Consider the following 57,671-nt stretch of genomic DNA (forward strand, 5'->3'; position numbering starts at 1 on the left):
CCATGATTAAACGAGGTTTGCGGCGTAAGGCATTTCTCACCCCATCAGCAAAACTCGGTAAGTGGCGAGGAATTTCTGATTGGCTAACTACTGCGGATATTGTTTCAATTTCATCATAAACAAATTCAATAGGAGATTCATAGGTCAATACTTTACGGTTTGAATCCTCTGTTTCGATTAAGTCGCGAATAATTGAGGCCAGTAACGTTGATTTACCTGAACCTGTTGCACCCGTAATAAAGACGATTCCTTCCTGAGGTGCCACTGCTTCAAGGACATTATCAGGTAAATTCATGGTTTCGAGTCTAGGAGGGGTTGTAGGAATCGTTCTCAGAGTAATCTGAATTGCATCATGCCCTTCTACAAGGCATGCTGTTCCATTGACCCGATAGCGATATCTAACACCGCGGTTAGGACGGAATTCATAGTGGGTATCGATGTCTTTACCTGAAAGAAGCTGAGTTGTAGCGTTAGGTCCGTATATCGCATTAATTAAATCACCGAGTTCTGTATTAGACAAGCGGCGGTTGGTAATCCGTAATAGTTTTCCATAGACCTCTGCATAAATAGGTTCGCCTGTTTGGATGGTAATGTCAGAAGCATTTAAACGTTCAGTATGCTCCAACATTTTATCCATAAAAAGCGGAGTAAAACGTGTTGGCTCATCGGGCATTAAACATAAATGAGAATTGTTATTCATACTTCCTATTGGCGAATTCTGTTGTTATCGTTAACTGGAGCAATTGTAGGCTGCCAGGATTTATCTGTTATTATAATTTTAGAACGATTTGCCAATTTTTCCATGTTTTTGAACCGTTCCAAAGCATTCTCATCCTTGGATACCGCTGCCCGCCATTGTTCACTATTCACATTCAGAGCGGGTAACGCAGTAATTCTTAATACTCTATCATCAATATGAATCTCTGAGGAGTCACCTGTTACGCCTAAGTCTGTATGAGAGACATAAGGAGGAGAAATCATATTCATGGCTAATAATTTTCGATAAAGAATCATTCCGCCAAAATCTTCTTTAATTCGGGCTATGTTTTCCTCCAGAATGGTATTTGCTTGATCAATACCATTTTTCCAGCCTTTTGCTACATAAATGCACCATATTTTTTTCTCTACCTTGGTTTTAGGTAACAGAGTATAGTGAGGATATTCCGGTTGTACATAATCCAGCCATAAGTATTGCCGCCAAGTTGGAGGAGTGGTTACAAAATGAGCCTGTTTCGCAACTTTATAAGTACGATCAGAAATACGAATAGTTTGTGCATCAGCAAGATTGAGGGTATTTCTACCTTCCAAGAGCACTGGGGGCAAAATGTTATGTTCTAGAATCAAAGAATTAAAATCATAAATGGCATCGAGTCTGCGCGATTGTCTTATAAGATGCTCATCAATAATTTTTGCTCGATTTGCCAGGCCTGCTTGAGCACCGAGACTTAAAGCAGTTTCTTTCAAAGCAATTTGACGAATTTTACCTCTTTGCCTTTTATTTCTATCCTTTATATTCACATTGGCCATAGCCTGTAGCCCTGCCAATGAGTTCGTATCACCCATATATTTTGATGAGTGACATGCAAGCAGTAAAGCAGACAATACAACAACTATTAAGCTACGAATAAATTTTGGCATAGCGTAATTCTACAACCTGACTGTTAGGGTAAACGTGAATATAGGCTTTTTTACCAGCTTGGTAATCAATATCACGCAGGATTTCAGCTAAACTTTCATCTTTAATGTTAAGACTAATTAAAACCGGAATTGACGGTGCTTTTCCTAAAATACGAAGCCTGAAGTGAGCTGATTTGGCAATACGAGCGGTTAATTCTTCAATAGGACCGGACCAATCCACACTTGCTCTGGCTTGTAAGTTATACGAATTAGGTATCGTGAGTGTGTTATCTACAGGGGGTGGTAAAATTACTTTTTCGACTCGTGCCATTTCATGCATAGAATCGCTTACAGATACTGCTGCTTCTGCTAATTTAATTGTAGCATCATCACTAGGATTGTTTACTGGTGATTTTTTAAAAAGTACTCCATGTTTACAACCTACAAGCAGGACTGAGGCAATAAATAGCATGAGAAGCTTGTTGTTCATTCAATGTTCTTTAATGTCTGAGAATATTCGTTTGATTGAAACAGGAGCTAGGCTGCTTGTCAAGCCTATAGAAGATGAATTGTATGAATTTAAACAGAAATAATTTGGGAGAGTAATTAGCTTGGGTGCAGCGAATTGTCTCTTGATCACCTCTCTGCCTACGCCCCGCAGATTTGTCCGCGAGGTCTCATCTTTTTAGGTAGATCTTCTGGATCCTGCGGACAAAGCCGCAGGACGTCGGAATAGGTCCGGACTAGTTTTTCAGTGATGTGCAGAAGATCCAGGTGCAGCGAGGCAGAGCCCAGGAAGCTATGCAATCAATCCCGGGTTCCACTTAGGCTACAATATAAAAGGTCAACTTAATTTTTCAAATAAGGAATATACAACTTGCCCTGCGTGTTTTTGTTTTATTTGCCGCCAATACTTTTCATCCAATTGCGTTGCAATCGGTGATTCTAAATAAACAAGTCCCCCAGGTTTGAGAATAGTGCTGTGTGTTATATTCGAAATACATTGAGGGAGATAATTTTGTGCAAAAGGAGGGTCCAGAAATATAATATCAAACTCTTCCTGTTTGTGCTGAAGGTACTGTAGCGCGTCTGTTTGTAGGAGTTTAAGTTTTGGGCTGTTAAATGAAGCGATTATTTTTTGTAAATGGGCACAAGCTTTAGGTGATTGCTCAAGAAACACAACGTGCGCGGCTCCTCTTGAAAATGCCTCCAGGCCTAAAGCGCCGCTGCCTGCAAAAGCATCCAGGCAGCGTGCTTCTCTGATGTCATGCATGAGCCAGTTAAATAAAGTCTCGCGCACGCGATCTGGGGTGGGGCGTAAACCTTCTACATCCGGAAAATGCAATTTTTTTCCACGATATAAGCCACCTATAATGCGGACGATCTGTTTCACGATTTACCTACAGTGACCAGTAATAATTTGTCGGGATTAACTTGTTGTTTGAATGCTTGTTTCACTTGTTCGCGGCTTACTGTATTGATGCGAGCAAGATAGGTGTCAAGAAAATCTTCAGGCAGATGATAAAATGTCATTCGCAATAAGATATTTGCAATACTGCGATTACCTGATAACGAAAGTGGGAAACTTCCTGTAAGGTATTGTTTCGCCGCATTCATCTCCTCATCAGTTGGACCTTTATCAATGTAAGTGCGTAACTCGTTTTGAATAATATCTAACGCATCTTTTGTTTGTTTATTTTTTGTTGACAAACTGATGAGGAAAGGTCCTTTCCCGGACATAGGAACAAGCTGGCTGTCTACACCATAAGTCAAACCTTGTTTTTCTCTAACTTCTATAGCGAGTCGAGAAACTAAAGCCCCTCCTCCTAAAATATAATTCCCTACAATCAGCGGGAAGTAATTTGAGTCATGATGATCAATACCGAGTTGACCGAGCCGTATCACAGTTTGTGAGGACGGAAATGGAATATTTATTGTTTCTGCTTGAGTTAACTGAATGGCTTTGGGAATAGGAGGGGCTGGCTGTCCCTCTGGAAGTTCTTGAGTAAGTTGCTCAGCAAGTTGATGTGCTGTCTCACTATTAATTGCACCTACCATAACTAAAATCGCGTTTTTGGCCACATAATAGCGTTTATTAAACGCAATCACCTGGCTCATATTAATTGCCTTGACGGTCTCGCTTGTTCCATTAACAGGATGAGCATAGGGATGTTGCTTATATAAGGCTTGAAAAAAATTGAGATTGGCGACGTCTTCAGGCGATTCCTGCCGCTGTTCAATGGCCATCATCTGTTGTTTTTTCTCTCTTGAAAACTCATAATCAAGAAAGTCTGGATGGTTAATGATTTGTGCAAAGGTAAAACTGGCTTTGGCCAATGCATCTTGGGTGGCTAAAGTTCTTAGGTTAAATATAACCATATCCCGGTTAATCTCAGCCTTATATTGAGCGCCAACATCCGCGAGTGATTCGGCTATTGCTGTTGCGTCTCGTCCCGCATTTCCTTGGTTCATCAAACGACTGGTCAATGCACTTAGGCCATATTGATCTCCATCATATGCTGAGCCTGCCGCGAAAGCCAAACTGACATCGAGCATAGGCACTTCCATTGCGGGATAAAAAACGACTTGAACGCCATTTTTGGTGAGCCATTTTTCTGTTTTGAAGGTACTTGCTGTCGTTGTATGCGACAGCCCAATCAGTAATGTTAGAATACATGCGCTAAAAATTCTCATGGTGCAGCCCTTTGTGGTTGAGGTTCTAATATTGCTGTCGTCATATTATTTTCCTGAAAATAACGTTGGGCAGTTTGCAGAACTTGTTGTGGCGTAACGGCATTGATTGCTGCAGTATACTCATCCGCTTTTTGCCAACCAAGCCCAATTGTTTCTAACAAACCTAATTCTGAGGCTTGTCCGAAAATTGAATCTTTCTCAAAGGTTTTCTGAGCAATGATTTGATGTTTAATTCGTTGCAATTCTTGCTCAGTAACCTGATTTTTTTTCAAATCATCGATTTCATTAAGAAGCCCACTTTGTAAATCATTTATTGTATGGTTTTGGCTCGGAGATCCATACACAATAAATTGGGTTTGAAATCTTGTATAAGGGTTATAATAGGTATTTGCATCCGTAGCAATATGTTTGCTGCGAATCAGATTTTTAGAAAAACGAGCGCTTTCACCTGCATCTAAAATTCCGGCGATAATTTCCAAGGCATAAGGCTCATACTCTTTTTTACTCGTGTTTGCACTAGGAACGGTATAACCCATCATCAATAAAGGTAATTTTGCTGACGCCTGGATATGCACAATCTTTTGACCTAACGCAGGCGGCTCTTTTTGCAATCTTCTTGTAGGAATAGGGTGTTTTGGCAAAGCACCGAAATAATTTTCTGCCAAAGTGCGAACCTGTTCTGGGTTAACATCTCCCACAACAACCAAGGTCGCATTATTAGGAGCATAATATTTTTTATACCATTCCCTTAAGTCTTCAACGGACATGTGTTTCAGATCGCTCATCCAGCCAATAACAGGATGATGATATGGGGCGCTTAGATGTGCTGTTGCCAGAAAACGCTCAAAGGCAAGTGCTTGTGGATTATCTTCAGTTCGAAGCCGTCGTTCTTCCTGGATTACTTTAATTTCTTTGGCAAACTCATTGGCATCAAGAAGCAAATGATTCATGCGATCTGCTTCCAGTTCAAAACTGGTAGCAAGTTTTGATGCAGCTGTTTTTTCAAAAAAAGCGGTATAATCATTATTAGTAAATGCGTTAGCTTGACCGCCAATTGCCGCTATGGTTTTGGAAAAGACACCTAAAGGGAATTTTTCAGTACCTTTAAACATCATATGTTCCATCGCATGAGATACGCCGGTAATCCCGCCTGGTTCATCAGCGGAGCCTACGTTATACCAAATCATGGATACAGCAATAGGCGCCCGGTGATCTTCTTTAACCAATATTTTTAATCCATTATTCAATGTAAACTCTTGCACTTGGCTAAAGGTCTGGCAAGATAGTACCATGAGTAAAGTAAAGAGTATTTTGCGCACAACTTAACCTCAAAGTAAAAAAGATGATAGAATTTCATATTTTTCAGGATTTGTACACTATATGATTAAATGGTTTAAACGAAGTCATGATTCCGCCTCTGTAGAGGACAATCATTCACAAAGTACTACTGACTCGTTGCCTCAAGCTCCTGTAGAAGAAAGCAAACAGGAACAAGAGCCTGCAAAAGAAGGAATTTTTGCACGTTTCAGGAAAGGATTAAGCAAAACCCGTCACCAGCTTGGTGATGGAATTGGCCGATTATTATTAGGAAAAAAAGAAATCAGCCAGGATTTGTTGGACGAGTTAGAAACGCTTTTAGTCAGTGCTGATTTGGGGATGGAGACAACGCAAACTGTACTGAACCAGTTGACTGAAAGTTTGGCTCGTAAACAGTTATCTGATGGTAATGCTGTTTATGATGCGCTGAAATCTCATTTGCAGGCGATTTTAAGCCAGAATAACCAACCTTTAACTTTAGAAACTGCAGATCAATCTCCTTTTGTAATCTTAATGGTTGGGGTGAACGGTGCAGGTAAAACCACTACTATAGGAAAACTGGCGAAACAATTCCAGCAACAAGGCAAGAAGGTCATGTTGGCTGCTGGAGATACTTTCAGAGCAGCAGCAGTGGAGCAATTGCATGTTTGGGGGGAGCGAAATGATATCCCCGTAATTGCCCAGCATACAGGAGCAGATAGTGCTTCGGTGATTTTTGATGCCCTGCAAGCAGCAAGAGCGCGCAAAATGGATGTTTTAATCGCTGATACTGCAGGCCGGTTGCATACACAAGGCAATTTGATGGACGAATTGAAGAAAGTAAAGCGTGTATTACAGAAACTTTGTCCTGATGCTCCTCATGAGACGATGTTGATATTGGATGCAAGCATAGGGCAAAATGCTTTGGTGCAAGCACGACAATTTCATGAAGCGATTGGTTTAACTGGAATTACCATGACTAAATTGGATGGTACGGCTAAAGGTGGAATTTTGTTTGCTATTGCGAATGAATTAGGAATGCCCTTTCGTTATATAGGGATTGGTGAAGGGATAGAGGATTTACGCCCCTTTGATGCTGCGCAATTTGTTGGTGCACTATTCAATGATCACATTTGACCAAGTGACTAAACGTTATCCAGGTGGTTTTGAAGCGTTAAGCCAAGTAAATTTTTCTTTACAAAAAGGGGAAATGGTTTTTCTTACCGGGCATTCAGGTGCAGGAAAAAGTACCTTACTTAAATTGATTGCTCTTTTAGAATGGCCTACTTCGGGTCAATTGCTCGTCAATGGTTTGCGTCTGAATCAGTTAAAAAAGCGTGATGTGGCTGCTCATCGCAGCCAGCTGGGTATTACTTTTCAATCACCTTACTTACTTAATGATCGGACAGTATTTGATAATGTTGCCCTCCCCTTGCAAATTCGGGGTATGGCTTATCCCATGGTTGCCAAAAGAGTTCATGCGGCCTTGGATATGGTAGGTCTATTAAGCAAGGAAAAAATGCTCCCTGTCCATTTATCAGGAGGTGAACAGCAACGCGTGGGAATTGCTCGTGCTGTAGTGCATAAGCCTGCATTGTTATTGGCTGATGAACCTACTGGAAATCTTGACCCCAAACTTTCTACAGAAATCATGGCTATTTTTGAGCAGTTTAATCAAGTAGGGGTAAGTATATTAATTGCTACGCATGATTTGGCATTGATCGCAGGAATGAAACATCGTATTGTCATGCTTAAAGGAGGACGAATGTGTTAAAACAAGCACAAGCAATCCTTGCCTATCATTTGCAAGCAGCGATACAAAGTTTAAATTTGTTATGCCGCAGACCTTTAGCAACCATGATGACTTCCCTCGTGATCGCCATTGCCTTGGCCTTGCCTGCTCTTTTCTGGGTATTTTCCGATAACATCGCTAAATTAACCGCAAGCTGGCAGAAGGGAGGGCATATTTCTCTTTATTTAAAACCTGGCTTATCTGAAGCGGAACAACAGCTGCTATTACAAAAAGTGCGTGAAACAGACGGCGTAGCTCAAGTTTCCTTAAAATCTTCCCGTGACGGTTTATCGGAATTAACCCAGCAAGAGGGGATGCAGGATATTATGCGTTATCTTCCTGAAAATCCTCTGCCTGCGGTAGTGGATGTTGTGCCTGCCTTGATCATTGACTCCCCTGCAAAATTGGATTTATTGGCACGGAAATTACAGACCATAGCACAAGTGGAAAATGCAAAAGTTGATATGGAGTGGATAAGCCGCTTGCATGCGCTTTTAGGTTTTGCTGCCAAGTTTGCAGATGCTTTACTCGCCTTATTAGCCATGGCTGTGATTATGATCGTTGGCACTACGTTACGCTTGGCTCTTCATAGTCGACAAGAAGAGATTCAAGTGTTAAAGTTAATTGGAGCAAAAGATCCTTTTATCCTCAGACCTTTTTTATATTCGGGGGTTTGGTATGGTGCCTTAGGGGCTGTTTTTGCTGTCTTTATGGTGAATATTTTTATCTTCAGTTTGGAAGCTGCTGTAGATCAGTTGGCGGTTGCTTATCAAATGCACTATCCGCTAAAAAGTTTATCAATGCGCCAGATCTTGCTACTTGTTTTATTTGCAGTTATACTAGGATGGATGGGGGCACGTTTATCGGTAAAACGTCAATTGGCTTCCATTGAGCCTCAATTATAAGTCCCCTCTTATTTTTTTACCTTATTTTACAGAGAAGTTTTAGAGGAAAGAAGCATGAGTCAATATTTGCAACTTGCCGAAATGAATTTACCTGTGGGAAGCCTTGATGCTTACATTCACAGGGTTAATCAAATTCCTATGTTGTCTTTAGAGGAAGAAATTGCCTGTGCCGAGCGTTTTCATGCTGAAGGAGACCTTGAGGCTGCGCGGCGATTGGTTCTTGCTCATTTGCGTTATGTTGTTCGTGTAGCTCGTGGTTATTTGGGATACGGCTTGCCTCTGAATGATTTGATTCAGGAAGGTAATATTGGTTTGATGAAGGCAGTAAAACGTTTCGACCCTAAGATGGGCGTACGTCTTGTTTCCTTTGCGGTACATTGGATAAAAGCAGAAATCCATGAATTTGTTTTACGCAACTGGCGTATCGTTAAAATTGCAACAACTAAAGCACAGCGAAAGTTATTTTTTAATCTTCGCCAAATGAAAAATCGTTTGGGCTGGATGAGTCATGAAGAGGTAACTGCTGTAGCAAATGATTTGGGTGTAAGTCGCGAAGATGTGCTAGTAATGGAGCAACGTTTGAACGCTATGGACACACCTTATGATGCTCCTGATGCGGATGAACACGATGAATTTTACACAGCACCTGAGCGTTATTTATTTAATGCTAATGATGATCCGTCTGTGTTACTGGAAAAGGAAAGTGTTGGAGATCGTGGGCGTGAGAAGCTGATGGTTGCTTTAGAGCAGCTCGATGAGCGCAGCCAGGATATTTTACAACAACGTTGGTTAGCCGAAGAAAAGTTAACACTGCATGATTTGGCTAAAAAGTACGGGGTATCCGCGGAGCGGGTTAGGCAGCTTGAAAAAAATGCCATGAAAAAGCTGCGGCAATATATAGAAAGCGAGTAATTTCTTTAATTATATGTAACCTGAGTGAAATGAAGGATAAAAACCCTAATAGCTCAAGGTTCCCCATGTTAATGTTTTACTCGAACGGTTGGATTTGAGCGCAAGATGCGCCCAATACAGCCGTTTCCTTTTATGCCAAAAAATCACAAACTAAATGTCCTACTCGTTCATCTATTAAGACGCTCACATGATTTGCATCAGGAAGTAGACAAAGTCTGGAGTCCGGGTATTTTTTACAGAATTCAATCGATTCTTTAGTACTAATCGTTTTATCTAATTCACCGTGTATGCATAAAAAAGAAATGTTGGGTGATTGAGAAATGAAATGGTGTAAACGGACCAGATTAATGTCGAAGCGCGCTTGTTGCTTCATAACATGACGTAGCTGCAGATAACCATGGCCACTTAGTTTAAATTTTTTTGCAATCCGGTTAACGGGGCTCCGCATTTGTGTGGGCGATGCAATTAAAATCGCCCGTTCTGGTTTATGATTTAATTGCCATTCAGGAAGTTGACCCGCAACATTCAGGGTGTTGAGGAGCATGGATCCGCCAAACGAATGGCCAATAACCGCATAGAAAGGTCCATGCTGATTGATTGCATCTTTCAAAATAGCGACTGCATCAGTCCAGGGTAATTGCAAACCTTTTGCTTCACCATGTGCCGGGAAATCAAGAGCATATACTTCATATCCTTGTTGATGAAGTGCCTGGATTATGCGAGCCATATATGCTGCACGTGATATCCATCCATGAGTGATCAGTACTTTTTTCCCCCGTGCATTTTTCTGTGGCGCGAAACGGTGTAATACATGATGTCGTGGAAATTCCTCATGAATTACCTCCGTACGTCTTGCTTCAATAAACTCACAAGCCAGTTTGGCAAAATGTCGATATTCTTTTTCCAAGGGAAAAAAGATAGGAGTAATAAAAGCCTGATAACACAATTGTGCATGTAAAACATCTCTTACATGGATTAATGATGAAGTTATCATGATTATATCCCCTTTAGAGTTTACTGTAAGTGTAGACTAAAAAAGAACACTCTATAGTTTTTTGCTCAATGGCCATTGCCAACAAGATTCTTTATGACATCTTTTGCTCTCTGTAAAAGCTGGATGGCAAGAGGGAAAATCGATTTCCTTGATGAAGGGAAGTAGTTGAAACTCAAAAATATTGTGTCGATCTAACAGAAAATACTCTGGGGGCTGTTGTTGACCTTAATGTAATTCATAACTTTATCTCTTTCATTCAATTTTATAAACTAGGTTCCTAAAAGTTAATTCTAGTTTTATTTCAGGGAGCTTGAGATGCATACTTCAAATTATATTTATCATGATAATGAGCAAGAACTCCATGGCTTTGTCGCATATGACACGTCTCGTGCTGAGCCACGTCCTGCAGTATTGGTAGTTCATGATTGGTCCGGTCGTAATGAATTTGCGTGCAACAAAGCAAAATTACTTGCTGAAATGGGTTATGTAGGCTTTGCAGTAGATTTGTATGGGGGCGGCCAGCTTGGCTCTACTACTGAAGAAAAACAAGCGTTAATGAACCCTTTGATTTCTGATCAACTTTTATTGCGCCGTCGTATTCAAGCTGGGTTGGCTGCTGTATGCTCCATGCCTGAGGTTGACAATAAGCGGGTTGCAATTATTGGATTTTGTTTTGGTGGTTTGTGTGCTCTTGAGTTGGCACGCTCTGGGGCAGATCTTAAAGGGGTCGTGAGTTTTCATGGTTTGCTGCACAAGCCTGGCAATTTAAAATCTGAACCAATAAAGGCCAAAATTTTAGCGTTGCATGGTTATGATGACCCAATGGTTCAACCTGATAAGGTACATGAATTTTGCAAAGAAATGACTGAAGCAAACGTAGATTGGCAAATGCATATGTATGGGCATATACAGCATGCATTTACTAATCCACTGGCACATGATACGCAATTGGGAACTATTTATAACGCAGTAGCTGCTCAACGCTCATGGGAAGCCATGATTGGTTTTTTGCAAGAAATTTTCATTAAGTAACCTCAACTTGATGTAAAAATCGAGCCTAGTCTTCGTTAAAAAGAGGCAAAAATGCTCGACAGGACTGTCTTTCACATATTCCCCTTTTCAAAATTGATTAAAAGGGGATATTTCATTATATTCCCATTGAAACAAAGCAAGAAAGCCAATTTTCTTACGCTAAAGTACTGGTAGCTGTATTAACTCTAAAAAAATCCCAGTGCTTGCAGGTTAAATTAAATTTTGGACTGTTTTGTAATCCAAAGGCACATGGGGCAGAATGATATCTGCTGGTACTTTCAATGAGTGTGGAATAAGCTCATCCAACATCTGTTTCCTTCAGGTGAAGACTTTAGGAATTATACGAACTGCGTATTTTTAATCAAACAGGGTGATCACCATATTGATATTGTTCCGAGCCTCTACATAATACAACAAAGGTCCTTTTCATTTTGCGTCTCCTGAGTAAGTTTTTTGACAACATAACCAGTTTCTCGCTTAAATAGAGCGAAAGCCCAGTTCCGAGATTTCACATTATAAAATTCAGCATAATTTTCGACCAGGTATTGAAAAGCTGGATCTAAAGCATCCATCATTTCGATAACTCGCTGATGACCAGACTTTGTCTCATCAAGTTCAATTCCAACAGCTTTAAATGCACTTGTTTCAACATCAACTTCACGCTGAAACAAGCCTGTGTGCAAGTGCAGTTTTTCTGCGAGTCTTAAGGCTAGCTGTGGTTCATTAGCATATTTCCCGTGTGCTCTGAAATGACGTCGCGGCAAAGTGTGCGGAATACCATCTACAAAAATTGAAGTCGTAAACTCATGGAAATTAAAATAAAGTGCAAGCGTTACTAAATTATTTAACTGTTTATTTTCCTGTAAGCCGCTATCATTTTTTACCCTCTCAAATAATACGCCCATCGTATTAAAGCGCTGCCGAAAATCTACGGGGTCTTTTTCAAGATGTCTTCTTAAAAAAGCAGCATGAATCAAATCATGTATTAGCACTTGAAGCGCTTGCACTGCCTGCTTTTTACCATCTACGACCATCTCTTTCACCCCGTCAAACTCTGGGTGTTCATGGCATGGCAGTGCAAGCATACGAAGACCAATAAAGTCTGCATTGGGATTCACTCTGAAAACAGTCATATCATTCAATTGTTGAATAGTTGACAACCCTGTTTTGGAAACATGACAGATAAATTTTGAATAATTCTGATTTTCAAATTCAGTTTTAATAGTCCATTCACCATAGGGATGAACAACACCATAAACCATCGTATTGATTTGCTTTTGGTATTCTTTTTCCAAAGATTCCAATGCAATCCCCGACATAATAGCGGAGAGTGTGTAGCAATAATAAGAATGCTCAAAAAAATTCATTTCTTCAGGAAGATTAACCTGAGAAAAATGAGTTTCAATATTGCGCAAAATCGAATTGGCTCGCTCTTTATTTTCCCACCCAGAAATAATGGTTTTTGCAAATTGCAAATCATGATCAAAAATCCGACGAATTATTTTTAAATGAATTTTTTCAGGAAAAACGGCATCTTCTGCAACCAGCAACTTAAATAAATCAAATCGCAGCTGCGCGCTGACAGCTACTTTCTTTGCGATAATATTTTCTAATCTTTCTTCAATTTTCCCAAGCTCTATATCATTCATTTTTTCTCGCCAGCAAGCCCCTTTATTTTCAGCAGATGATTTTACATAATGACCATTTTTTGTCAAATTTATCCCCTTTGGATTTGATATATTATTGAACAATAACTGTGCTGAAATAAGTCACATGATGATTTTGCGGACAATAAACTATGGGCAAAAATCAAAAGAAACTCGCAAAGAAAAATTATAAGAGACTTTCAGATGAGACATTAGAGAATCTATCCGGAGGAGCTTATACGTCGGACAGTGCAGAGGTGAGTGGCTCAAGATGTACACAAACAACGAGGAAAAGACCTTGAGGTTTACTTGTAAGCCCCCTTCCTGCATGCGGAATGAAATTCCACTCTGGATTGCTCAGGGCTGTCATCCATTCAAAAAGAGCCCATTGCCCAAATAAATCCGCTGAGATTATTTGATTCAATTATCACATACTGTGTACGCTGCGCTTTGGTATCCGAAAGCCAAGTTATTCACGTGAAAGGAAACAGGTCCTATAATCTGAAAATATTCCGGCTGCTGCGTTTTTTTCATAAGCCTTTTACTATTGTTGCTAAATATAATATCATTGCATTAACAAAGTTCTTACTCTCCTCTTTTTGTTAAAAATAAGCAATAAAAAAATCAATTAAAATTGTGGAAAAATGGTACAATTAGTAGGAGTCAATTCAAACTTGAGTTTTTCACCCCAATATAACACTATGAAATTGCATCACTTTTTTGAACAATCAGTTGATAATTATCCAAGCAATATTGCTTTGATTTGTGATAATGCATTTATTTCCTACCAGGAATTAGAAAATCGTGCGAATCAATTAGCTCATTATCTCTATGAGAATAAAATATCCAGGGGAAGCATTGTGGGTATTCTGCTAGAGCGTTCAATAGAGTGCTATGTTGCTATACTCGCCATTTTAAAAACAGGTGCGGCTTATGTACCTATTGAAGTAGATTATCCTGACGAACGTATTAACTATATTTTTTCTGATCTGCCCTTTGATGCAGTTTTAACTTCCTCTATGCAATTGGCCCAAAAAAATCTGACATGGCCAACTTTTTATGCAGTTGATACGCTTGCCAAAGAAATTTCCAACTACTCCACGCATAGGCTAACTACCCAAGGCGATTTAAGCGCCGATGATTTGTGTTATATCATTTACACTTCGGGATCAACAGGAAAGCCCAAAGGAGTAGAAATTACGCAACGCAGCATTTGCCATTATGTTGAAGTTGCGAGCAAGCTTTATGATATAAAGAGTTATGATAAGGTATATCAAGGTTTTTCATTGGCATTCGATGCCTCTTTAGAAGAGTTTTGGATGGCTTTTGCTAATGGTGCTGTCCTTGTTGCATGTACTGCAAAAGAGGTGCGCTCTGGTTTGGGCCTGATTTCTTTTTTGCAACAACACCGGGTTAGTGTTTTTTCAACCGTTCCTACTTTATTGTCTTCCTTAGAAGGACAATTACCTGATCTGCGTCTTTTAATCTTAGGAGGAGAGACTTGTCCACCTAGTTTGGTTAAGCGCTGGAGTAGAGTAGGTCTGCGCATTATCAATACTTATGGTCCTACGGAAGCAACAATTATCGCGACTTATGCAGAATGTCATCCTGATCAAGGCATTACTATTGGTAAACCTTTACCTGGTTATGAAGTACTCGTTGTGGATGAACACTTGCAGGAAGTAGCAGACGGTGAGGAAGGCGAGCTTTGTATTGCTGGAGTTGCCTTGGCTCGTGGTTATGTCAATCGGCCTGAGACTACAGCAGAAAAATTCGTTTTAAATCCTGTAAATAAAAATCAACGTTTATATCGAACAGGTGATTTAGTTTCAAGAGATTCTAATGGTAACTTGCATTTTGCAGGACGTGTGGATGATCAAGTTAAATTGCGTGGGTTTCGCATTGAACTCAATGAAATTGAAACCGTTATTATGCAATATGGCGGAATTAAACAGGCAGTGGTTTCCTTGCAAATACTGGAGCAACCTATTTTAGTTGCTTATTTGATTCTTGACGCACATAAGACGTTCGATGTAAATGAATTTAAAGCTTTTTTAAGGTCACGCTTACCGGATTATATGCTCCCGTCGTTAATCGAAATTTTGGAAACTTTTCCAGTTTTAGCGAGTGGCAAGGTAAATCGTAAAGAACTTCCTAAGCCAATACAACAAAAAGAAGAAAATCTTTATAAGGCACCTGAATCTGAATTGGCTAAGGAAATGGCAGGTGTTTGGGAAAAAGTTTTTGATTGTAAGAAGATTTCTGTAAATGCAGACTTTTTCTATGATTTAGGCGGACACTCATTACATGCGGCAAAAGTGATTTCTAATTTGCGCAAAATATCTGCCTTAAAAAATATCTCAATTTTGGATTTATATAAAAATCCAACCATTGCTCAGCTGGAGCAGAAGTTTCGTGAACCTCATCTCAATGCACATGTTGATGAAAATCAGCCAGTTCCCAAAAAGTATAGGGTGCCACAATGGAAATACTATGTATGTGGTATCGGTCAGTTTTTTGGTTGTTTATTGCAATATGCAGTAGGCACTTTACAACTGCTCGCAGTTGTTTTGTGTTACAGCTGGGTTAGTTCTGAATATTCAATTATTTCCAGGGAATCCCAGCTTGCATTTTTAGCATTATTTTTATCTATGCCAATCATTTCGTTATTCATTACGATTGGTTTGAAATGGCTCTTACTGGGTCGAGTGAAACCTGGAAAATATCCGCTTTGGGGGTGGTTTTATTATCGCTGGTGGTTAGTACAAAGACTGCAAAAGAATTTGTTTTTAGCTAAATTTTTAGTTGGCTCGCCATTGGCCGCTATTTATTATCGCTTATTAGGTGCCAAAATAGGTAAAAACTGTTATTTGGGTTCCATGCAGATTTCTGCCCATGATTTATTAACTATAGGAGATAATACTTCTATTGGTGCTGATTGCAGGCTTAATGGTTATATCGTTGAAGATGGATGGTTAAAAATAGGAGCCATCAGTATCGGTAATAATTGTTATGTAGGTTCCCGTGCAGTAGTTGGATTAAATACTCAGATTGAAGACAATGCGGTGCTGGATGAAATGTCCATGCTGCCTGATCACAGTTTAATTTCTCAAGGAACCTATTTTTCAGGTTCTCCCGCAGTCCCTGGTATTATTCCTGTTGACCATATTACCCGGAAAAAAGTTATCGTTGAAGAATCGAGTATGCTGGAAAATACTCTTTTTGGTATTTTGCATTACTTAGGCATCGTTTTTGTCATGGGGATATATTACTTATGTTTAATTCCCTCAATCTCTTTGATTAGCTATTACTATGATCAAAGCCATTATTTTACGACGATGTTTTTTGCCATACCTTTAGGGGCAATTCTCTTTTTAGGCTTATATTATTCATGCATTGTGCTCTGTAAAAAGATTATTATGGATAAGGTCAAACCAGGAAATTATCCCTTGAAGAGTTTGTATTATTTCCGTCATTGGATCATGGTGAAATTACTGGACGGGGATGAAATCTCCGTAATGGCAGATACCTTGTATATGCCAGCTTTTTTACGTTTATTGGGGGCAAAACTGGGTAAAGGGGTAGAAATGGGAGAAACACCTCATATTATTCCTGACCTGGTGACTATTGAAGAAGGTGGTTTTACTGCCAGTTCAGTCGCTTTAGCCTGGCCTCATGTATACAATGGGTTCATTTCTTTTGCTCCGGTGGCAATCGGACGTAGAGCTTTTGTAGGGAATGTGAGTTTGTTGTCTGCAGGTAAATCCATGGGTGAGGGTACTTTATTAGGATGTTTATCGGTAACTCCGCCAAGTGATAAAGCAATGGAATCTTATTCTGCGTGGTTAGGTTCTCCGGCCGTCTTCCTACCAAAACGAGAGTTATTTGTTGGTTTTTCTGATAAAGATACATTTTATCCATCTAAAAAGCTCTATTGCATGCGTTTATTCATTGAGTTTATGCGAATTATTTTACCATCAACATTTTCATTGATTGGGTTATTCAATATGCTTTATGTATTGGATTATATGTTGAGCAAATATTCGTGGTTTATTACAGCGCTGGTTCTTCCGCCAACAGAAATGTTTATTACCGTCTGTCTTGTTGGAATATTGGTTGCTCTGAAATGGGGAATTTTAGGTAAATTAAAACCTTTGACTAAACCTATTTGGGACTCGTTTATTTGGAAAAATGATGTGATTGAATATTCATATAATTATTATACGAATCCCCATTGGACCAACAAAGTTTTAGGAACTCCTTTTGCGCTTTGGGTACATCGTTGCCTGGGAACCAAAGCAGGGAAGAGGGTTTTTACAGATAGTGCGGAGTTTTCTGAGTTTGATTTAATTACCATTGGTGATGATGTCTGCATTAATGCTGAGACAATAATCCAAACTCATCTCTATGAAGATAGAATATTTAAAGTATCTCATGTCACTATTGGTTCTGGCTGTAATGTTGGTGTAGGTTCAATTGTTCTTTACAACACGCTAATGGAGAACAATTCTTCTTTAGGTAGTCTTTCTTTACTCATGAAAGGGGAATGTTTACCGGAAAATACCCATTGGGCTGGTATTCCTGCACAATCTACTGCTCTTGGCATGCCACATCAGCACATTGTTTCACAGCCTGCTACAACGAAAGAGGTTCCAGACGAAGCAATTCCCGAATTATTGTAGATACTGGATGCCTGCAACTGCCTCTTGATCAAATCTCAGCCCACACCTCGCTGCTTTTCCCTGAGAGAGCCACGCGAAATTTACCCTAATAAATAATTATCAATGAGTCGTATGTCACCAATTCGTATTGCCGCAAAGCGACGATTTTGATGCTCTTCAACATATTCTACAGTCATGCCTTTTGCAGTTAATTCCTTGATGATTTGCGCGCATGTTAACTTTTTTTGCTGGAATAGTGCTGCAAATTCTTCAGCTAAAGTTTTTTGCTCTTTATTGAGTCGGTTATTGCGCGAACTGTAAGCCAAACCACTTGCTTCACGAATTGTGGGACACACTTTGATTTCAATATCCATAAAAAATGCTTTAGCCATTCCCTGAATTAATAAGTATTGTTGATAATCTTTTTCACCGAAATAAGCGCGATGAGGCTTAACTAAATTCAATAGTTTCATGACAACAGTTAATACACCGTTAAAATGTCCAGGCCGATAAGCCCCTTCCATGAGTTGACAAAGCTGGCGCTCATGCACCTGATAATTGTATCCATCAGCATAGATTGATTTTTCATCGGGAAGAATACAAAAATCAACACCGGAATCTTCCATAATTTTGAGATCTGCTTCTAATGTTCTAGGGTAATGTTTAAAGTCTTCAGCCTGATTAAATTGCGTAGGATTTATGAATAAGCTGGAAGCAGTATGGTCATTTTCTTTTTGGCTGGCTAAAAACAAAGACGCATGCCCGGCATGTAAATTACCCATTGTTGGTGCAAAGCCCAGAGTTAATTCATTAGATAAAGAGTTACGAAAGCGTAACCATTCGTCAAGATTGTGAAAAACGTGCATGAGTTACTCCTAAGCGAACAGAATAACTCTCATTACCTTATTCTGAGAATTATTCTGCTCTCCGATTAAAATGAATGTTCAGTTGTTGGAAAACTAACTTGTTGAACCTGTTGAACATAGGTATTTAATGCATTCAACAGAATTTCTTTGCCTTGAATGTATCTTTTAACAAATTTAGGATTAAAATCAGTTTGTAAGCCCAACAGGTCATGCCAAACAAGCACTTGTCCATCGGTATGAGAACCCGCGCCAATACCAATTGTAGGTATATTCAATGACTTAGTTATTGTTAAGGCCAACTGTTGAGGTATGCATTCGAGCACCAGAGCAAAACAGCCTGCTGCTTCTAGTTGATAAGCTTGCCGGATAAGTTTTTCTGCCTGTTCCTCGTTTTTTCCCTGTACTTTATAGCCGCCTAATTGATGAATGGATTGAGGGGTTAAACCGATATGACCTATAACGGGAACACCCGCATTGACTAGATAAGAAATAGTCTGGCATGTATCTGCATCAGCCCCTTCAATTTTCACCGCATGGGCTCCTGCTTGAAGTAGGCGTTTTACATTTTCTACAGATTGAGTCAGTGAGTTTTTATGACTTAAAAAGGGAAGGTCGCTGATTAAAAATTGCTGTTTTAAGCCACGCGCTACTGCTTGGGTATGAAGGATCATCATCTCCATAGTAGCCATAATGGTAGTATCATGGCCATGTACTGCCATGGCTACAGAATCTCCGACCAAAACACAATCAATATTTGATTCAGCTACAATGCAAGCAGATGGATAATCATAGCAGGTAATCATGGAAATTTTTTGTTGTTCTTCTTTTTTACGTTTGAAATCATGAATTTTCATGCTGCGTTACTCCTTAATGAAGAGAAGTAAGCATGATGATAAAAAGTGAGACACACTACAGGTACCTGTCGCATGGATCAAGTCCTCCAAAAAAATTAACAATGAAAGTCGCTGCCAACTCGGGTCAGCGCATGATGTACAGCTATTAGCTAGCGCACAATGACTATCATATTGTAAATTTAGGTAGTTGAGAAGTAGTCGATAAGTGACTCGTAGGGGGCAATCTCAACTATCATATTATTATGGTTTATAGTATGCTCAACCGCTGGCAAAAAGGTACAGTTAGGAAGGCATCTGTTGAGCCATTTTTGTTTTTGAAAATCTTTTCAGAAATCTTACAGAAAATCGAGACTTAATCCAGACCTTCCAATACTCTTAATTTTTATTTATGGCAAGTGCTATCCAGATAAAGCCAAAGTGTAGGCGTCAATAAAATCTTCATAGTTAAAAGTGAGGAATTAATATGGAACTATTGAATAGGAAATTCTTTGCTAATTCTGACTCAACAGAAATAAAAGGCTTAACCGGCCTTCGTGGATATGCTGCACTTTGGGTTTTTTTCTTACATCTAACCGGGGGAGGGCAAGGCGATACTTTTGCAATGAAACTTGCCAGTTATGGCGCCTCAGGCGTTACAATATTTTTTGTGCTTTCTGGTTTTATCCTTTCCTATGTATATTCTTCCAAGTTTGCAAAAAAAACAATCGGATACCGTAGTTTTATGTTTGCCCGCTTCGCGCGCGTATATCCACTACATTTAGTGACATTGATACTTTATAGTGTTTTTGTCTGGGTGGGAATTGATGCTCAGCCAAGTAATACATGGAAAACATTTATATTAAACCTTACACTACTCCACGCCTGGGGATTCACCGAATTTCTTTCGTGGAATCAACCTTCATGGTCAGTAAGTACCGAGTTTTTCAGCTATCTGCTTTTTCCGCTATTCATCCGCAGACTTGCTAAAGCTCCTTTGTGGTTATTGTTAATCATTATGGCAATTATCTACTCTCAGATAAGGTATTCTTTTTATGATGCTCTTATAAATTGGGGAATAGCACATCAATTTCTAAATCCAGGCCGTCAATTTACATTTTCTCATGGAATTTCTCTAGTACTATTTTTCTGGGCATTCCTCTGGGGATGTATCGTGTATTTTCTGGTAGAAAAGCTCAAAAAATGGGTGAATAATAGCGTCGTTTATGATATTTTGACTCTAGTTGGCGTATCTCTTATTCTGAGTTTTTACTGTGCTACATTATGGGAAACAGTAGTTCCTGCCACATTGATTATCATGGGCCTTTCCAATAACTCAGGACTGTCCAAACTGCTTTTTGGGAATAAATTAGCATTTTTCATGGGCAAAATTTCTTATGCTCTTTATTTATCTGCACTTATGGTGCAAGTAATTTTACATCCCTTTCACTTACCCCTTGTCCTTGATTTAGCTGCTGCTATTGTCGTCGCTACGCTGCTTCATTATTTCATTGAGCAACCTGCTCGCGAGCTATTAAGGAAGAAAATGAATTATTCGTTGAATAATGAGAAAAGCACTACCAGTGCCCTTGCACTGCAAAACTAGATTGGATAATCATCACTTATAAGCTGGGGGCTTCAAGCCTCTAGCCCATTTTATGCATTTTGTTCATCTATAATTCTGAGTTATCATTCAAGCTTTGTGTTGCCCACTGCTGTGGCAAGCTCAGAGTAGTCGTGTGCAAATGTATTTTATGACAACAGGTTTTTTATGCAAATTACTGAAAAATTAGCTATCCCTGGGGAACATGCTTTGTTTTTGCAAGGAGTAATTGGGAAACTGGAAGCAGTTCTAACTGTTCCAGAACAAAATCATTCTGCTTTTATCGCCTTTTTGGGCCACCCGCACTCCTTACAGGGGGGTACAATGAGCAATAAAGTAGTGACTACATTAGCACGTGCCTTTAAAGAATTAGGTATTCCTTCGTTACGCTTTAATTTTCGTGGTGTAGGCCAATCGGAAGGAGTTTATGACTCAGGGATTGGTGAAAGCGAAGACATGCTGGTTTTAGTTCGTGAATTACAAAAAGAGCAACCTGAGAAAAAACTCATTTTTGCTGGTTTTTCTTTTGGTTCTTACGTGGCTTATCGTGCAGCAGCCCAGTCAGATTCACAATTTCTAATTACGATTGCTCCTCCGGTGCATCATTATGATTATCGTGAGTTTAATCCTGCACCTTATCCCTGGCTTATGATACAAGGCGATGAAGATGAAGTAGTTCCTTCGGCTTTAGTTTTTGATTTTGCTTTCCAGAGCATACCTGAAATACCGGTAATTCGTTTTGCCAATACAGGTCACTTCTTTCATGGAAAATTAATCGAGCTGAAAACAATACTAATAGAATATATCCATTCTCAGGTTTTTTCATAATGAATTTGATGACTCAATATGAAGCTGCAATTCATCGCGGTGAAATTGATAATGATCCGTTACAACGGGACATATTGATGCGCTTGCAACATCTTGCCGATAGCGTCAAAAAATCGAATTCATCCTGGCTTTATCCATTCATTAAATCTCGGGTCAAAGGCGTATATCTTTACGGTCCTGTTGGCGTAGGAAAAACATATTTAATTGATTTATTTTATGATTGTCTTGAAGAAAAAAAGAAGGCACGTTTTCATTTCCATCATTTCATGCAACAAGTTGACACTCGGTTAAGACGATTGCAAGGACAAAAAAATCCGCTTCATAAAATTGCTAAAGAATTAGCAAAAACGATACGAGTACTTTGTTTTGATGAGTTTATGGTGCATGATGTTGCTTATGCCATGATTTTAGCTGAATTATTGCAAGCGTTGACTGCGCATGGCGTTATTTTGGTAATTTCTTCAAATATACCCCCAGATGATTTGTATCGAGATGGCGTTCATCGAAAACGATTTTTACCTGCTATTGCGGCAATTAAAACTCATTGTGACGTGCTGCATTTAAATGAGCAAAGGGATTATCGTGTTGGGCGAACCCCTTTATTAGATGCTTATTTATTTCCTTTGAATGAGCATACTGATCAAACTATGAAAAAACAATTCACACTTTTAGCAGATGAATTTAAGGAAAATGGAGTTATTATGATACAAAATCGTGAAATTCCTTATCTTAAGCGCGCTGAAAAGGTAATTTGGTTTTCCTTTGATATTCTGTGTAATTTACCGCGTAGCCAACTGGATTATTTAGAGCTTGCAGATAAGTTTGATACTATTTTTCTAAGTAACATCCCTGTATTAACAGTCAATCATACATTACAAGCCATTATGTTCATTCATTTTATTGATGTGATGTACGATTGTGGAATTAATATTATCATTTCCGCAGAGGTAGCGGTTGATGAGTTGTATACCGAGGGTGAAATGAAAGAAACCTTTAAGCGTACCTTAAGTCGCTTATTGGAAATGCAATCAGTGGATTATTTAGCACGCCATCCCAAAAGAGAGCTTCAGGCATTCATTGCAGATAATTCTTAGTCGACGTGAGATGAAGTATTTGGATTTTGGCTTTATTTTTACCCAGACTACGAATGAATCAGATTAGGGCCTGTTTACATTTCTACTATCTTGGCCAAACTGCCCTAATTTTCTGCGCTCCGATGCGCATATACTTCATGTATGCTGCGCTTTGGTACTCAAAAATCCGGCCATTTTGACTCAAGCTAGCGAAATGTAAACAGCCCTAAAGTAAATGTATATTTTTTTTCTCATTTGAGAATGATTCTCGATTTCATTTATGCTAAAATTAGATTATTTCACGCGTTGCTGTTAGGACATGATAAAAATTACAGAGTTAGTACAAGGTGATCGAGTACGGTTAACCAGTTTTGGCGCAACCGATATGCAGTACAGGCGTAGACTTTTATCTTTAGGTGTAACTTGTGGTACAGAACTCTTAGTCGTTCGAATTGCTCCTTTAGGATGTCCTATACAAATCGAAGTCAGAGGAACTGCTTTAACGTTGCGCAAGGAAGAGGCGAGCCAATTGATTTTGGAGCGTGTATGACTCATGTGTTGTTAGTCGGTAACCCAAATTGTGGTAAAACTACATTATTTAATGCATTAACTGGTGAGAATCAGCGCATAGGCAACTGGCCAGGTGTTACGGTTGAAAAAAAAACGGGAGCGTTTCTTGTAGGCCAGCACCGATTTGAAGTGACTGATTTGCCAGGAGTTTATTCTCTAGTAGCTAATGCGGATGGTATCAGTCAGGATGAACAAATCGCTGCCCAGTCTATTGCTACTATGCAGGCAGATTGCATCATTAATGTGATCGATGCCTGCCATCTCGAACGGCATTTGTATTTGACCACTCAAATCCTGGAGTTAGGCAAACCGGTATTACTCGCACTCAATATGATGGACATTGCCCAGCAACGGGGTATATCCATAGATCCAAATGCTTTGTCACAACAATTAGGTTGCCCTGTTATTCCGATCCAGGCACATAAAAAGATAGGTATTCCCCAGCTGGTGCAAGAACTGACGCGGATGCCACAGACGATTATTCCTTGGGCATTGCCTGTATCTAAATCCGTACAACAGACATTAATAACCTTGGAAAATACATTAATTCATGAAGGTTATAGCCAATCGCTTGCTTATTATTATGCACGCAGACTTGCTGAGGGAGATGGATTGTTATTCGGCAAGGAGGTTGCTAAGGGTTTGATTTTATTGAACGAAGAGGAATCCAGTCTTGATATCGTGTTGGCTGATGCTCGATATCAGGAAATACATAACCTGGTTATGGTTGTACAGAAAAAACACAGTGATGCTAGTGAACATTTTACTGCAAAACTCGATAAGATTATGTTGCATCGTTTTTTTGCCCTCCCTATATTTTTTGCCATGATGTATTTAATGTTTTTATTTGCAATTAATGTAGGTGGTGCGTTTCAAGATTTTTTTGACATCAGTACTGATACTCTATTCGTACAAGGCACTGCCTGGTTATTACAACAAATTCATGCTCCCAATTGGTTGATTGCTTTATTAGCAAATGGTGTGGGTAAAGGAATTAATACCACGTTAACGTTTATCCCTGTCATTGCTGCGATGTTCTTTTTCCTGTCTTTGCTGGAAACATCTGGATATATGGCAAGAGCAGCTTTTGTTGTTGATAAAGCAATGCGGGTAATGGGTTTACCTGGCAAGTCTTTTGTGCCGATGATTGTTGGTTTTGGCTGCAACGTTCCTGCGATTATGGCAGCGCGCACCTTAGATTCAGAACGTGATCGGTTATTAACAGTAATGATGAGTCCTTTTATGTCATGTAGTGCACGTCTAGCCATTTACGCTGTATTTGTCGCTGCATTTTTTCCTTCCGGTGGACAAAACGTCGTGTTTTCTTTATATCTTATCGGAATTTTGATGGCTGTATTAACAGGATTTATCTTGCGTAAATCCATGTTAAAAGGGAATGCCTCTCCATTAATTTTGGAGCTTCCTGCTTATCATAAACCGGCACTCAAGCGATTATTTAAAGAAACTTTTATGCGACTGCGTTTTTTTATAGTACGGGCAGGTAAATTAATTGTGCCAATTTGTGTTATTTTAGGCGGTTTAAATGCCATTACTTTGAATGGTGGAATTAATTCAGGTGAAGCCAGTACTCAATCATTATTGTCTTTAATGGGACAATGGATTACTCCTCTATTTGCGCCTATGGGAATTCATCAAGATAACTGGCCTGCGACAGTAGGTTTGTTAACAGGTATGTTAGCCAAAGAGGTAGTGGTTGGTACGCTAAATTCACTCTATGCACAGATAGGTCATGTGGGTGAAATTGCCACTGCGCATTTTGATTTTGTAGCAGGTATGAAGGCGGCCCTTTGGTCTATTCCGCAGAATTTAGCGCAACTCGGTTCTGCTTTGTTAAATCCTGTATTAGCTAGTGCAGCAGATAATCCAGTCTCTCAGTCAGTATATGGAATTATGGCACAGCGGTTTGATGGAAAAATAGGGGCGTATGCGTATCTGTTATTTGTTCTACTTTATATTCCCTGTGTCTCTACCATGGCGGTAATTCGTCAAGAGGCAAATAGAAGATATATGTGGATTTCTGTAGTTTGGTCTTTTGTTGTTGCCTATATCGCAGCCGTTTCATTTTATCAAGTGGCTAAATGGATGCAGAATTCGGAACAAAATGTTCTCGGAATTATCATATTTTTCTTCATTTTATTTTTTGCTATAGGGTTGCGTCAATACATCAAACGCAGCACAAGGAGAAATCATGTTGTTGCAAATACGTAATTACATTTGTCGTGAAGGTATAGTAAGCACGCAACAATTGACTCGAGAGTTTCGCTTGGATCTCCCAGCATTACAACCTATGCTTGATTTATGGATAGGTAAGGGCGTAATACGTAAGTGTCAGGAAAAGGCAAATTGTCAAAGCACATGTTTTAAGTGCCGCTCTAACTCCCCTGAATATTATCAATATCTTTTGTAATTTATTGCACTCTCGAGTTACATTTTTTTACGGGTTTTTTACTTAAGTTATTTTAACTTTCGTGCTCATTCACCAAATTTGGGCTAATATAATAATCATATAGTTTTGATAAATGCGGTATACAAATGGCTGATGAATCAGATATTCCTATTACTGAAGAAAACACAGATTTTCCTGATGCTGAAGAAAACTTCGAACTTTTAGATAACGAGAGCAGCATCGATTTTCGTAAATTGCAAATGGAAGAGGATTTAAATGATCCTGTAACTTTAGTAGAACGGGTTTATCAAATTTGGTGGCATTGGGCCGATTTTGAGCTTTATATTGTAGCTCCGACTATAGATATTATTTCCCCTGCCATAATTCTCAAACCTGAACTTATTCCCGGAACAAATGAGTTTGAATTTGTATATCCTATTCTTGATGCAGGATCAAAATTGTCTACTTCTAAAAGTGAAGAGATGCTCTCTGCTGGCATGTCCATGTATAAGCTCTATATGACCATAGAAAAAATGATTTATATACTCGTTGAGCGTTTAAAAGAAGGAGGCATTGATAAAGAAACGGAAGTACAAGTAGCGTTCGGCGGACATTTGCTTCCTCAAAGAAAAGCTTTTGAATCAATTATCAATTTGCCTTATAACGTTGTAGTAACTAACTTTGATCCAGGGGCATGGGGTGAGCGTTATTTACAGATTGTTAAACAAAATGCGGATAAGTATGGGTATCCTGCTGAATCCCCACGTGATACATTTAGACAGCTGCATAAAGGTTCTAGCTCAGGTCCTAAAAGGTAGGAATTTTTTATCTCGAATTTCCTGAGCTGAAGTTTTCCAATTTTCAAATGGTATTAAAGTGCTGCCTTAATTGAAGGAGTTTCTTCTTTTTTACGGCAATGCTCATCAATGTAATCAATGCAAACCTTTAATTTCTTATCAACTCCTCTCATTGCCTTTAATTGATTCACCGCCTCACTTGCTGTTTTATTCCTCACATCTTCTTCTGTTTCTTTGTCTGCTCGTTTTACTGTAGCAAGAATTGTTTTTACCTGCTTTAACTGGGTATTAAATAAATGACTCATAGTGGTATGATGATCACAGTAGTCTGTAAGTAGTGTTTTTGTCAGGGCTAAAGGATCGTGTTCCAAGTGATGCTGATGCATTATTTCGTAGGAGAGATAACTGGCAATTTCATGATTCCCGGCGTACTGTGCAATTTGTAACGCATTTTTAATGAAAGAGAGAGAAGGTTTATTCTGCTCATCTAAATTGCAAAGCAGCTGGACAACCTCAATGCGTCCTGTTCTGGCCGCAACGAGCAGTAAATTCCCAGCAGTTCTTTTGTCAGGTTCCATAAAGCTGCAAAGTGCCTTAAAAACGTTCCCTTGAGCATTTTCCCCTACTGTTGCTGTTAATGTATAAGTTAATGCCCAATTCATTGCCTTCTGAGAGGGTTTACCCCATTGGTCTTGAATGAAATAATTCAAAACCTGTTCCCATTCTCCATATTGGGCTGACAGGATGAAGTGTTTATCGGTTCGTTTCTGTAGGATATTTAATGCTTTATCCACCAGCTCTTTATCGGGTACATTTGCCGGCGGTTTTATGCTTATAATGGTTTTAATTGCCTCACATACCTTAGAAGAGGACCCTATATCACCATGACGTTCATATCGTATCATTCTTAATAGTGCAAGTTCTAAACTTGCATTGATTGCTCTTTTAGTGGGATGGAGTGCTGGAGCAGCTAAACGTGCAAGAGCGATAACCGAGTTCCAATTCTTGGTTTGAAGTGCTATTACTGTTGCAAGCTCGAACACTCTGTCCACCGCGATTTGATTTGGTTGCCGTGTTAGGCTAGTTAAGCCTAAAAGAGCGAGCACAAAATCCCAATTATTTGTTTTAGTTGCTGCTAATCCTGCATTTACCAATATTCTGTCTATAGCTTCCTGACTTGGTTTACGTGCTGGGGCAGTTAAGTTTGTGAGTGCGATAAAAAATTCCCAATTATCAGTTTTAGCTGCGCTCATTGCTGCTTGCTCTAACGCGCGCTCCACAATTTTTTGACTTGGTTGATGATCCTTTAATTTTAAGCTGCATAACATGATGACAATCTTCCATCGTTTTTCAGCCGCTTCTTCTGGAACTTGAGATGCTGCAACTATTGCTGTTTCTATTGCTTTGTCAATTGCTTCAGGTCGAATTTTGCTCACAGATAGGCTGTTTACAGTTCGAAAAAGACCTCTGGATGCTAGGTCGACCAGTCTTACTTCTTGTGAATTAAATTCAATTTCTGTCATGGAAGATTAACCTATAAAAATCAAAGCGCGTTAATTATACAATAAGTTAAATAAAAAACATCTGTTCTTGTTCATTGATCATTGTATCCAGGTCAGTTAGCAATTCATATTGTCATGTGCTGCAAGTTATTTTTCCATGAATCGAAGCACTGACCTAACCAAAATAATTTAAACTATAATTAAATGTAAGAATTTCCCCTAGAGTAAATTTATGCGTGATTTAGTTAAATATGAAGCGATACGCGATTTTGTAAGTACTTTAAAATAATTGACCTCATCATTAAATTAATGCCCAATGAAATACAACAAAGAACTCGGGACTTATTTAACTCCGGACTTGTTTTTGAACCAAGTGATATACAAAATGCCCTTAAATTACTTTTATATTTAAAAGAAGTAAAAAAATTGATATTCTCGATGATAAATGGCTGGATATAGCAATAAAATTTCCCCTTTATCAGGATAAAATAAAAAAATTAACTGACATAGAGCATCATATTTTAGTTAGCGATCCGATAGTATCTTGGTTACTTAGTAGTGAGGTTTTTCAACTTTTAACCTCCAGTTCTTCAAAAACCACGTTGCATAAAGCAGCTGAAAGAGCCCAAGAAACAGATTTAGTTTCTCGCGTTGGCACTAATAGGTCAAAACAAATTATTGGCAAAACAGTGGCAGTAGCACCAGAAGTTTATCATTGTAATGTTGCATTGATTAAAATAACAAATTCAGAAGGACGAAATGAGACCTTCATGGTGCATTTAAATCCTAAACGAATTACATGTCCAGGAGAATACCAACACGAGAATGGCTATGTACTTTGGCTCGATCAGTATAGTGGAAACCCCGAACCATCTGATAAAGCTTATTATGAGGCAATAAAGTCATTAAAGCCGGGGGATAAAGTAGATATTAAAATGTTTAGAGGCTCTATTTCTTTTGATGATTCAACTGAAATAGAGCGATTAAAAAATAAATTAACTCAAATGAACGTCCAACATGATATAAATATTATTCAAGTTCCTTCGAGTACAACAAGTTATAACCTTGCTTATAGTCCGGCTGAAGATAAAGTTCTAATTTGGCGAGGTCATCAGAGAATAAAGGATAAGTTTTTGGAAATTAGTCATATTTTCTCTAAAAATCCGTTACTCCAAGAAAAAGGAATAACTTCTTTTAAAAATCGTTTCATTGATTATTATCAATCGCTACATGCAGCAGGTTTTACTCAGGAAGCAGCAGCTAAAAAAGCAATTGAAAAATATATTTCTGTTAGAGAGTCTTGGCTAGAGAATAAATTACCTTTTCGAGGAGGATTAAAACTCTTTTTTAACAAAGGGCAGACACAAATAAATTTAGGTATTGCCCGAAAGTTGATACAAGATGTTTCAAACATAGAAAGTTTAGATACTGATAAATTGAGCAACAGACATCTTAAAGAGTTAATTACGGTCATTAACAATGATAAGAAGGATTATTTAGAATTGAAAGAGACGCTTTCTTCAGAGTACAAAGATAAGGAGCACTCACTTAACCTAGAAATTATATAAATAGTCTCGATGCATCTCAATACATATCTCTTGATTTTTGTATGCATTCTATTCGTAGTGCTGAGACTAAAGTCACAGTGAAAATAAGTATGACATTCAGGAAAATTTATTCTTAGGCGTTATGCGAAACTTTATTACAAACCAAAAAAATCTCAGGTTGTCCATGCGTAAGTTCTATTACAGTGAATCAAAGTTTACTTTTGCTTGCATTCCATAGCGTCTTAACCTTGCGCGATAAAAACAGAGTGCTATACTTCGCATTTGTGCTTTATTTAATTAACTTTTTCTAATTAAGGAAGAAACTCACAGTGAACAAAAAAAGACCCGTTAATCTGGATCTGGGTAGTTTAAAATTTCCCCCTATGGCTATAGCATCTATCTTACATAGGATTTCAGGGGTGGTTTTATTTTTACTGTTACCCATAATGTTGTATATTTTTGGCCAATCAATGCAATCGGAAGAAGCCTTTATACAGGTAAAAGACTTATTGTCCCATCCTGTTTATAAAGTGGTGGTATGGGCATTTGGGGCTGCGATGATCTATCATTTGCTTGCAGGGATTAGGCATCTTGTGATGGATATGGGGTTTGGTGAGCATCTTGATGCTGGTCGGCGTTCTGCTGTTATAGTCATTATTCTTGCCATTATTTTGTCAATTTTTCTAGGATTCTGGATATGGTAAATAATGTCACCAGCTTAACAGGTAATGGGTTAAAGGATTGGTTGATTCAGCGAGTTACAGCGGTTTATTTTGCTGTTTATTCTTTTTTCATAATTGGTTTTTTATTATCACATCCTGAGTTGGGCTTCGCACAATGGCATGCTCTTTTTTCTAATACCATAGTTCGGATTGCATCACTTATTGCCTTGTTTGCGCTTTCATTGCATGCATGGATAGGTATTTGGACTGTGACTACAGATTATATGAAATGTACTGCTTTGCGTTTATCAGTACAAATGTTAGTCGTTTTATGGCTCCTTAGTCAATTTATTTGGGGCTTAATGATCCTTTGGGGGCAGTAGCATGGCAATTGCACGTAACAAATTTGATGCAGTAATAATTGGAGCAGGTGGAGCCGGAATGCGTGCTGCGCTGCAGATGGCAAATTCTGGATTAAAAGTCGCACTCTTATCCAAAGTATTTCCAACTCGCTCACATACAGTATCTGCCCAAGGTGGTATTACTTGTGCGTTAGGAAATGCCCATGAAGATGATTGGCGCTGGCATATGTATGATACGGTGAAGGGCGCTGATTATATTGGTGATCAGGATTCAATTGAGTACCTCTGTAAAACGGGTCCAGAAGCTGTATATGAACTAGAGCATATGGGCTTGCCTTTTTCACGCATGGATAATGGTAAAATCTATCAACGTCAGTTTGGTGGCCAATCCAAAAATTTTGGGGGAGAACAGGCAGCACGCACTTGTGCCGCGGCAGATAGAACAGGACATGCTTTATTGCATACGCTGTATCAACAAAATTTAAAAGCCAAAACACATGTATTTAGTGAATGGTATGCTCTTGATCTTGTTAAAAATGCTCATGGCCACATATCGGGTGTTACTGCAATGTGCATTGAGACTGGCGAGATAGTATTTTTTCAGTCAAGAGTTTGTATCTTGGCTACTGGTGGCGCCGGTCGTATTTACCAATCTACAACCAACGCATTTATTAATACGGGCGATGGTTTTGGTATGGCACTAAGGGCAGGCATTCCTTTGCAAGATATGGAAATGTGGCAATTTCATCCTACGGGTATTGCTGGAGCTGGTGTGTTGGTCACCGAAGGATGTCGTGGTGAAGGTGGTTACTTGATTAATAAAGACGGTGAACGTTTTATGGAGCGTTATGCACCGCGAGTTAAAGATTTAGCTTCTCGAGATGTGGTTGCCCGTTCTATGGCTCTTGAAATACGCGCAGGTAAGGGTTTTGATCCTAAAGGGGTCGATCACGTTAAATTAAAACTGGATCACCTGGGGGCCGATCTTATTATGTCGCGTTTGCCAGGAATTCGTGAATTATCTATGAAATTCGCAGGAGTTGATCCAATTGTGGAGCCGATTCCTGTAGTTCCTACCTGCCACTACAGCATGGGGGGAATACCAACGAACATGTATGGCCAAGTACTTACCAAAACCAATGGTAATGAACATATCGTAGAAGGATTGTATGCAGTAGGAGAGTGTGCTTGTGTTTCTGTCCATGGTGCAAACCGCTTAGGCGGCAATTCGTTACTGGACTTAGTTGTTTTTGGTCGTGCTGCAGGATTGCATGTTGAAGAACTATGGCAATCAAATCAATTACCTGAGATGGCGTACATCAGTGATGAAGACATTGCTCCATCGTTACAGCGGTATAACCGCTGGAATGATTCAACAGAGGGTGAAAGTCCTGCTGTAATTCATGATGAAATGCAACGTGTCATGCAAGAAGACTTTGGTGTATTCCGTACTGGAGAAGTAATGGCTTCCGGTTTAAAGCGTCTTCAGGCTTTGCGCGAGCGTTTGGCTCATGCCAAATTGGAAGATAAAAGCAAGATATTTAATACAGAGCGGGTAAGTGCCTTAGAGCTGGATAATTTAATGGCCACTGCATATGCTACAGCGCAGTCTGCGATTGTCCGCACGGAAAGCCGTGGTGCCCATAGTCGTGAAGATTATCCAAAACGTGATGATGAAAACTGGATTAAACATACGCTATATTTTGAGGAAGGTGAGAAGATTGATTTTCGACCGGTTAATACATCACCTAAACATGTCGAGCCTTTGGCGCCGAAAGAACGCGTTTACTAAAGAGGATAGATTACATGGCAGATAGTAGAAAATTGACCCTATCAATATATCGCTATAATCCTGAGGTGGATGCTAAGCCTTATATGAAAGATTATGAATTGGAGATTCCTGCTAAAAGTGATCCCATGTTGCTCACATTACTTGAGCGTTTGAAAGCAGAGCAGGATCCGTCCATAACCTATAGGCGTTCCTGTCGCGAAGGGGTGTGTGGGTCGGATGGCATGAATATTAATGGGACTAATGGTTTAGCCTGTATTACTCATATATCTCAATTGAAGACAGATAAAATAGTTATCCGCCCTTTACCTGGATTTCCAGTAATCCGTGATTTAGCTGTTGATATGACCCAATTTTATCAACAATATGAGCGTATAGAGCCTTATTTACAAAATGATGAGGTAGCGCCTGCTCAAGAACGGTTGCAATCTCCCGAAGAGCGCTCATTACTTGATGGATTGTATGAGTGTATTTTATGTGCATGTTGTACCAGTGCATGCCCCTCATACTGGTGGAACCCAGAAAAATATGTTGGTCCTGCTGGATTATTACAGGCAAGGCGATTTTTAGCAGACAGTCGTGATACAGCAACTGCACATCGTTTGGATAAATTGCAAGATCCGTTCAGTGTGTTTCGTTGCCGGAGCATTATGAATTGTACCAGTGTCTGCCCGAAAGGACTCAATCCAATGAAGGCGATTGCAGATATTCGCTTACAAATGTTGACACAAGAAACCTAACAATATTCTTGTTATTAAAAGGTATTCTGGTAAAGCCATTAAATAGGAGATGTAATTCTCAGTAAAATGAGAATTATTCTGTCTTGTAGTGAGCTCTAAACCAGTATAAGGATGATCCCCGCTTTTGCGGGGATAGCTGTTTTATCCACGTGGATGAGTGGAATAGCCAATTTTAATGGCGGTAGATATCAATACCCTTTTGGAGAGAGAGAAAATGAGCAGTTCCGATCTGCAAAAAGAATGGGCTTCTTCCTATTTATCTGGCGGAAGTATGGCGTATGTTGATAGTCTTTATGAAGATTATCTTGCTGACCCTAGTTCGGTTTCATCCGATTGGCGAGCAGTATTCAGTGCTTTGCCCAAGGTTAATAGTGCCGAAAAGGAATTCTCACATCGAGAGATCCGTGATTATTTTTTGCAGAATGCAGATAAAAAAGCAGTACCTGTAGTGCAAGCTTCAGATAGCCAACAATTTCGGATTGCAGATTTAATTAATGCATATCGTGCATTGGGGCATCATGCTGCTAAACTCGATCCTCTGGAAATGACAGAACGCCCTCCAGTGCCTGCATTGGAATTGGAGTATCACCATTTATCTGATGTAGATAGAAACCGAAAATTTTTTGCAGGCACCACGTTTAATGGTCCAGAAATGACTCTGGATGAGATATACCAAGCACTACGTGAAACATATTGTGGCAGTATTGGTATTGAGTACATGCATATTTCTAATACTGAAGAAATAGAATGGCTGCAAGAACGAATGGAGTCTGTACGCGGTCGTCTTAACTTAGATAAAGAAAAGAAGCTGCAAATTTTAAAAGACTTAATTGCTGCGGATGGTTTAGAGCGTTATTTAGGCACCCGCTACGTGGGACAAAAACGCTTCTCCCTTGAAGGGGGCGACTCCCTCATTCCTATGATGAAAGAAATTATTGAATGTGCTGGAAGAGATGACGTTAAAGAAGTAGTTATTGGTATGGCACATCGAGGCCGTCTCAATGTATTGGTCAATGTTTTAGGCAAAGAGCCTAACCAGCTTTTCCAGGAATTTGAAGGAAAAATAAAATACGAACGTACTGGTGATGTGAAGTATCATTTAGGTTTTTCTTCAGATATAAAAACACATTCAGGCTCAGTAGTGCATCTGGCTTTAGCTTTTAATCCGTCACACTTGGAAATTATTGGACCAGTAGTAGAAGGCTCTGTTCGCTCTCGGTTAGGTCGTCGTGACGATTTACAGAAAAAGGAGAAAGTTGTCCCTGTCGTTATTCATGGAGATGCTGCGTTTGCCGGCCAAGGCGTCGTGATGGAAACGTTTAATTTTTCTCAGGCCCGCGGTTATTCTACAGGGGGTACAGTTCACATTGTTGTTAACAATCAAATAGGTTTTACCACCAGCAATCCCTTGGATGCACGTTCTACTTTATATTGTACTGACGTTGCCAAAATGGTGCAGGCGCCTGTTATTCATGTGAATGGCGATGATGCAGAAGCAGTCGTATTTGCGACTAAGCTTGCATTTGATTTCAGAATGAAATTCAAACGAGATGTAGTGGTTGATCTCGTATGTTACCGTCGACATGGACATAATGAGGCAGACGAGCCGGCAGTAACTCAACCTTCTATGTATCGAAAAATTAAATCCATGCGTCCCTTACGTGAAATTTATGCTGAGCGTCTAATTCAAGAAGGTTTGTTGACCAGTAAAGATGCTGAAAAATTAGTAGATGCTTATCGTGATACCTTGGATAAAGGTAAGGCTGTCGTGGATTTGGTTCACGGTGATTATGAAGGTAAATATGCGATTGATTGGACTCCTTATGTGAATGCAAAATGGACAGATAAAGTAGATACTACGATCACCAAGGAGAACTTACAAAAATTAGCGAAGCAATTGCATACATTACCTAAAGGTTTTACGTTACACCCTGTAGTCCAACGGTTATTAAATGAACGAGACAAAATGACCGCGGGCGAGCTACCGATGAACTGGGGATATGCTGAAACTATGGCATATGCCAGTTTGGTTCAGGAAGGTTATGGCGTGCGTTTATCAGGTCAGGACTCTGGACGAGGAACTTTTGCTCATAGGCATGCGGCATTACATGATGCTGAAACTGGCGAAACGTTTGTTCCACTTGAGCAAATAAAGAATGAGCTGAACCGACCTTTTTCTGTAATCGATTCAGTGCTTTCTGAAGAAGCAGTATTGGCTTTTGAATATGGATTTGCTGCCTCTGCCCCCAATTTTTTAGTATTATGGGAAGCTCAGTTTGGTGATTTTGCCAATGGTGCCCAAGTAGTTATTGATCAATTCATCAGTTCTGGTGAGCAAAAATGGGGCCGTTTATGTGGTTTAGTCATGTTGTTACCCCATGGATATGAAGGACAAGGACCGGAACATTCATCAGCTCGTTTGGAACGTTACATGCAGCTTTGTGCTCAGCATAATATGCAAGTTTGTACACCAACTACTCCGGCACAAATATTCCATTTATTAAGAAGGCAAGTTATTCGTAATTTCCGGAAGCCCTTAATTGTCATGACACCTAAGAGTCTTTTACGTCATAAATTAGCGGTTTCTCCTTTAGAGGATTTATTTAAAGGTAAATTCCATAATGTTATTCCGGAAATTGACAAGCTTGATGCGAAAAAAATTACAAAAGTAGTATTGTGCTGTGGAAAGGTTTATTATGACTTACTGCAAATGCGTCGCGATAAAGAGTTAAACCATATTGCGTTAGTGCGAATCGAGCAATTATATCCGTTTCCTAAAAAAGCACTTACAACAGAGCTAAATAAATATACTCAGGCTAAGCAAATTGTTTGGTGTCAGGAAGAGCCGCAAAATCAGGGAGTATGGTTCTCCTCCCAACATAATATAAAAGATTGTTTGCGCCCTGAGCAATCCCTGCATTATGCCGGAAGAGAATTTGCTGCCGCACCTGCTGTAGGAAGCCCAGCATTGCATGCAGAGCAACAGCAAGCTTTGGTAGAGCAAGCTTTATTGGACTGAGTTTGAGTTTATCGTAGTCTGGTGCAGTTTTATTTTTTCCCAGAGTACAATGTGTTAACAAATTTAATAAAATAAGAAGGTATAATTATGTCTATTGAAGTCAAAGTACCTGTTTTGCCTGAATCAGTTGCTGATGCAACTGTAGCTGCATGGCATAAAAAAGTAGGTGATAAAGTTACCCGTGATGAAAATTTACTGGATCTAGAAACTGATAAAGTCGTATTAGAAGTACCTGCTCCAGCTGATGGAATATTGGCTGAAATTAAGTTTCAAGAAGGTGATACAGTACAGTCCGGCCAATTACTAGCAAAAATAAAAGAAGGCTCTGACTCTGAAGCCAAAGAAGAAAAGAAAGAAGAAAAGAAAACTGAAACGACGAAAGCAAGTGAAGAAGCTGAAAGTGATAAAGTAAGTGCTAAGGAAGATAAATCAACCAGTCCTGTAGTACGTCGCATGTTGGCAGAACATGATCTTCAGCCAGGGCAAATTCAAGGCAGTGGTAAGGATGGGCGTATTACTAAAGATGACGTTCTCGCATACATAGAATCCAATAGAGAGAAAACTTCTAAATCTGCAGAAAATAAAAAAGAAGAGGCACCTAAGACGCCCATGGGATTGCGTGAAGAGCGACGCGTTCCGATGACCCGTTTACGAGCTAAAATTGCGGAGCGTTTATTGGCAGCCCAGCATAACGCTGCGATGTTGACCACATTCAATGAAGTCAATTTGAAAGCAGTGATGGATATGCGCGCTCAATATAAAGACAATTTTGAGAAAAAGCATGGAGTCAAGCTTGGGTTTATGTCTTTTTTTACTAAGGCAGTTGTCGAGTCATTAAAACGTTTTCCTGCAGTGAATGCTTCCATAGATGGTCAAGATGTGGTTTATCATGGTTTTTATGATATTGGTATTGCCGTATCTACAGAGAGAGGACTCGTTGTACCTGTGATTCGCGATGCCGATCAGATGAGTATGGCAGACATTGAGATGGCAATTAATGATGCTGCAAAAAAAGCTAGAGACGGTAAATTAGCGATGGAAGACATGCAAGGCGGTACCTTTACCATTACAAACGGTGGAGTGTTTGGTTCGTTATTGGCTACCCCAATTATTAACCCTCCACAAACAGGTATCCTGGGAATGCATAAAATTGAAGATAGACCTGTAGTGGAAAAAGGACAAATTGTGATTCGTCCTATGATGTATGTAGCGTTATCTTATGATCATCGATTGATTGATGGTAAAGATTCAGTACAGTTTCTGGTGAGCGTTAAAGAATTATTGGAAGATCCTGCTCGCCTTTTACTTAATGTTTAATGAAATGTAACAGCGAGATCCGCATTTAACGCATAAATGCACTCATCGTAAATCCCTAAGCTTGCCTTTGTCCTCGCTTGGGATGCTATGCACTAATAGGCACTTATGAGTATTGACGGATTTTGCTTCTTTTAGAAAGGTAATTGCAATGAATTTACATGAATACCAGGCCAAACAATTATTTGCGAGCTACAATTTACCCGTTCCAAACGGTGACGTAGCTTATAATGTTGATGATGCAATCCAAGTGGCTTCACAGTTGTCTACTGCTCGTTGGGTTGTTAAAGCCCAAGTTCACGCTGGCGGCCGCGGGAAAGCCGGTGGCGTGAAATTAGTCTCAAATAAAGACGAGTTGGCTACAGCGGTCAAATCATTACTAGGTACCCGTTTGGTAACCTATCAAACAGACGCCCATGGGCAACCCGTTAATTGCGTGCTCATTGAGGAAACATGTGATATTGGCCGAGAATTATATCTTGGGGCCGTTGTTGATCGTGCTACTCGTCGTGTTGTATTCATGGCTTCTACCGAGGGTGGTGTTGAAATAGAAAAAGTGGCTGAAGAGACGCCTGAAAAAATTTTCAAGATCATCGTCGATCCACTTGTCGGTGTTATGCCGTTCCAATGCCGTGATGTAGGATTTAAATTGGGGTTAAAGGAAGAACAAATTAAACACTTTACCCATTTGATGATGGGCTTGGGCAAGATGTTTGTTGATTGTGATTTAAGTTTATTAGAAATCAATCCATTAGTTGTAACAAAGCAGGGGCAGTTAATTTGTTTGGATGGCAAAATTAACATTGACGGCAACGCCTTATATCGTCAACCCAAATTAAAAAGTATGCGTGATACCACCCAGGAAGATGAACGTGAAAATCGTGCCAGCGACTGGGAGTTAAATTATATTCCACTCGATGGCACTATCGGTTGTATGGTGAATGGTGCTGGTTTGGCTATGGCGACTATGGACGTGATTAAGCTTCATGGCGGTGAGCCGGCCAACTTCCTTGATGTGGGTGGTGGCGCTACTAAAGAACGAGTGAGTGAGGCACTAAAAATTATTGTCTCTGATGAAAAAGTCAAAGGCATTTTGGTAAATATCTTTGGCGGTATTGTTCGTTGTGATCTCATTGCCGATGGTATTCTTGCTGCAGTGAAAGAAGTCGATGTGAAAATCCCTGTAGTAGTGCGTCTTGAAGGCAATAATGCACAACTAGGTGCTGATATTTTAAATAAAAGTGATTTGAATGTGATTGCTGCAACCAGTTTAACTGATGCTGCGAAGAAAATTGTGGCAGCTGTTGCCTAATTACTAAATTTCGAGGTTAACAATGAGTGTATTAGTTAATAAACATACTAAAGTACTGTGTCAGGGATTTACTGGAAAGCAAGGAACTTATCATTCAGAACAAGCGATTGCTTATGGCACACGTATGGTGGGTGGTGTGACCCCTGGCAAAGGCGGGCAAAAGCATTTAGGCTTGCCAGTATTTAATACGATGCGTGAAGCTGTTGAAGAAACTCAAGCCGAAGCCAGCGTGATTTATGTTCCAGCACCATTTTGTAAGGATTCTATTTTAGAAGCTGCAGATGCCGGCATTCAATTAATTGTTTGCATTACGGAAGGTGTTCCTGTATTAGATATGCTGCAAGTAAAAGTCTATTTGGAAAACAATACCCAAGCCCGTTTAATTGGACCCAATTGTCCTGGAATAATTACCCCAGGTGAATGCAAAATTGGAATTATGCCAGGATCAATTCATTTACCTGGGAAAGTAGGTATTGTTTCACGCTCTGGTACTCTAACGTATGAGGCGGTAAAACAAACTACAGATAAAGGCTTTGGTCAAAGCACCTGTATTGGTATTGGAGGCGATCCAATTCCTGGAACCAGTTTTATTGATGCTTTGGCTTTATTTGAACAAGATGCTCAAACGCAAGCTATTATCATGGTCGGTGAAATTGGCGGATCTGCAGAGGAAGAAGCTGCCGAATACATTAAATCACATGTAAACAAGCCTGTCGTTTCTTATATTGCGGGTGTTACTGCACCTGCTGGAAAACGTATGGGACATGCCGGCGCGATTATTTCCGGTGGTAAAGGAACAGCAGCTGAAAAATATGCAGCTTTAGAAGCGGCTGGAGTAAAAACAGTACGTTCGCCAGCTGATTTGGGCGATGCAATTGCTGAAGTAACCGGCTGGTAACTTATCTTATGCAGCTCCGTATTTTTAGCAGATTTGAGAGAGTGGTGGCGCTGAGAAGCAGAGTGTACAAAAAGTAAATGAGCATTCGCGGCGTAACAGTTCTCTCAAAGGTACAAAAAGGACGATGCTGCCTAGATGAGCACCGTTAATTGAGATGCAACCTGGGTTAAGGCAAAGCCATAACCCAGGAATAGCAAATCACGATCAATATAACTTTGGGTTATGCTGTGTTGATGCCCAATTTCTTTTTATGGCATTTCATGACAAATTTTCGAAGTATTGCTGATATAAGACGAGAATACGGAGATCTGAATTTAAGTGAGCAATCACTTCCTGAAGATCCAATTGCCCAATTTAAGCTTTGGTTTGAGGATGTTTTAAAAAATGAAAAAAATGATCCCACCGCTATGGTTCTTTCGACAGTAGACGAGAGTGGCCATCCAGACTCTAGAGTAGTTTTGTTAAAAGGTTTAGATAAGGGGCAATTTATTTTCTATACCAATTATCAAAGTACAAAAGCAAAGCAAATTGAAAATAACCCTTATGGAGCACTTAATTTTTATTGGCCACAAATGGCAAGACAGGTACGTATCCGCGGCCAAATCGAACAGATTAATAAGGAACAATCCGATCTTTATTTTTCAACAAGACCGATCAAAAGCCAATTCAGTGCTATTGTCTCGCCACAAAGCCAGGAAATTGGGGGAAGAGAATCATTAGAGCGTGCTTTAAATGATTTAATTCAAAAACACGGGCAAGAGCCTGTAGTACGCCCTAACTATTGGGGGGGGTACATGGTTATTCCTGAGGAGATCGAGTTTTGGCAAGGACGTGATAACCGCTTGCACGATAGAATTCATTATTATTTAAAAGATGGGCAATGGAAGTATCATCGTTTGGCCCCTTAGCAATAGTGATATAGCCTCCCCCCACTAAACTTTATACTGCGTTGCAAGCTCCCCCCGGCTTCAGTCATGTATTATTATATATACTCCTTCGCCTCATTCACTTGCGCCTTGTCTAAAGCTTGGTTAGTAGGTAACGCTATATACGACCGGCAAAATTTGCCGGCAAAAAGTTAAATTCTGCCACAATTATATGTTTTATCCCCCTTTTTGTTCTTACTCTATTTTTTCTGTTTTTTTAAAAGGCAAAAAAAACTTGGCCTGAAAATTGCTCTAATAAATAATACAGATATTATCGAAATGATTTTGAAGTTATTTTTTCAGAGTAAAGAAAAATTTGTCAAGAATTAGTAAATGTTTTTATTTGGTAAATAAGCGTTAACAGAAAGTCGTAAAATTATTTTAAGTGTAGAAATGATTAACAGTATTGATAAAAAATACTGTATAAATAAATAGAGGGTATAATCATGAACGACATAACAGCCTTACTACCACATATTAAATTACGTTTTAACATTGAACATCCAAGTTACGAAGACAGTTATGCATTTGGTTATGAATGCGCACTTGCGGACGTAGCTGAAACGGATAATCCATTTCGTAAAGGAACCCAACAAGCAGAACACTGGTTAGAAGGTTGGTGGGACGCAATTGGAGGGGAGGAGCCTTTATTTGAATCGAATGCTCTAGAAGAAGCGGAACTCCCTAGCGAAGAAAGTGCTGCAAATGATCAAGAGTATTGCCATAAGCACGGTTTTTTATCTCTGGTAATTGAAATTAGCGGAGCAATAGCAGCTTCAGCATTAGTGGGATATCAATTATTTGAATTGGTAGCATAAATTTTGTATGCAAAAATTCTTCAAGAGATTTTTTACATCACCACGTGTTGTACTGCTTAATCCTCATTTTTCCTCCTCCCATGCGGGAGAGGGGAATTTAATGATATGTGCTAATTCTTAAAAAGTTTTAATACCATGGATCGCATTCTTGCTGTTTCTGAAGGATTAAATTCTTTATAAATTTCGCTGCCTATGTTAAGACATACGGTCACATTTTCACCAAGCCCTTTGAGTAAATCGACACCAGATAATTTCAGGAGTTTAATTTTATTCGCTATATCACCAGCCCAGGCATCAAGATAATGCATCTCGGTGAACACGGGAAGAAAGGTATGTTCCTGTTCTTGAAAAAACAATACCTTAGGTTGGCCATCTTCAGAGTTTTGTTCTACTGGAATGATAAAGTTGGCTTTAATAAACTCAAGATAAGCTTTATTGGCTTCTTTGGCATTTCCATTTGCATCAAGAGCATCTTTTATTGCAAGGTTTAGAGCATTCATTTTAAGCCTTAGTTTTGATTTTAATCAAATTGTAATTATCCTAATAATGTTGAGTGAAAGATAATACAAATTTAACGATAACTATAGAAAAAGCGATACAGCACTGTAAATTATAACCATTTTCTGTACCTATGAAAATGAAATCAAACTATGTGTTGAAATAAATGACAACCCTAGTATAATGTTGTATTGGTTTTGCAGATTTATTGCTCACTTTTTAGATAAATATTTTAGGGGTTGTTTTTATTTCATCATGTTGGGGTGTTACTATATGAAATGTTGACAATCTCTATCCTGGGTTGTTTTTTTGATGTGTAATGGCCAGATAACCATTCAATTGAACAGAGCCAATTAGGGTGTTATTAACGCAGAGAGTCTATGAATAAGGTACATGAGTCTAGAGTAGAAATTTATAATCGTAAAAATTATTTAGGATTTGCTTGGTTAGTATGGGGGTTGGCTGCCGCGTTCTATTTTTCTGATTATATGGCTCGTGTTGCACCCGGAGTAATGCATCGATATTTACAAATTGATTTCGGAATTAATGAAGCAGGTTTTGGTATTTTAACTGCCTCATTCTATGTTCCATACATCCTGATGCAAATTCCTGTAGGACTGACTGTAGACCGCTTAAGTATACGTTGGCTGCTCACGGTAATGTCGCTCGTAACGGCTTTTGGTTGTTGTGTTTTTGGCCTTGCAGATAGTTTACTTATGGCTTCAATAGGAAGGATGCTCATCGGTTTTAGTGCAGCCTTTGCGTTTATTTGTTCTCTTCGATTAGCTACATCCTGGTTCCCTCCGACAATGTTAGGATTACTTGCTGGTTTAACCCAAGCTTTAGGAATGCTAGGAGCTGCTGCTGGGGAAGCTCCAGTTTCATTTTTAGTCACTAATGTGGGCTGGCGCCACAGTATGTTGATTATTGCTTTTCTCTTTATCGCGCTTGCAGCGTTGTTATATCAATTTGTGCAAGATAAACCAGGAGAACACCGCAGTGAGGTACGATCTATTAATCAGATCAGTATTCTTCAGAGTTTAAAAATTATCTTATCGTGCAGACAAACTTGGCTTAATGCATTGTATGCTGGATTTTTATTTGGACCAACAGCAGTTATTGGTGAAGCAATTGGACCTGCATACCTGCAATTTGGCAGAGGATTGGGTGCGCATGCCGCTGCTTTTGCCACAGGATTAATTTTTATCGGTTGGGGTATTAGCGGTCCCTTATCAGGATGGATTTCAGACAGAATGGGACGACGTAAACCTTTAATGATTCTTTCAGCAGCTTTTGGCGTGCTTTTTACATCGCTATTTGTGTATAGCAGTTCTTTAAGTCAAAACTCGGCTTATTTACTGTTCTTTCTTTTCGGTTTAACGAATACAGGTGTTGCTATTGCCTATGCTGTTTCAACGGAGATCCATGATAGAAATGTAGTAGGTACTTCAATAGCTTTTACCAATATGATATCAATTTTTGTGGGCGCTCTCTTACAGCCTTTAGTGGGACGGTTGGTTGATATGGTATCTGGTGCGCGTGCTTATAACGTTGAATCTTTATTACTCTCTGATTTCCAAGCGGGTTTAAAGTTGTTGCCTCTTTGCTCCATAATTGCACTGGTATTAGCTTTTACTGTTAAAGAAACCTATTGCAAGCCAGTGAATCATTCCTAAGTATCTGTGGAATTTTTTTATTGATATAAAAAAATAGTTACAACTGTTTTTTTACCAGCGTGTATCGCACTCCGATGTTATTTACTGTTATACTTTCAGCTGCAGTTTTGCTGCATGCGAATTAATAACATGGAGAAGAGAATGAAAAAATTTACAGGATTAATAATTATCCTGGCCGTTCTAATTCTAGGCGGGTATTATGGCATGGGCTTTCTTACTGAAAGAACGATTAGAAAAAATATAGAAGTAATTGACCAATCTAATGGGCTCTATGCTGAAATCGAGCGATACAATAGAGGATTATTTAACTCCGAAGCCCAAATTAAATGGCAGTTACATATTCCAGAACGCATAGTAAAAGATGACAAAGGACAACCTCAAACTCTTCCTGCTCAAGACTATAACATGGTGATGCCACTAACAATCCATCATGGGCCTATTATTTATGCTAATAACAAATTGCGTTTTGGACTGGGTTATGCTGAAGCAGTTTTTCCATTTCCAGAACAATATAAGCAGCAATTTGATACACAATTTACCAAAGAGTCAGTTAAACCACAGTTGGATTTAAGCATTTTCGTTAATTATCTTAACGAAAGCACGGTGAACTTCAAAGTTCCCAATTTTAAATTAATTGCCAAAGATGGTTCTGGTAATCTTGAATGGCTAGGAATGGATTCAAGCACAACGATGTCTTCTGGAATGGGTAAAGTTGCAGGTAAAGTTGTCCTGGATGGTCTAAATGCTACGAAAGACGATACCAAAATTACTTTAAGCAAAGTATCCAGTGATTATGATTTGCATGAAACACCTGCTGGATTGTATTTAGGTGATGCAAACTTCTCTCTACCTTCTTTTGATATTTTTGTTAAAGATCAAAAAATGTTTTCAATTAATGATCTTGCAATTAGATCTGATAGTGATATTGAGCAACATCTTTTTAATACCAATTTTAATCTGACTTTAAAATCAGTATTAGCAAATGGTCAGAATTATGGTCCAGGAGAATTACAAGTTGCTTTAAGAAATATTGATGCAGATGTATTGGCTAAAATCAATCAGCAAACCACTGCAATGCAAAATGGCAACGAGATGCAACGCCAACAAGCAATGCTAGCCCTTCTTCCTGAAGTACCTAAATTATTTAACAAGGGTGCGGAATTTGAAATCTCCAAACTTAGCTTCACAATTCCACAAGGACAGATTGAAGGAAATATGTTTGTAACATTGCCTAAAGGTGAAAATGCCAATCCATTTGAAATGATGCAAAAGATTCAAGGCAAAGCGAAGCTGCAAGTACCCGCAGAGGCAGTAAAAGCTGTGATGAAACAATCAGTACTTCAGCAAATTGCGAAAAAGCCTGATTTGCAACAAACTTTAGCGCAACAATTGAAAGCGACCCAAGATGGAAGCCAGACAAATCAGCCCGCTGCTCCAGCCCTAACTCCTGAGCAATTAGCGGAAATGCAAACCAATAAACAAATAAATGCATTACAACAAAATGGTTTAATTACAGCTCAAGGTAAGGATTTTGTAATTGAGGTAAGTTTAGATCAAGGTAAATTTACCATTAATGATAAACCTTATGATCCTTCAATGATGAAATTTTAAGATGCAATTGGAGTAATTTTGTAAGGAGTAGATGACAAAAATCAACCTACTCCTTATAAGAACTTATTGAGCTGATATTGAGCATTATATATTGATTATTAATGCAGTTTTTTCTGTTTCTACCCTTGTTTCAACGGGCGTGTTTCGGTAATATACTGTTTTTAAAAGGAGGAGCTAATAATAATGACAACAATCAGTAACGAAGTAGTGGATAACACCGCTTCTCTGGCCGAAAGCGTAACTCTTTCAGTGCAAAAATATTTTTCAGAGCTTAAGGGAACTGATCCTGTTGACTTATACCAGTTTGTGCTTGAAGAGATTGAAACACCATTGTTTCGTGCAGTGATGGAGCATTGCAAGTACAACCAGTCACGCGCAGCGATTATGCTGGGGATTAGTCGTGGAACTTTGAGAACTAAATTACGTCGATATTTCGATGATAAATATGTTGGTACTCGCGACTAACTGAAATTTAAATTGAAAAAGAGGGAGCTGATAAGCTCCTTTTTTTTTACTTTAAATTTTGTAATAGTTCATGGCGCATTATGAAAGAAAGGCCATATTTGGTTCATCTTAAACTCAAATCTGACTTTCCACCAAGATTCAACATAGTTCCTGACTAGCGCGTAGCAACTGTCTTGAGTTTCATTTTCAAGACAGTTGTGTTACTCGCTAAATTCTTACAATGTTATTTTAATTAGCAAGAAGTGTACTCCTGGTTGCTTGCGGCCAGGATTGGAGATATTTTTAATTGGATGGTTAAGACATCCAAATTACTGGATGAGAAGGATGAATCCTCGAATGGAAAAAAAGCCTCTTTGTAAACAAACAGGCTACGTTCGCTGTAGGACTGGCTCTGTGCTTGCGAAGTGCGCAACAAAAAGAGCCAAACAAACTACAAGTTTGTAGTTTATTCAGCAAACATCGAGCTTACAGATTCTTCTATATTAACTCGTTTGATGGCTTGCGCCAGCATATCAGATAAACTTACAACACGAATTTTCTCACATTGACGTGCTTCAGCAGATAGAGGAATCGTGTCAGTTACCACAATTTCATCAAGCCCTGAATTTTTAATATTATTGACTGCAGGGCCAGATAAGACAGGGTGAGTTATATAAGCTCTAACACTGTGCGCTCCGTTTTTCTTAAGCTCATGGGCAGCAGAACAAAGGGTTCCAGCAGTATCAACAATATCATCAACAATAATGCAATTTTTATTCTTTGGCTCACCAATAATATGCATTACTTCAGATTTATTAGGGCCACTTCGGCGTTTATCTATAATACACAATTCAGCGTGGTCAAGAAGTTTCGCAACTGCACGAGCTCTAACCACACCACCTACATCAGGAGAGACTACCATTATATTTTTTAGATTTTGCTTTGTTATATCTTCGAGAAGTATCGGGGTTGCATAAACGTTATCCACCGGCATATAGAAAAAGCCCTGGATCTGATCTGCGTGCAGGTCTACAGTAAGCACTCTACAAATACCTACAGATGCCATCATGTCAGCAACAACTTTTGCTGTAATAGGAACGCGCGCTGAGCGGACTCGACGATCCTGGCGGGCATAACCAAAATAAGGAACTACGGCTGTGATACGAGAAGCAGAAGATCTTCTGAGTGCATCAGCCATTGTCAGGAGTTCCATTAGATTATTATTTGATGGAGCACAGGTTGATTGGATTATAAAAACGTCTCTACCACGGACATTCTCAAGAATCTCAATCATTGTCTCCCCATCGCTAAAAGTACCAACAGTTGCCTGGCCAATAGGTATTTTCAAATGAGAAGAAATTTGTTGCGCTAATTCCGGATTTGCATTTCCGGCAAAAATCATCATTGTGGACATGTGTAAAAAGCCTTTAGATCTAGGTTAATCATTTAAACTTAAACACATAGCAGAAGACAGCCAAAAAGATATTATTATTATTTGAGCATTACAAGAACGCATCCTTCCAGGTTATCTTCTGCTGTCTGTTTACTTGAATCAACAAGAAAGTGGCAGGGGTGCTAGGATTCGAACCTAGGTATGCAGGGATCAAAACCCTGTGCCTTACCGCTTGGCGACACCCCTAAAATTTGCAGATTCTTACAATCATCCATTATTAAAAAATTGCGTTCATCCCTGCAAATGTGTTGCGTATTTTGCAGGGGTTTTAGGAACATGTCAACTTTGAAAGCAATAATTTTTTTTATTTTTTAACTAAGGGGAATAGTTGACATTATAGTTGGAATGTCATACTAGCATTGAAAACAGATTAGTAAAAACGAAATTCAGAGAAATTTCCGAATTTCGTTTTACCAAAATCCAAGTGAGCAAGTCGGCCTTAAATAGTCCAATTTTGAATTGCCACTTTAACCATCACTCCGTTTCCTTCGAGACGAATCATACTTGGCAGATCAATTCCTCTGACCGAAGCATATTTAGCGAAATTAATGGTATAGCCGCTTTGCTTCAATTGTACTAGGTGATTGTATTCATCGCGTTGCTCCGCTTGAACAGGGCCTGGAGCGGGAAGCCCTCTCACCCAATAGTAAAGGTTATTTACAGGAAGTCTAATTCCGGTTTGCTCTGCTAATAGTTGATCAGGGCTATGAGATGTGATTCTTTTAGGCCCATCTTGGAAAGTAATGGTGTTGCCTTTTTTGTCAATGAGAACTGTACCTGCGCCTAAAGGACCCATTAGCCGAAGTTGGTAGGTGCCAGGACCGCTTTGTTTCCAGTTCATGGCTGCTGACCACCCTTTATTCTTATTTTTTGCCGCCATGGACCCACGAATTTCAAAAGAGGAAACCATTGCTGTTTTTGCTTTGCGTTGTTCTACGGACATCACTTTATTTTGTGCCTCGGACATTGCTTTGTTTTGTTCTATAGGGATATTTTTGTTTAGAGGTACTTCCCCTGCTGGTCGCGGAGGGGCGCAGGCTGTTAAGAAACAAAAAGAAATTATTACTAATCGTTGCATGTTATTCATTTATCACCTCAAGTCCATTTATGTAGTTTTTCACTTAACAATACGCTAGACTGTTCGCATATGCAATCAGTCTTAATCGATATGAAATTAAAAGCAATTTATCCTGGCACTTTTGATCCTGTAACTAATGGACATGTTGATATTATTACCCGTGCGGCTAAGATTTTTCCTGACATTCTTGTTGCGGTGGCAAGCAATAAAGCAAAGCGTCCTTTTTTACCGTTGGAGACGAGAATTCAACTTGTAGAAGAAGCGGTCGCAGATTTACCAGGAGTTAGCGTACTTGGATTTGATAATCTGTTAATTGATTTTGTATTGGAACAAAATGCTGGAATTATTTTACGTGGTTTACGCGCGGTTTCTGATTTTGAATATGAATTTCAGCTGGCTGGAATGAATAGGAAATTATCCAAGCAAATAGAAACGATATTCTTAACTCCATCAGAAAATTTTATGTACATTTCTTCTACTTTAGTGCGTGAAATTGCGCTTTTAAATGGAGATGTTTCTCAATTCGTGCCTTCTTGTGTCGTAAGAGAGCTCCAAAAGAGACAGGGTGAACATGGAACGTCAAAAATTATTTAAGACTTTTTGTCTGATTACACTATGTATCCATTTTTTGTTTTATCTTCCTACAAATACTTTTGCCGACCAACAAAATATTCTTCCTCCTGGCTATGCTGTAGCCAGCGCAAATCCATTGGCAACTAATGCCGGACTTGAAATTTTAGCCAGTGGTGGAAATGCTTTTGATGCAGCAGTTGCTGTGTCTGCAGTATTAGCTGTAGTTGAACCATATCATTCTGGGTTGGGTGGCGGTGGATTTTGGCTGCTGCATCAAGAAAATCAGCATAGAAATGTCTTTATTGATGGAAGGGAAATAGCCCCTTTGGCGGCGAAAAAAGACATGTATTTGGCACCTGACGGCAGTGTGATACCAGGGTTATCCTTAAATGGAGGTTTAGCTGCAGCGATTCCTGGGGAACCTGCAGCATTGGTATACATTGCCAAAAATTATGGGCGATTACCTTTGGCAAAAACACTGGCTCCTGCAATCAAGTTAGCACAAGAAGGCTTTTTGGTTGATAAGCAATTAAGCTCTTTTTTAAAGAGCCCGGATCGATTGGAGCAAATCAGAAAATACCCTTCTACGGCCAAAATTTTCCTAAATAATGGTTCTCCTTATCGCATTGGGGAGCGTTTAATTCAAACTGATTTGGCGAATACTTTGAAGTACATTGCCGAAAAAGGAGAGCAAGGGTTTTATGCTGGAGAAGTGGCAGAACGTTTAGTTAAGGGAGTTAATGCTGCGGGAGGCATATGGACACTTGAGGATTTAGCAAAATATCGTATCAAGATCAGAGAGCCGTTGATTGGTGCATACCATAATATGTTAATTATTACCGCACCTCCGCCTTCAGCAGGAGGTATTGCCTTATTGACCATGTTGAATATATTGTCTCATTATCCTTTATCTTCATTCTCAAAAGTGCAATGGATACATTACCTCGTAGAGTCCATGCGGCTTGCGTATTGGCAACGCGAACAGTTTTTGGGTGATCCTGATTTTGTTACTATCCCCGTTGAGAAGTTAATTTCCGCAGAAAATGGAAAACAGCTCAGTACATTAATTCCCCCGCAAAAAGCGATTGCTAGTACTGTTTTGCAGGGGCAGGCGAAAAATTCTCAAGAGGAGAAAAACAATTCTACGAATACGACTCATATCTCTATTATTGATACTGAGGGTAATCGTGTTTCCGCGACCATGACCATAAATTACATCTTTGGCTCCAGTGTTGTAGCTGGAGGAACTGGCGTTTTGTTAAATGATGAAATGGATGATTTTTCCAGTAAAGTCGGTGAAGAAAATGTTTTTGGTATTGTTGGCGCAGATAAAAATGAGATCGCACCTGGAAAAAGACCATTATCCAGCATGGCACCTACTTTTCTTGAATTACCAGGACGTGTTGCCATTTTGGGAACTCCCGGAGGTAGTCGTATCCCTACTATGGTATTAATTGCATCATTAGTGTTTCATGATGCTTACGGTGCAATTAGTATGGTTTCGGCGATGCGCTTTCATCATCAGTATTTACCGGATGTGTTACAGTTTGAACCGGATACTTTCTCTGCGCCAATTCAAGAAGAATTAAAAGCTATGGGGTATCACCTAATGCAATTAGGGCAGTATTATGGTGATATGCAAGCGATTACCTGGGATAAGCAAACAAATGTATTAACTGCTGCTTCTGATCCGAGATTCATAGGATTGGCAGCGTCTATAGTAAACACCCCAAGCGGATACGGAGTAAAATTCTAGGGTCTGTTCCATTTCTACTATCTTGGCTAAACTGTCCTGATTTCCTGCGTTCCGATGCTCACATACTGCCGTATGCGCTTTCTCATCGTATTTTTCGTTTCTACTTCGACGTGCCGCGGTGTGTCCGCGGGATCCAGAAGATCTGCGCTAGAACCCCACAGATAATCCCGTGAACACGTTGTGGGGGCAGGGCGTAGGTAGCGCCAGGAAACCCGGGTTTCGCTGCGCTGTACCCAGGCTACAATATTATTTAGATGGATCCTCGCCAACCAGCTCTTTGATTACTTTAAACGTTTGCTGAATGAGTTCTTCTTTATTTTCAATTGTAAATTGTGCTGCATCAATAGGTTTACCTATATGTATTTCAGCTTTTTGTTTTAGATGAAAATTAAAAGTTCGTGCAGGTAAAATATTATTGGCGCCACGTATTCCTATAGGAATAATTGTTGCTTTGGATTGAATTGCAGTAATAAATCCTCCCTTTTTAAACGAACCAAGTTTTCCATCTTTGGAGCGAGTTCCTTCGGGAGCAATCCACATAACAATCCCGCTTTCCATTAATTGCTGGGCATACGCCAAGTCTTTAATGGCTTGATATTTATTTTTTCGGTCAATAAAAGGAAACTCCGCTGCTTTCATTGCCTTACCCATTAAAGGAATTTTTGCGAGCTCTTTTTTTGACAGCATTCGAATGGAGTGATTTGGAAATGCTTTAAAGGCAAGAGGAATATCATAGGCACTTGAATGATTGCACATAATAATCGTAGCCTTTCCTGGTTGCGGCTGGACATTAAATGGATTTATCACTTTATATTCTACCTGTACGGCATTCAGTAACTGATCAATCCAGTGGTGTAACGCATTATCTGTCCATTTACGGTTTATAGTGCTAAAAAAATATTTAAAGAGACAGCGCATACTGGTAACTGCCGTATAAAACATGATATTACAAAGAATCCATGCGGTTCTTAATTGATTTGTTCTCATTCGCGTTAAGACTAAGTAAATTAGCGGTAATATAGCGCAAGTTGATTCGCTTGCCCAGATAGTTTTTACGAGCCTACGTTTCAAAACTACGTAATTTTAGCATAAATAGAGATAGCTCTGGGATTGGCAATAGGCCTGGCCATAGCTAACCTCAATCAATTTAAAAAAATCCTACTGCTCTGCCTAGAGTGCTGATGAACGAGTCATCTGGGAGGACCGCATGAATATCAAAACCATTCGACATAATTTTATCCTCACTCCAACGTTCGTCCATGTAATAGCGATATCGAGTTCCATGCAAATGGCCAATAGCACCTATTTTTTCTCGTGCCCCATGTCTTCTTTCATCTTCAATGAGTTCCAAATACCGTAAATTATAATAAAGGTTTTCAGGCATAAGTTCCTTTGCTTTCTTAAAGTAGGGAATGGCTTCCTGTTTTTTCTCCTCAAAATAAACAAGTGTATCGGCGAGTAAGTAATAAATTTTCGCGAGTATTTGACGCATTTCTTTTGATTTTGGCTCATTAAGGGTAATAAACGTTTTAAGCTCTTTTTTTAATTCTTCAATTTCATTGATATGCACTTTAATGAAATCAACTCGCGTGCTTAATCTTTCGTTATAATCAATGGGCACACCAAGTTGTGCAATCAGGCAATCAATTTTTCGTAACAATAATTTATTATAGACTTCCATTAGCGCCGTATTGTTACTGAGAAACAAGTATTCGCTGAGTCGCTGTTGCGCTTTGCTTAATTGGGTTCGATCGGATTCTTTCACCGGATGTTCTAATTCATCAATCGCCAAAAGCGTAACCGCATAACTCAAAGTGGCTTCTTTGACTAGAGAGTCGTGTGGCTGAATGCCCACTATTTTTTTTGCCAGCTCTATTTGTTCTTCAGCCATTTGCATTGCTGCTTTTGTCTTTTTATAGAGCAATGCTTCTTTTATTTGTGATGTATTTGTATCAAATTGTGTACAATAATATTCGCGCAAACGTTCGAGTTTATACTTATTAAAGTTGAGGTTTGGACTGTTTGTATATAAAACATCAGCGTCCTGAAAATGATGCCCCTCTATAGCGAGGTCAAATTGATATAAAGTCCACTCTTCTCTCATCATGATGTCGTGCATGGAATTGTCTTGATCCAAAATTTGGGGTGCAAGTCTGACTGCCTGAGCTAAATATTCAATGGTTTGATTACCAATGAAGAGTTGGGTGATTCTCCATCTCCTTTTTTCTTTCTTAGCATCTTCTAAATAACTTTTGGCTACCTGGATACGTAATTCGGGATATAATGTTAAGTAAACTGTTTGCCCTTCATAGGTCAAATAATTTTTGATGTAATCAACTGCTTTTTGTTGATCTTCTTGATTCGTTGATAAGAATAATGCATTAATGAGTTCTACCGCATTTGTTAATGCTTGCGGATCAGTTTCTTGATCCAAGTAAAAATTAATAAATTTTTCTCTAAACTTTTTTTTGACTTCCAAAGACCATTCCAAAGCTTCATAAAATCGTTGTTGTGAGGCCAGAAATTGCGCATAAGCTTCGGCAAAAGGACTGGATTTAAAACAATGTATTTTGCTGACTGGTTGGTTGTAATAATTAATTTGCTGAATCGCGGCGTTAATTGTTTCACTGTCTTGGGGATCAATGGAAGGTAGCAAATAAGCCAGAGATTCTCGTATAAAGGCTTGGCCAAAAGGGTAGTTTCTGGGAATGGATTCATTGAGTTCGGGAAAGGCGTGTGAATGAGTCATGAAATAATTGACTAATAATCGCTGCAGTTCATTAGAGGTTTGGTTTGTTCTTGGTAAATGAGTCAAGTAGATAAAATTCGGGGAGATTGGAAATCCATTTGTGCTTTGAGTCAATTCCTTAGATTTAAAACCTTTAAGGTAGCCGGCATAGGCAATTTTACCTAAGGTCATTTCAATGCGATTAGGATGGCAATGATTCTCAAAACCTAACCAGCCTTTAAATGATTCAAAAAGAGTACGGAACCAACTGACCCGAAAAACATCGATTCCATCCGTGTAGAGTCTTTGCCTGGGAGATGAAGCAATTTCTCGCCAAAATATTTGATATTCATGTTTATCAAAATCGTAAATCAGAAAGTCTGGAAGATGTACTGTTCCTTTTTCTTGATATAATTCAGCGAAATGTCTTGCTAATCTTAAACGTAACATAAAAAATCCCAGTAAAATTAGGCGATTATATGGTAATTTAAAATCAAGTATTGGGCAATTGAGTTATAGAATGAACAGACTTAATTGGATATTTCATTTTGACATTGGGGGCAAAAAAAGGAATTACGTCCAGAAATTACAAGGGATTCAATAGGATGTTGACAAAGCATACATGGTTGATTTTTTCGGCCATATACTTTAAGCGAAATGCTAAAATAGCCAGGTTTGCCATCAAAAGCATAAAAATCACGCAAGGTGGTCCCGCCACATAATATAGCTTGGTGGAGTACCTCTTTAATGTGTTTCGTAAGTGTAAAGCACACTTCTTCTGAAAGCATTTTCCCCTGAGTATTAGGATGAATATTTGCTAAAAAAAGGCTTTCTGCAGCATAAATATTTCCTACCCCCACCACAATTTCATGATCCATAATTAATGATTTTATCGGTTTATTCTTATTTTGAACCTTTTGATATAGGTAGTGACCATTAAATTCTTCGCAAAGTGGTTCAGGACCCAAATGACAAAGTAGTTGATGTTGATAGGGGTTTTCATTGATGTACAGAAATAAACCAAAACGCCTGGGATCATAGAATCGGAGCACGAGCTCGTTTGCCAGCGTCAAAAGGATGTGATCATGTTTTGCTGGCGTGCTTTTATCCGCGATGATACGTAGATGGCCTGACATCCCCAGATGGATTAAAAGATATCCTTTTGAGAGCTGGATTAGAATGTATTTTGCCCTACGAGAAACAGCGAGTATTTTTTTGCCGGCACACAATTGATGCAAGTTGTCGGGGACTGGGATACGGAGTTTAGAATTGCGTACAATAATTTCTTTAATTGTCTGCCCTTCCAGATGGGATTTAATTCCTTCCTTTGTCGTTTCAACTTCGGGTAATTCAGGCATTATTTTTTATCGTCATGTTCAATGATTCTACCCTGATTTTTATGAGTCACTTCAGTTTTATTCGACTTGTCGGGGAACAAATATTGTTTTATTGCCGTGATCAACCAAAGGACTCCCCCGATGAGGAGGCCCCAAATCAAAACATACGAAAACATAAATAACAGACCAAAAAATAGTGCAATAGCAACTCCTGCTACCAAGAATGGCACCAAATTTTCAAAAATTTTTCCCAGAGGAGATTTTTCGTTCATAACATAATTTCCTATCTTATTATTTATTAATTATCGGCTACATAATGAAATGTTGCAACGTAAAGAGTAAAATTGTGTTATCCTTAGTATGATATAAGGATTTTTTGAATTCTTACATTGAGTACCTAACTAAAGGATGAGTTTTTTCTTAATTTGCATTTTTGCATTTGAAGTGGAGCTATTATGGTTTTTGGTTATTTAAACCTGTCTTTTTGGGGATATGTGGTTGCAACATTGATTTTGACGCAGATTACTATCGCATCAGTAACACTGTATCTTCATCGCCATCAAACTCACCGAGCGCTGACTCTGCATCCCCTTGTTAGTCATTTTTTCCGTTTTTGGCTGTGGTTAACTACTGGGATGGTTACTGCAGATTGGGTGGCTATTCATCGGAAACATCACGCATCAGCAGATGTTGAGGGTGATCCGCACAGCCCTGTAGTTTTTGGAATTAAAAAAGTATTTTGGGAAGGAGCTGAGCTCTACAAAGCAGCTCGTAAAGATAAAGAAATGGTTGCCAAATACTCTCATGGCACCCCTAAAGATTGGCTTGAGCGAAAAATTTATTCGCCCCATTCTTCCAAGGGGATATTGTTGATGTTGTTCATTAATTTATTCTTATTTGGTGTTCCTGGAATAACCATTTGGGCAATTCAAATGATGTGGATACCATTTCATGCTGCCGGCGTGGTTAATGGAATTGGCCACCATTGGGGATATAGAAATTTTGAATGTCCAGATGCTGCAAGAAATATTTTCCCCTGGGGTTTTTGGATAGGTGGTGAAGAATTACATAACAATCATCATACTTTTGCTTCTTCAGCTAAGTTTTCAATTAAATGGTGGGAGTTTGATATAGGTTGGATGTACATTCGAATTCTTTCCTTTTTAGGCCTTGCCAAGGTAAAAAAATTACCGCCAAAACTGGCGATGGAAAAAGGAAAGCTGCAAGTAGATTTGGATACAGTGAAAGCAGTTATTGGGAATCGTTTTCAGGTTATGTCGAACTATTATAAAAGTGTGATTAGACCCATACTCAAGCAAGAAAAGTATAACCATATTGAGAATAAGGAAGAAAAGAAGCTTTTTGCGCGTGCTGGAAGTTTATTGAGACGTGAGAATTGTTTGTTGAATACGAGAGCTAAAATGCGTTTATCTCATCTGTTGGAAGCCCGTGAGCAATTACGTATTGTTTATGCTTACAAGCAATCGCTACAAAATATTTGGTTAAAAACAGCCTCTACCCAGAAAGAGTTAATCGAAGCGTTACAGCAATGGTGCAGGCAAGCAGAAGAATCTGGCCTTGAAGTCTTGAGGCAATTTGCCCAACAGCTAAAAGGATATGTTCCTGTATATAGATAATTCTTTTGTAATTTCTCACCATGTTATCTCATAGAGGAGAGAACAGGTGAGAAGTTAGGGTTTTTATTTGTTTTTTAGTTTCGATTGTCTATAGTAGTATTTTATTATCGCAATAACAGGGAGTTGGTTATGATGAAAGGTGTAGCAATAGTTACTGGTGGAACTGGTGGTATAGGCACAGCCATTTGTCAACGCTTAGCCGCCGATTTTCAAGTTGTCGCGTGTTATTTCAAACATGGAAAACATGAAGAAGCGAAGCAATGGCAAGAAGAGCAAAAAAAGCTGGGTTACGATATTGATATCGTTTATGGTGATATCGCACAATTTGCAGATTGCGAAAAAATCGTGGCTTTAGTCATGGAGCGTTATGGTCGTGTGGATGTACTGATTAATAATGCAGGCATTACTCAAGATTGCAGCTTACGAAAAATGACCCCAGATCAATGGCAATATGTTGTCGATGCTAATTTGACTAGCGTATTTAATATGACCCGCAATGTAATCCCAATTATGATCGATAAAGGTTTTGGCCGCATCATAAGTATTTCTTCCATTAATGGGCGAAAAGGCCAGTTTGGTCAATGTAATTATGCTTCAACTAAATCCGCGTTGTATGGGTTCACTAAAAGTCTGGCTTTAGAAGTAGCAAATAAAGGCATTACGGTGAATACGGTTTCTCCTGGTTATGTAGAAACTCCTATGCTCACTTCTTTAAAAGAAGAGGTGCTCAAATCAATCATCGCAAGTATCCCTGTTGGTCGTTTGGGAAATCCAAAAGAAATAGCTGATGCGGTTGCTTTTTTAGCATCCCCCGATAGTGGATTTATTACCGGCGCAAACTTGGATATTAATGGTGGGCAGTATATGTAAAATTAAGCCCTGGATTTATTGATAATCCTGGGCATTTACAGTCTCTTTTATCATTAATTGTCGCAAATCCTAACTCATAGAGAACCATATGCAACATAATAATATTGTATTGATCACTGGGGGTACCGGAGATATAGGTACAGCAATTGCAAAGGAGTTGAACTCTTCTTATAAACATGTTTTTTCTCTTGATTTAGTTTCTGCAGAAGATGGAAAAGCATGGAAAAAAGAGCTAATGAATGAAGGATATAAGAATATCCATTTTCGTCATATGGATGTAACCGATTATGAGCAATGCGGAAAGGTTATTTCTTCTATTATTGAAGAATACGGCAATATTGATGTGCTAATTAATAATGCGGGCATCACTCGAGATGCTGTATTTACAAAAATGACGAAACAGCAATGGGATGAAGTATTAACTGTTAATCTTGATGGCATGTTTAATGTCACCCGTCATGTAGTTGAAAATATGCGTGAGCACGAATCTGGGCGAATCGTTAATATTTCTTCGGTGAATGCGCAAAAAGGCCAATTTTCGCAAGCAAATTATGCCGCCTCAAAAGCAGGTGTTTATGGTTTTACCAAAAGTTTGGCA

50 protein-coding genes and 1 tRNA gene (2 of these 51 running past the window's edge) are annotated in these 57,671 nt (G+C 39.1%); 32 read left to right on the forward strand and 19 right to left on the reverse strand.

Translation table 11 applies throughout. The features are described from left to right. From dotB to DY223_RS01635, 6 genes are all read right to left on the reverse strand, one after another. Positions 1-673 carry the 5' portion of a Dot/Icm type IV secretion system ATPase DotB gene (gene dotB, locus DY223_RS01610; RefSeq protein WP_374930657.1) on the reverse strand. Its footprint begins 437 nt before the window's first position, so only the first 673 of its 1,110 coding nucleotides appear in the window; its start codon is at positions 671-673; the stop codon falls past the left edge of the window. Positions 674-705: 32 nt separating this feature from the next. Then, the gene (locus DY223_RS01615; RefSeq protein WP_058458006.1) at positions 706-1,638 is read right to left on the reverse strand and encodes a type IV secretion system DotC family protein; all 933 of its coding nucleotides are present in this window, start codon (positions 1,636-1,638) and stop codon (positions 706-708) included. Then, positions 1,619-2,107, reverse strand: coding sequence for a type IVB secretion system lipoprotein DotD (dotD, locus tag DY223_RS01620; RefSeq protein ID WP_058458007.1), 489 nt, complete (start codon positions 2,105-2,107; stop codon positions 1,619-1,621). The genes DY223_RS01615 and dotD overlap by 20 nt, the downstream gene beginning before the upstream one ends. A gap of 354 nt (positions 2,108-2,461) precedes the next feature. Further along, positions 2,462-3,010 carry a 16S rRNA (guanine(966)-N(2))-methyltransferase RsmD gene (gene rsmD / locus DY223_RS01625; protein WP_058458008.1) on the reverse strand — a complete coding sequence of 183 codons (549 nt, stop codon included), beginning with the start codon at positions 3,008-3,010 and terminating at the stop codon, positions 2,462-2,464. After that, complete coding sequence (locus tag DY223_RS01630; RefSeq protein ID WP_058458009.1) at positions 3,007-4,311, reverse strand: M16 family metallopeptidase; 1,305 nt, start codon at positions 4,309-4,311, stop codon at positions 3,007-3,009. Before DY223_RS01630 ends, rsmD begins: the two co-directional genes overlap by 4 nt. Then, positions 4,308-5,603: a M16 family metallopeptidase gene (locus DY223_RS01635; protein WP_374930658.1), complete on the reverse strand. Its 1,296-nt coding sequence runs from the start codon at positions 5,601-5,603 to the stop codon at positions 4,308-4,310. The genes DY223_RS01630 and DY223_RS01635 overlap by 4 nt, the downstream gene beginning before the upstream one ends. Before the next feature lie 88 nt (positions 5,604-5,691). On the opposite strand from DY223_RS01635, the gene ftsY reads away from it, so the two are divergent. Genes ftsY through rpoH form a run of 4 tightly spaced genes read left to right on the forward strand, consistent with a single transcriptional unit; the run spans position 5,692 to position 9,216 of the window. Continuing rightward, the gene (gene ftsY, locus DY223_RS01640) at positions 5,692-6,744 is read left to right on the forward strand and encodes a signal recognition particle-docking protein FtsY (RefSeq protein ID WP_058458011.1); all 1,053 of its coding nucleotides are present in this window, start codon (positions 5,692-5,694) and stop codon (positions 6,742-6,744) included. Next, positions 6,731-7,381, forward strand: coding sequence for a cell division ATP-binding protein FtsE (gene ftsE, locus DY223_RS01645; protein WP_058458012.1), 651 nt, complete (start codon positions 6,731-6,733; stop codon positions 7,379-7,381). Before ftsY ends, ftsE begins: the two co-directional genes overlap by 14 nt. Further along, positions 7,375-8,304: a permease-like cell division protein FtsX gene (gene ftsX, locus DY223_RS01650; protein WP_058458013.1), complete on the forward strand. Its 930-nt coding sequence runs from the start codon at positions 7,375-7,377 to the stop codon at positions 8,302-8,304. The genes ftsE and ftsX overlap by 7 nt, the downstream gene beginning before the upstream one ends. A 54-nt stretch (positions 8,305-8,358) precedes the next feature. After that, a complete protein-coding gene (gene rpoH, locus DY223_RS01655; RefSeq protein ID WP_058458014.1) occupies positions 8,359-9,216 on the forward strand; it encodes an RNA polymerase sigma factor RpoH in 858 nt (285 codons plus the stop codon). Positions 9,217-9,346: 130 nt separating this feature from the next. Here the strand turns inward: rpoH and DY223_RS01660 are convergent, their stop codons facing one another. Next, positions 9,347-10,210, reverse strand: a complete 864-nt coding sequence (locus DY223_RS01660) for an alpha/beta hydrolase (RefSeq protein WP_058458015.1) — start codon at positions 10,208-10,210, stop codon at positions 9,347-9,349. Positions 10,211-10,525: 315 nt separating this feature from the next. Here DY223_RS01660 and DY223_RS01665 point away from each other — a divergent pair, with 315 nt between their 5' ends. After that, positions 10,526-11,242, forward strand: a complete 717-nt coding sequence (locus DY223_RS01665) for a dienelactone hydrolase family protein (RefSeq protein WP_058458016.1) — start codon at positions 10,526-10,528, stop codon at positions 11,240-11,242. A 401-nt stretch (positions 11,243-11,643) separates the two neighbouring features. Here DY223_RS01665 and DY223_RS01670 read toward each other — a convergent pair whose 3' ends face one another. Continuing rightward, positions 11,644-12,957 carry a hypothetical protein gene (locus tag DY223_RS01670; protein WP_058458017.1) on the reverse strand — a complete coding sequence of 438 codons (1,314 nt, stop codon included), beginning with the start codon at positions 12,955-12,957 and terminating at the stop codon, positions 11,644-11,646. A gap of 575 nt (positions 12,958-13,532) precedes the next feature. Between DY223_RS01670 and DY223_RS01675 the strand changes: the two genes are divergently transcribed. After that, a complete protein-coding gene (locus DY223_RS01675; RefSeq protein WP_244944204.1) occupies positions 13,533-17,570 on the forward strand; it encodes a Pls/PosA family non-ribosomal peptide synthetase in 4,038 nt (1,345 codons plus the stop codon). Between the two features lie 80 nt (positions 17,571-17,650). Here DY223_RS01675 and panC read toward each other — a convergent pair whose 3' ends face one another. Then, the gene (gene panC, locus DY223_RS01680; protein ID WP_058458018.1) at positions 17,651-18,415 is read right to left on the reverse strand and encodes a pantoate--beta-alanine ligase; all 765 of its coding nucleotides are present in this window, start codon (positions 18,413-18,415) and stop codon (positions 17,651-17,653) included. Between the two features lie 65 nt (positions 18,416-18,480). Beyond that, positions 18,481-19,269 carry a 3-methyl-2-oxobutanoate hydroxymethyltransferase gene (gene panB / locus DY223_RS01685; RefSeq protein ID WP_058458019.1) on the reverse strand — a complete coding sequence of 263 codons (789 nt, stop codon included), beginning with the start codon at positions 19,267-19,269 and terminating at the stop codon, positions 18,481-18,483. 463 nt (positions 19,270-19,732) lie between these two features. Here panB and DY223_RS01690 point away from each other — a divergent pair, with 463 nt between their 5' ends. The 7 genes from DY223_RS01690 to DY223_RS01720 all read left to right on the forward strand — a co-directional run bounded on the left by DY223_RS01690 (position 19,733) and on the right by DY223_RS01720 (position 26,544). Further along, positions 19,733-20,851: an acyltransferase family protein gene (locus DY223_RS01690; RefSeq protein WP_058458020.1), complete on the forward strand. Its 1,119-nt coding sequence runs from the start codon at positions 19,733-19,735 to the stop codon at positions 20,849-20,851. Between the two features lie 165 nt (positions 20,852-21,016). Beyond that, complete coding sequence (locus tag DY223_RS01695) at positions 21,017-21,676, forward strand: alpha/beta hydrolase (RefSeq protein ID WP_058458021.1); 660 nt, start codon at positions 21,017-21,019, stop codon at positions 21,674-21,676. Continuing rightward, complete coding sequence (zapE, locus tag DY223_RS01700) at positions 21,676-22,770, forward strand: cell division protein ZapE (RefSeq protein WP_058458022.1); 1,095 nt, start codon at positions 21,676-21,678, stop codon at positions 22,768-22,770. Before DY223_RS01695 ends, zapE begins: the two co-directional genes overlap by 1 nt. 298 nt (positions 22,771-23,068) lie before the next feature. Then, positions 23,069-23,299, forward strand: a complete 231-nt coding sequence (locus DY223_RS01705) for a FeoA family protein (protein WP_058458023.1) — start codon at positions 23,069-23,071, stop codon at positions 23,297-23,299. Beyond that, positions 23,296-25,548, forward strand: coding sequence for a Fe(2+) transporter permease subunit FeoB (gene feoB / locus DY223_RS01710; RefSeq protein ID WP_058458024.1), 2,253 nt, complete (start codon positions 23,296-23,298; stop codon positions 25,546-25,548). Before DY223_RS01705 ends, feoB begins: the two co-directional genes overlap by 4 nt. Next, on the forward strand, positions 25,529-25,747 hold the full coding sequence (locus DY223_RS01715) for a FeoC-like transcriptional regulator (RefSeq protein ID WP_058458025.1): 219 nt from the start codon (positions 25,529-25,531) through the stop codon (positions 25,745-25,747). The genes feoB and DY223_RS01715 overlap by 20 nt, the downstream gene beginning before the upstream one ends. Before the next feature lie 125 nt (positions 25,748-25,872). Next, positions 25,873-26,544, forward strand: coding sequence for a hypothetical protein (locus DY223_RS01720; RefSeq protein WP_058458026.1), 672 nt, complete (start codon positions 25,873-25,875; stop codon positions 26,542-26,544). 53 nt (positions 26,545-26,597) lie between these two features. Here DY223_RS01720 and DY223_RS01725 read toward each other — a convergent pair whose 3' ends face one another. Beyond that, positions 26,598-28,046 (reverse strand): ankyrin repeat domain-containing protein, encoded by a 1,449-nt coding sequence (locus DY223_RS01725; RefSeq protein WP_058458027.1) that lies wholly within the window; start codon positions 28,044-28,046, stop codon positions 26,598-26,600. Between the two features lie 581 nt (positions 28,047-28,627). Between DY223_RS01725 and DY223_RS01730 the strand changes: the two genes are divergently transcribed. The 11 genes from DY223_RS01730 to DY223_RS01780 all read left to right on the forward strand — a co-directional run bounded on the left by DY223_RS01730 (position 28,628) and on the right by DY223_RS01780 (position 41,412). Further along, complete coding sequence (locus DY223_RS01730; RefSeq protein ID WP_058458028.1) at positions 28,628-29,593, forward strand: hypothetical protein; 966 nt, start codon at positions 28,628-28,630, stop codon at positions 29,591-29,593. 308 nt (positions 29,594-29,901) lie between these two features. Next, positions 29,902-30,276 carry a succinate dehydrogenase, cytochrome b556 subunit gene (sdhC, locus tag DY223_RS01735; protein ID WP_058458029.1) on the forward strand — a complete coding sequence of 125 codons (375 nt, stop codon included), beginning with the start codon at positions 29,902-29,904 and terminating at the stop codon, positions 30,274-30,276. Continuing rightward, the gene (gene sdhD, locus DY223_RS01740; protein WP_058458030.1) at positions 30,270-30,617 is read left to right on the forward strand and encodes a succinate dehydrogenase, hydrophobic membrane anchor protein; all 348 of its coding nucleotides are present in this window, start codon (positions 30,270-30,272) and stop codon (positions 30,615-30,617) included. Before sdhC ends, sdhD begins: the two co-directional genes overlap by 7 nt. A gap of 1 nt (position 30,618) precedes the next feature. Next, entirely contained in the window at positions 30,619-32,388 is a 1,770-nt protein-coding gene (sdhA, locus tag DY223_RS01745; RefSeq protein ID WP_058458031.1) for a succinate dehydrogenase flavoprotein subunit, read from the forward strand. A 14-nt stretch (positions 32,389-32,402) separates the two neighbouring features. After that, positions 32,403-33,125, forward strand: coding sequence for a succinate dehydrogenase iron-sulfur subunit (locus DY223_RS01750; protein WP_058458032.1), 723 nt, complete (start codon positions 32,403-32,405; stop codon positions 33,123-33,125). A gap of 214 nt (positions 33,126-33,339) precedes the next feature. Further along, entirely contained in the window at positions 33,340-36,144 is a 2,805-nt protein-coding gene (locus DY223_RS01755; protein ID WP_058458033.1) for a 2-oxoglutarate dehydrogenase E1 component, read from the forward strand. An 87-nt stretch (positions 36,145-36,231) separates the two neighbouring features. Continuing rightward, the gene (odhB, locus tag DY223_RS01760; RefSeq protein WP_058458034.1) at positions 36,232-37,461 is read left to right on the forward strand and encodes a 2-oxoglutarate dehydrogenase complex dihydrolipoyllysine-residue succinyltransferase; all 1,230 of its coding nucleotides are present in this window, start codon (positions 36,232-36,234) and stop codon (positions 37,459-37,461) included. A gap of 148 nt (positions 37,462-37,609) precedes the next feature. Beyond that, positions 37,610-38,770: an ADP-forming succinate--CoA ligase subunit beta gene (gene sucC, locus DY223_RS01765; protein WP_058458035.1), complete on the forward strand. Its 1,161-nt coding sequence runs from the start codon at positions 37,610-37,612 to the stop codon at positions 38,768-38,770. Positions 38,771-38,792: 22 nt separating this feature from the next. Next, positions 38,793-39,668 carry a succinate--CoA ligase subunit alpha gene (gene sucD / locus DY223_RS01770; protein WP_058458036.1) on the forward strand — a complete coding sequence of 292 codons (876 nt, stop codon included), beginning with the start codon at positions 38,793-38,795 and terminating at the stop codon, positions 39,666-39,668. 260 nt (positions 39,669-39,928) lie between these two features. Next, positions 39,929-40,576 (forward strand): pyridoxamine 5'-phosphate oxidase, encoded by a 648-nt coding sequence (gene pdxH / locus DY223_RS01775; protein ID WP_058458037.1) that lies wholly within the window; start codon positions 39,929-39,931, stop codon positions 40,574-40,576. A gap of 464 nt (positions 40,577-41,040) precedes the next feature. After that, a complete protein-coding gene (locus DY223_RS01780) occupies positions 41,041-41,412 on the forward strand; it encodes a hypothetical protein (RefSeq protein WP_058458038.1) in 372 nt (123 codons plus the stop codon). 110 nt (positions 41,413-41,522) lie between these two features. Here DY223_RS01780 and DY223_RS01785 read toward each other — a convergent pair whose 3' ends face one another. Further along, positions 41,523-41,912, reverse strand: a complete 390-nt coding sequence (locus tag DY223_RS01785; RefSeq protein WP_058458039.1) for an SseB family protein — start codon at positions 41,910-41,912, stop codon at positions 41,523-41,525. 378 nt (positions 41,913-42,290) lie between these two features. On the opposite strand from DY223_RS01785, the gene DY223_RS01790 reads away from it, so the two are divergent. The 3 genes from DY223_RS01790 (at position 42,291) to DY223_RS01800 (ending at position 45,662) form a co-directional block, all read left to right on the forward strand. Further along, positions 42,291-43,586 (forward strand): MFS transporter, encoded by a 1,296-nt coding sequence (locus DY223_RS01790; RefSeq protein ID WP_058458040.1) that lies wholly within the window; start codon positions 42,291-42,293, stop codon positions 43,584-43,586. A 141-nt stretch (positions 43,587-43,727) separates the two neighbouring features. Further along, positions 43,728-45,197: a YdgA family protein gene (locus tag DY223_RS01795; RefSeq protein ID WP_058458041.1), complete on the forward strand. Its 1,470-nt coding sequence runs from the start codon at positions 43,728-43,730 to the stop codon at positions 45,195-45,197. Positions 45,198-45,380: 183 nt separating this feature from the next. Then, entirely contained in the window at positions 45,381-45,662 is a 282-nt protein-coding gene (locus DY223_RS01800) for a helix-turn-helix domain-containing protein (RefSeq protein WP_003633193.1), read from the forward strand. Positions 45,663-46,107: 445 nt separating this feature from the next. Here DY223_RS01800 and DY223_RS01805 read toward each other — a convergent pair whose 3' ends face one another. The 3 genes from DY223_RS01805 to lolB all read right to left on the reverse strand — a co-directional run bounded on the left by DY223_RS01805 (position 46,108) and on the right by lolB (position 48,181). Continuing rightward, entirely contained in the window at positions 46,108-47,055 is a 948-nt protein-coding gene (locus tag DY223_RS01805; RefSeq protein WP_058458042.1) for a ribose-phosphate pyrophosphokinase, read from the reverse strand. Between the two features lie 150 nt (positions 47,056-47,205). Then, positions 47,206-47,280: transfer RNA gene (locus tag DY223_RS01815), tRNA-Gln, on the reverse strand. A gap of 253 nt (positions 47,281-47,533) precedes the next feature. After that, positions 47,534-48,181 carry a lipoprotein insertase outer membrane protein LolB gene (gene lolB, locus DY223_RS01820; protein ID WP_058458043.1) on the reverse strand — a complete coding sequence of 216 codons (648 nt, stop codon included), beginning with the start codon at positions 48,179-48,181 and terminating at the stop codon, positions 47,534-47,536. Positions 48,182-48,241: 60 nt separating this feature from the next. On the opposite strand from lolB, the gene coaD reads away from it, so the two are divergent. Beyond that, positions 48,242-48,766, forward strand: coding sequence for a pantetheine-phosphate adenylyltransferase (coaD, locus tag DY223_RS01825; protein ID WP_058458044.1), 525 nt, complete (start codon positions 48,242-48,244; stop codon positions 48,764-48,766). Continuing rightward, positions 48,744-50,501, forward strand: coding sequence for a gamma-glutamyltransferase (gene ggt, locus DY223_RS01830; protein WP_058458045.1), 1,758 nt, complete (start codon positions 48,744-48,746; stop codon positions 50,499-50,501). Before coaD ends, ggt begins: the two co-directional genes overlap by 23 nt. Positions 50,502-50,747: 246 nt before the next feature. On the opposite strand, the gene DY223_RS01835 is transcribed toward ggt, so the two are convergent. The 4 genes from DY223_RS01835 to DY223_RS01850 form a co-directional block, all read right to left on the reverse strand. Beyond that, entirely contained in the window at positions 50,748-51,488 is a 741-nt protein-coding gene (locus tag DY223_RS01835) for a lysophospholipid acyltransferase family protein (protein ID WP_058458046.1), read from the reverse strand. A 160-nt stretch (positions 51,489-51,648) separates the two neighbouring features. Further along, entirely contained in the window at positions 51,649-53,679 is a 2,031-nt protein-coding gene (locus tag DY223_RS01840) for a hypothetical protein (RefSeq protein ID WP_058458047.1), read from the reverse strand. Positions 53,680-53,759: 80 nt separating this feature from the next. Then, on the reverse strand, positions 53,760-54,587 hold the full coding sequence (gene mutM, locus DY223_RS01845) for a bifunctional DNA-formamidopyrimidine glycosylase/DNA-(apurinic or apyrimidinic site) lyase (RefSeq protein WP_058458048.1): 828 nt from the start codon (positions 54,585-54,587) through the stop codon (positions 53,760-53,762). Beyond that, positions 54,587-54,838, reverse strand: coding sequence for a hypothetical protein (locus tag DY223_RS01850; RefSeq protein WP_058458049.1), 252 nt, complete (start codon positions 54,836-54,838; stop codon positions 54,587-54,589). The genes mutM and DY223_RS01850 overlap by 1 nt, the downstream gene beginning before the upstream one ends. A 183-nt stretch (positions 54,839-55,021) precedes the next feature. On the opposite strand from DY223_RS01850, the gene DY223_RS01855 reads away from it, so the two are divergent. The 3 genes from DY223_RS01855 to phbB (DY223_RS01865) form a co-directional block, all read left to right on the forward strand. Then, positions 55,022-56,203: a DesA family fatty acid desaturase gene (locus DY223_RS01855; RefSeq protein WP_058458050.1), complete on the forward strand. Its 1,182-nt coding sequence runs from the start codon at positions 55,022-55,024 to the stop codon at positions 56,201-56,203. A gap of 129 nt (positions 56,204-56,332) precedes the next feature. Then, positions 56,333-57,073, forward strand: coding sequence for an acetoacetyl-CoA reductase (phbB, locus tag DY223_RS01860; RefSeq protein ID WP_058458051.1), 741 nt, complete (start codon positions 56,333-56,335; stop codon positions 57,071-57,073). An 88-nt stretch (positions 57,074-57,161) separates the two neighbouring features. After that, a protein-coding gene (gene phbB / locus DY223_RS01865) for an acetoacetyl-CoA reductase (protein WP_058458052.1) crosses the window boundary here: on the forward strand, positions 57,162-57,671 show its 5' portion. The gene runs 237 nt beyond the window's last position; only the first 510 of its 747 coding nucleotides appear in the window; its start codon is at positions 57,162-57,164; its stop codon lies off the right edge, out of view.

The sequence above is a fragment of the Legionella bozemanae genome (assembly GCF_900450575.1).
GTDB lineage: Bacteria > Pseudomonadota > Gammaproteobacteria > Legionellales > Legionellaceae > Legionella > Legionella bozemanae.

Excerpts from the sequence above, each read along its gene's own strand:
- DY223_RS01615 (WP_058458006.1), bottom strand. The coding sequence starts at position 1,638 with ATGCCAAAATTTATTCGTAGCTTAATAGTTGTTGTATTGTCTGCTTTA.
- dotD (WP_058458007.1), bottom strand. The coding sequence starts at position 2,107 with ATGAACAACAAGCTTCTCATGCTATTTATTGCCTCAGTCCTGCTTGTA.
- DY223_RS01630 (WP_058458009.1), bottom strand. The coding sequence starts at position 4,311 with ATGAGAATTTTTAGCGCATGTATTCTAACATTACTGATTGGGCTGTCG.
- DY223_RS01635 (WP_374930658.1), bottom strand. The coding sequence starts at position 5,603 with ATGGTACTATCTTGCCAGACCTTTAGCCAAGTGCAAGAGTTTACATTG.
- ftsY (WP_058458011.1), top strand. The coding sequence starts at position 5,692 with ATGATTAAATGGTTTAAACGAAGTCATGATTCCGCCTCTGTAGAGGAC.
- ftsE (WP_058458012.1), top strand. The coding sequence starts at position 6,731 with ATGATCACATTTGACCAAGTGACTAAACGTTATCCAGGTGGTTTTGAA.
- rpoH (WP_058458014.1), top strand. The coding sequence starts at position 8,359 with ATGAGTCAATATTTGCAACTTGCCGAAATGAATTTACCTGTGGGAAGC.
- DY223_RS01660 (WP_058458015.1), bottom strand. The coding sequence starts at position 10,210 with ATGATAACTTCATCATTAATCCATGTAAGAGATGTTTTACATGCACAA.
- DY223_RS01665 (WP_058458016.1), top strand. The coding sequence starts at position 10,526 with ATGCATACTTCAAATTATATTTATCATGATAATGAGCAAGAACTCCAT.
- DY223_RS01675 (WP_244944204.1), top strand. The coding sequence starts at position 13,533 with ATGGTACAATTAGTAGGAGTCAATTCAAACTTGAGTTTTTCACCCCAA.
- panC (WP_058458018.1), bottom strand. The coding sequence starts at position 18,415 with ATGCACGTTTTTCACAATCTTGACGAATGGTTACGCTTTCGTAACTCT.
- panB (WP_058458019.1), bottom strand. The coding sequence starts at position 19,269 with ATGAAAATTCATGATTTCAAACGTAAAAAAGAAGAACAACAAAAAATT.
- DY223_RS01690 (WP_058458020.1), top strand. The coding sequence starts at position 19,733 with ATGGAACTATTGAATAGGAAATTCTTTGCTAATTCTGACTCAACAGAA.
- DY223_RS01695 (WP_058458021.1), top strand. The coding sequence starts at position 21,017 with ATGCAAATTACTGAAAAATTAGCTATCCCTGGGGAACATGCTTTGTTT.
- zapE (WP_058458022.1), top strand. The coding sequence starts at position 21,676 with ATGAATTTGATGACTCAATATGAAGCTGCAATTCATCGCGGTGAAATT.
- DY223_RS01705 (WP_058458023.1), top strand. The coding sequence starts at position 23,069 with ATGATAAAAATTACAGAGTTAGTACAAGGTGATCGAGTACGGTTAACC.
- feoB (WP_058458024.1), top strand. The coding sequence starts at position 23,296 with ATGACTCATGTGTTGTTAGTCGGTAACCCAAATTGTGGTAAAACTACA.
- DY223_RS01715 (WP_058458025.1), top strand. The coding sequence starts at position 25,529 with ATGTTGTTGCAAATACGTAATTACATTTGTCGTGAAGGTATAGTAAGC.
- DY223_RS01720 (WP_058458026.1), top strand. The coding sequence starts at position 25,873 with ATGGCTGATGAATCAGATATTCCTATTACTGAAGAAAACACAGATTTT.
- DY223_RS01725 (WP_058458027.1), bottom strand. The coding sequence starts at position 28,046 with ATGACAGAAATTGAATTTAATTCACAAGAAGTAAGACTGGTCGACCTA.
- sdhD (WP_058458030.1), top strand. The coding sequence starts at position 30,270 with ATGGTAAATAATGTCACCAGCTTAACAGGTAATGGGTTAAAGGATTGG.
- sdhA (WP_058458031.1), top strand. The coding sequence starts at position 30,619 with ATGGCAATTGCACGTAACAAATTTGATGCAGTAATAATTGGAGCAGGT.
- DY223_RS01750 (WP_058458032.1), top strand. The coding sequence starts at position 32,403 with ATGGCAGATAGTAGAAAATTGACCCTATCAATATATCGCTATAATCCT.
- DY223_RS01755 (WP_058458033.1), top strand. The coding sequence starts at position 33,340 with ATGAGCAGTTCCGATCTGCAAAAAGAATGGGCTTCTTCCTATTTATCT.
- odhB (WP_058458034.1), top strand. The coding sequence starts at position 36,232 with ATGTCTATTGAAGTCAAAGTACCTGTTTTGCCTGAATCAGTTGCTGAT.
- sucC (WP_058458035.1), top strand. The coding sequence starts at position 37,610 with ATGAATTTACATGAATACCAGGCCAAACAATTATTTGCGAGCTACAAT.
- sucD (WP_058458036.1), top strand. The coding sequence starts at position 38,793 with ATGAGTGTATTAGTTAATAAACATACTAAAGTACTGTGTCAGGGATTT.
- pdxH (WP_058458037.1), top strand. The coding sequence starts at position 39,929 with ATGACAAATTTTCGAAGTATTGCTGATATAAGACGAGAATACGGAGAT.
- DY223_RS01780 (WP_058458038.1), top strand. The coding sequence starts at position 41,041 with ATGAACGACATAACAGCCTTACTACCACATATTAAATTACGTTTTAAC.
- DY223_RS01785 (WP_058458039.1), bottom strand. The coding sequence starts at position 41,912 with ATGAATGCTCTAAACCTTGCAATAAAAGATGCTCTTGATGCAAATGGA.
- DY223_RS01790 (WP_058458040.1), top strand. The coding sequence starts at position 42,291 with ATGAATAAGGTACATGAGTCTAGAGTAGAAATTTATAATCGTAAAAAT.
- DY223_RS01795 (WP_058458041.1), top strand. The coding sequence starts at position 43,728 with ATGAAAAAATTTACAGGATTAATAATTATCCTGGCCGTTCTAATTCTA.
- DY223_RS01800 (WP_003633193.1), top strand. The coding sequence starts at position 45,381 with ATGACAACAATCAGTAACGAAGTAGTGGATAACACCGCTTCTCTGGCC.
- DY223_RS01805 (WP_058458042.1), bottom strand. The coding sequence starts at position 47,055 with ATGTCCACAATGATGATTTTTGCCGGAAATGCAAATCCGGAATTAGCG.
- lolB (WP_058458043.1), bottom strand. The coding sequence starts at position 48,181 with ATGAATAACATGCAACGATTAGTAATAATTTCTTTTTGTTTCTTAACA.
- coaD (WP_058458044.1), top strand. The coding sequence starts at position 48,242 with ATGCAATCAGTCTTAATCGATATGAAATTAAAAGCAATTTATCCTGGC.
- ggt (WP_058458045.1), top strand. The coding sequence starts at position 48,744 with ATGGAACGTCAAAAATTATTTAAGACTTTTTGTCTGATTACACTATGT.
- DY223_RS01835 (WP_058458046.1), bottom strand. The coding sequence starts at position 51,488 with ATGAGAACAAATCAATTAAGAACCGCATGGATTCTTTGTAATATCATG.
- DY223_RS01840 (WP_058458047.1), bottom strand. The coding sequence starts at position 53,679 with ATGTTACGTTTAAGATTAGCAAGACATTTCGCTGAATTATATCAAGAA.
- mutM (WP_058458048.1), bottom strand. The coding sequence starts at position 54,587 with ATGCCTGAATTACCCGAAGTTGAAACGACAAAGGAAGGAATTAAATCC.
- DY223_RS01850 (WP_058458049.1), bottom strand. The coding sequence starts at position 54,838 with ATGAACGAAAAATCTCCTCTGGGAAAAATTTTTGAAAATTTGGTGCCA.
- DY223_RS01855 (WP_058458050.1), top strand. The coding sequence starts at position 55,022 with ATGGTTTTTGGTTATTTAAACCTGTCTTTTTGGGGATATGTGGTTGCA.
- phbB (WP_058458051.1), top strand. The coding sequence starts at position 56,333 with ATGATGAAAGGTGTAGCAATAGTTACTGGTGGAACTGGTGGTATAGGC.